The following is a 48,696-nucleotide window of genomic DNA, read 5'->3' as shown; positions in this document are numbered from 1 at the left end:
CGGGCCGGGCGGGTTCGTCGGGCCGGGCGGGTTCGTCGGGCCGGGCGGGTTCGTCGGGCCGGGCGGGTTCGTCGTGATCGCCGGGACGATCGTGACGGTGACCGGGACCGGGAGGACACCGCCGTGTCCGTCGGAGACGAGCAAGGTGAAGGTGTCGGTGGTGGGTCCGCCGGATGCGGCGGCACGCCGGGCGACGTCGGTCGGGGTGTAGGTCCAGCGGCCGGCCGCGTCGACGACGACGCCCCCGCGCGTCGGCTCCGTGCCGACCGTGTACTCGAGGGTGTCCCCGTCCGCGTCGGTGGTGCCGAGGTCGCCGGTGACCGCGCCGGTCGTCGGGTTCGTCGCCGGTAGCGACGGGAGGACGGTGGGCGCATCGTTCTGCGGGCTGATCGGGACGGTGACGAGGACCAGCGTGTGGAGGCCGGCGTCGTCGACGACGTCGACGGTGAAGGTGTCGGTGGTGAAGTCGACCACCGCGACCCGCGCCGCCATCGTCCGTGCCGTGTCAGCGGTGACAGTGGCGGCGGCGTGGCGGGCCTGCGCGGTCGGCGTGTAGCCGAAGGCGCCGGTGACGGGGTCGACGACCACGGTCCCGCGGCTCGGTCCTCCGCCTTCGGGCACCGCGAACGCCAGGGGGTCGCCGTCGGGATCGGTGGCGACGGGACCACCGGTGACGATGCCGGTGGTCGGGTCGGTCGCCAGCGCGAGGTCGTCGGCGGCGACCGGGGTCTCGTTGGGGGAGATCGTGACAGTGACGGGCACGGAGACGAGGCCGCCGTGGCCGTCGTCGACGAGGAGGGTGAACGTGTCGGTCGTGGGCCCGCCCCCCGCTGCGGCGGCGCGGGCGGCCGCGGTCGGCACGTAGGTCCAGTCGCCGGAGGCCGGGTCGACGGTGACCGTCCCGTGCTCGGCCGGCTCGTCGACGGCGTAGGCGAGGTCGTCCCCGTCGGCGTCGTCGACGCCCGCGTTGCCGGTGACCGCCCCGCCGCGGCGGCGGTCGGTGACCGGAACGGTCGGCGGGACGAGGGGCGTCGAGGGGGCGACGTTGCCCGGGGCGATGGTCACGGTGACGAGCACCGGGACCTGCCCGCCGCGGCCGTCCGACACCAGCATGGTGAAGCTGTCGGTGACCGGCGCACCACCGGTGGCGGCCGCGCGGGCGGCGTCGTGGCGGGCCTCGGCGGTCGGGGTGTAGGTGACGGTGCCGTCCGGGTTGGTCGTGACCGACCCCAGGGCCGGGTCGGGCGCGTCGGTCGGATCGACGGCGACCTCGAGGGCGTCGCCGTCCGGGTCGGCGACGCCGAGGTCGACGACGACCGACCCGTCGGCGCTCGGCTGCCCGGCGACCGGCCCGTCGCCCGGCGCCGGTGGCTCGTTGGCGGCGGTGCCGGGCAGGACCCGGAGAACGGTCACACCCGTGGTCGACGTGCCGGAGTCCGGGTCGTACGTCTGGAAGACGACGAACGCGGTGCGGCCCGGGCCCCGGACGACACGCTCGACCCCGTAGTACCCGTCGACGGTGGTCGTGCCCGGGATCGCGTCCGGGTCGCTGGGGTCGATGATCGCGACGTGCGTCCTCTCCGTCCCGGTGGCGCTGTCGTACTCCTTCGTGGTGACGGTGAGGAGACCGTCGGGGTCGGTCGTCAGCTCGTGCAGGTACCCCGGCAGGGTCGTCGTGACCGGGACGGCCCCCGGGTCGGTGGTGTCGACGACCGTCACCGTCGTGGACCCACCGGCGTAGTCGTAGGTGACCGCGGTGAGGACGCCGTCGGGGGCGACCGTGATGCGGTGAGGCGACCCGGGGAGCGCCGGGGCGAGCGGGGTGATGACCGCTCCGTCCATCGCGGCCGGATCGAACAGGAACACGCCGGTGCGCGAGCTCTGCGTCCCGGCGTCGTAGGTCGACGTGACGACGTAGTACGTGCCGGCAGGGCCGGCCTGGAGGTAGCCCCCGGACCCGGAGACGGTGACGGGATCGGCGTCAGGTCGGGCCGGGTCGAACGTGAAGATGGTCGTGGTGCCCGACGCGTAGTCGGACACCAGGGCGTACCGGACGCCGTCGACGCCCTCCGTCACGTGTGCGAGGCCGGGGGCGCTGATGACCGTGGGCGTCGCCTCGCCGGGGCGGACGAATGCGATGTGCGAGGTGTATCGCGCGGTCCCGGAACCATACTCGGCCGTGACGACGATGGTGGTGCCGTCGGCGTCGGTCAGGACGTCGCGCAGCTGGCCAGGCAGCGTGGTGACGATGAGGGCCCGGTCCGGCTGACCGGGGTCGACGACCGCGACGTGGACGGTCTCGTCCGCGGCGTCGCGCTCCTCGGTGACGACCGTGAGAACGCCGCCCGGACCGGCGACGATGCGGTCGAGCGAGCCCGGCATGGCGCCGACGACCCGGGTGGCGGTCGGATCGGCCGGGTCGACCACCGCGACGTGGGTGGTGTCGATGCCTGTGGCGGCGTCGTACTCGCTCGTGAAGACGGTGAAGGTGCCGTCGGCATTCGGCTCGACCTGGCGGAGTGAGCCGCGCAGCGTGATGGGGCCGACTGCGGGCCCGGGCTCGGGGTCGGTGAAGTCGACGGGCGTCAGGCGGGTGGTTCCGGTCGCCTGGTCGTTCTCGTACAGGAACGTGACGACCCTCCCGTCGGCGGTCGCCACCGTGTAGCGCGACCCCGAGAGGCTGGTGGTCGCCGCATCGGGGGCGGCGGGGTCGAGGACCGCGATGTGGGTTGTGGAGGAGTAGGTCGCCTGGTGGTACTCGGTCGTGACGACCGCCAGGCTGCCGTCCGTACGGCGCACGATCTCTGGGTTCCCTCCGCGGAGGGTCCTCGAGATCGGGACCGCGTCGGGATCGCGCGGGTCGATCAGGGCGACCCGGGTGGTGATGCTGTTGGTGCTGCGGTCGTACGCGTACGTCACGAGTAGGGCGGTGCCATCGCGGCCGGTGTCGATGCGGTCCAGCCGCCCGGCGAGCGTGGCGACGACCGGCACGGCGTCCGGGTCGCTCGCGTCGACGAAGGCGACGTGCGTGGCAGACGTGTCGTCGATATAGGAGCGCTCCTCGCTGATGACGGTGGTCGTGCCGTCGGGGCCCGGCTCGATCCGCTCGAAGAGCCCGGGGAGGGTGACGCTCGCCCGCGGTGCCGTGGGGTCGGATGGGTCGACGAACGCGACGTGCGTGGTGAAGGTGTTGACGACCTGGTCGTAGGTGATGACGGCGAGCGTCCCGTCGGGCTGCGGCTCGAGGCGGTACAGGGAACCGGGGAACGTCGCGATGGCCGGCGCCGCGGTGGGGTCGGTCGGATCGACCATGGCCAGGTGTGTTGTGAAGCGCTCGGTCGCCCGGTCGTACGAATCGGCGACGACCAGCAGCGTGCCGTCCGGGCCCGACGTGGTCTGGCGCCAGGAGCCGGGAATGTCGGCGGTGATGGGAGCGAGGCCGGGACCCAGGACCGTGACGTAGGTGATGGAGAACCCGGTGTCCGGGTCGTACTCGCCGGTGATGACGGTGAGGGTGCCGTCGGCCCCCTGCTGGACCTCGTGCGGGTAGCCGGGGAGGGCATGGGTGACCGGGGCGCCGGCGACGTCGGCAGAGTCGACAGTCGTGACGTAGGTGGTGTGCTGCCGGGTGTCCGGGTCGTTGGCGGAGCTGATCACCGTCATGGTCCCGTCGGCCGCGGTCAGGAGCCGGTAGGGGTGCCCGGGAGCGGTGAGGATCGAGACGGGTTCGGGGTTCGCGGGGTCGACGACGTTGATGTGAGTGGTGTACGAGCCGGTGGTGTCGTCGTGGGAGTAGGTGACGATGGTGACGGCGCCGTCGGAACCGGGGGAGATCAGGGAGGGATAACCAGCCACCGCGACCGTGATCGGCGCCGCATCGGGGTCGGCGGTGTCGACGACCATGACGTAGGTGGTCGTCGCGCCGGCGGCCTCGTCGTACTGCTGACTGACGAGGTAGAAGCTCGTGCCGTCGGGGCCAGGGACGACCTCGATCAGCTGGCCGGGGAGCACGGTCGTGACGGCCCCGGTCGCCGGGGCTCCGAGCGTGAGGGCGTTCTCCGCGTCGCCGACCTGCCCGAGCCGGGCGGCGCTCGGCCCGCTCGTCAGCGTGCCCTGCCCACGACGCGCCATCGCGGCCAGGAGCAGCGCCGCTGCAGGCCCGGGGTCGGCGGGGCCGTCTGCGCCGAGACCGAGGAGGCTCGCCATCACCGCCGTGCCCTGGGCCACCGGGTCGGCGACCGCCGACGTCAGGTCGTCGACGAACCGCTCGACAGCGGTCGGCGCCAGGTCGGTGCTGCTGTCGGCGGTGCTGTCGGTGGTGCCGCGGGAGGTGGCGCCGGGCTCGGCCGCCGCCGTGCTGGGTGCCCTGGTCGGGTCAGGAGTCGAGGGCGGAGGGTTCGTCGCGGCGGGCGCGCCGGCCCCGTCGGGGGTCGGAGGCGACGCCGTCGCGCCCGTCGTGCCAACGTCCTGCGGCCGTTCTCCGGCGACCGGTTCCGCCGCCGGGGTGCCGAGCCTCTCCTCGCCGGCCGTGCCGTCTGCGTCGTCCTCCCCGACCTCGACGGCTTCCTCGCCGTCCCCCGTCTCCTCGGAGGTGGCGGTGTCGTCGCCCTGCGGGCCGTCCTCGAGGCCGTCGTCCTGAGGGACCTCCGCCGTCGTGACCTCGCTCGTGACCTCGCTCGTGGGCGCGCCCTGATCGCCATCGCCGTCGCCGCCCTCGGCGGGCGACTCGACGGGCTCGTCGGTGTCCGCGGCGACCAGGGTGATCCCGCCCGGGGCCACCTCGACGGTCTCGGCGGGCCGCTGGCCGCCGTGGAACAGCACCCCTGCACCAAGCGCGACGGCGAAGGCGGCCCTCAGCGCCTGCGGCGACCGGATCGGTCGGCCGACAAGCCTGCTCCTTGCGGCGCGAGCCGCTCGTGCGCGAGTCGAGTTCATGGTTCCCCCCTGGCTTGGACCGCCCGAGGCCCCCTCGGGTGTGCGTCTCCCGCTGACCGCTTCCGCGCTGCTCGATGGACAAGGGCGGAATCGGACGTTCATCAGCCATTCGACGACGGCCCGGTCGTTGTTACAGCATTTCCGGTGGCCGGTCGAGTCGCGTCCACCGCTATTCTGCTGACCGTAGTCGATTGACCTCGCTCGGTAGGTGAAGAAGGCTGTGTTCGTTCTGGAAAGAGATCCGGAGTGGCCGTGCGTGCCTTCCCGGTCGCGCAACGTCGACTCGACGAGCTGTGACTCAGAGATCCAGTTTCAGTGATTCTCCCGGCCCTGTAGTCCCCGTTCGGCCTAGTGAAAGCCTGATGAAAGCCGACATCGCCACGATGTGGCGAACGTCGGCGTCGGTGCGACACCCAGGGTTCCTAGGTTGAGGCCCGACATGAGTAGCCGGCTCGTCGGTCCAGGCCGACCTCGACACAATATTGTGCGGATCGATTCCGGCGGTGGAGTATGGAATTCGCGTCCTTCACCCGCACCCTCCTGCGATTCGACCGCCTGAACGCTCGTCCCGCGCCGCGGTCGAGACGCCGAATCAGGCGCGAGGTGGTCCGCCGAATCACGCACGACCGTGATCTCCCCGACGGCGAGGACCCGCAGGCGTGCCCCGACCCGTCGTCGGGAAGACCTGCCCATGGCGATCATGGAGCAGGGCGAGGTCCGAATCCGGTACGAGGAGCAGGGTGACGGGTTCCCCGTGCTGGCGTTCGCGCCGGGCGGGTTGAAGTCGGGCGTCGAGTGGTGGTCGCACGCGCCGTGGGACGTGCCGGGCTCGCTGCCCTCGGACTACCGCGTGGTGCTGATGGACCAGCGGAACGCGGGGGAGTCGTGGGCGCCGGTGACGGCGGCCGACGGCTGGGACTCCTACGCCGACGACCACCTCGCGCTGCTCGACCACCTCGGGATCGAGCGCTGCCACCTGCTCGGGATGTGCATCGGCGGGGCGTTCATCGCGAAGCTGATCGAGCGGGCGCCGGAGCGGGTGGCGTCGGGGGTGCTGCTGCAGCCGATCGGGCTCGACGGCAACCGCGACCTCTTCCACCGCTCGTTCGACGACTTCGCGGAGGCGGCCGCCCCGCAGCACCCGGAGGCCACGGAGAAGGACTGGGAAGGCTTCCGCGACAACCTCTACGGCTCGGACAACCGGCTGTGGAGCGTTCCCGACGAGGCCGTGGCCCGGTTCGACGTGCCGCTGCTCGTCTTCGCGGGCGGCGACGAGCCGCACCCCGCCTCGGCGTCGGAGATGCTCGTCGACGTGGCGCCCGACGCGACGCTGGTGGAGCGGTGGAAGGCCGAGGAGTACAACGACGCCGCCCGCGAGTCGATCGCGAGCTTCCTCGAGGTGCACACCCCGGCCTGAGGCATCGGTCGAGTGAACTCTCGACCTACTCACTCAGCGTAGCTCTAGTGTCACTCGCCGTGAGTCTGATGTCCGATGCCACCCGAATCCGCATGGTGGCCCGCACTGCTCTGGTCCAGTTGGACGCGCTGGTCGACGACGGGTTGCGCGAGCACGCCCTCGACGAGCTGATCGCGGCGGCCGAGATCCTCGCCGTCGCGCCGTTCGCGCGGGCCTGCCAGGACCCGGTGCCGCACCTGCGCGACCTCCGGAACGTCCTGGAGACCGTCGCGGGGCGGACGGCGGCGTCGTTGGTCGCCACGCTCGACGACCTCCTCGGGCGCGCCGCCCGCGTCCCGCAGCCGCGCTAGCGGACGCGGGCCGACTCCGGCTGCCGGGGCTCGTCGTCGGACTCGTCCCCGGGCAGCTGGAGGTCGGTGACGTCGATGTTGACCTCGACCACCTGCAGGCCGGTCATCTGCTCGACGGCGGAGATGACGTGGGCGCGGATGGCGGTGGCCAGCCCGGCGATCGCCACGCCGTACTCGACGACGATCGTCAGGTCGATCGCGGCCTGGGTCTCGCCGACCTCGACCGAGACGCCACGGTTCGAGGACGAGCGGCCGCCGGGGATGCGCTCGGTGATCGCGCCGAGGGCGCGGGAGGCCGAGCCGCCGAACCCGGCGACCCCGGGGATCTCACGGGCGGCGAGGCCCGCGACCTTGGAGACGACCGCGTCGGCGATCGTCGTCTTGCCGTGGGCGGAGCCGAGCTCCGAGGCCGGGCGGGGGGTGGAGGTGGCGGGGGTGGTCATGACCGTGGGACGCGGCGAGCGACGTGATCGTCACGCCGCCGATCGTGTGACGACGCGAACAGGTCTTGGCAGACTGCCACCATGACGACGGTCGAGGACTTCACCGCCCTGCAGGCCCGCACCCCGGTGTCGCCGTCGGAGGCGCTGGCGCTGTTCGACTCGCTCGACGCGGTGCCGGTCGCCGACATGCTCGGCGAGTGGCGGGGCGAGGAGTTCCCCACCGGCCACCCCATGGACGGGCTGCTCGCCGCCACCGGCTGGGCCGGCAAGCGCTTCGACGGCCCCGACGAGGTCCACCCGCTGCTGTTCTGGAACGCCGACCGCAGCGACGTCTACCCCGTCGACCCGGCGCGGGTGCCGATGAACATGCCGCTCCCGGCGGCGGCGCGTCAGCCGTGGCTGCACCGCGTGATCACCGCCGGTCGCCCCGTGTTCGCGACGTCCCGCTACACCGCGCGGCTGCGGACCACCGAGTTCCGCGGGGTGGCCAGCGCGACGATGATCTACGACGCCCGGCCCATCAACGACGTGTTCCGTCGCGTCTCCGAGTCGACCGTGCTGGGCTGCATGGACCTGCGGGACTCGCCGCCGTACTTTTTTGTGCTCAATCGCTTGTGAGCACTTTGCGGGGCTATAGCCCCGCAAAGTGCTCACGGGGGCTTGCCCACATGGCCACCAGACGCTCCGCCCACTGCGGCGCCGCGTACGGCTCGACGTCGGCCCGGGCATGCACGGCCAGGGCGAGCCGGCGCTCGTCGTCGTCGATCAGGCTGGTGAGCGCGCGGGCCAGGGCGGCCGGGTCGCCGACGGGCACGACGACGCCGTTGACCCCGTCGCGCACCACCTCGGGCAGGGCGCCGACCGGGGTCACCACCGGCGCGACGCGGTAGGCCATCGCCTCGAGGACCGCCATCGGCAGGCCCTCGTGCGAGCTCGGCAGGACGAGCACCTGGGCGCGGCGCAGCAGGTCGTCGCGCTCGGCGCGGTCGAGCCACTCGCGGACCTCGACGACGTCGCCGACCCCCGCCTCCGCGACCGCGGCGCGCACCTCGTCGACCTCGCCGTCGCCGGCCGCGGTGAGCCGCAGGCGCCGCCGCTGCTCCGGACCGAGCAGGGCGCAGGCCTCGACGAGGTCGTAGATGCCCTTGCGGGCGCCGAAGCGGCCGAGGAAGACCGCCGGGACCACCTCGTCGGCGTGTTGGGTCTCCAGCGTCGGCGGCCACTCGACCGGGTTCGGCAGCGCGAGCACGCGCTCGACCGGGATGCCGAGCCGCTCGGCGTACGGCGCGCGCAGGGTCTCGGAGAGCACCACCGGGCGGTGCGGGCGCAGGAGCATCCCGACGATCGCCCTCCCCGGGCGGGGGAGGCCGTCGAACCAGTCGAGGAACCCGGATCCGTGCAGGTGCATCACCACCGGCACCCCCAGGGCGCGGGCCAGCAGGCCGAGCACGCCCTTGCGCAGCACCGAGGTGCGCTGGGAGACGTGCATGTGGACGACGTCGGGGCGGTGGGTGACCAGGCGGCGGGCGGCGTCGAGGACCCCGACGACCATCGTGCGCAGCGCTGGCCCGGCGGGTCCGTCGCGGTGGGTGGTGACGAGGTCGAGGTCGGCCAGCACCGCCGTGTGCCGCTCCAGGACGGACTGCACGCTGCCGATCCCGCCGCGCGCCGCCGCCCGGGGCCCGACGACGAGGACCGAGAGCCGCCGGACCGCGCTCGCCGCGCTCACCGGGGTCGCAGCGGTCGCCGGGGTCGTCGCGGTCCTCGGGCTCGAGACCGCGGTCGGGGGCACTGCCAGGTCGGTCACCGTTCGTCCTCCTCCGTCTCACCCGCCGGAACCGTCCGGTTCGTGGTGTCTCCACCTGATCGCGGAACCGTGTCGAACGCGTGTCGGCCGTGTGCGGATCGCGAGTCGGGCTCCGATCGGTGAGACGCCGACGGCCAACGGTTGTGAGGCGACCCTTCATGACAGAGGATCAGCGTCCGTGACGACCTTGCTCGAGCCCGGTGTCCCCGGCGGGCGGGTCGGTACGGAACAGTCCCTCGACCGTCCCCGTGCCACCCCCGCCATCGATCTCCTCGAGGGGAAGCGGCGCCTGCGGCGCCTGCAGGACGACGAGCACTGTTTCGACGACTTCACGCTCACCCCGGTCGGGGCGACCCTCGGCGCCGAGATCACCGACGTCGACCTCTCGAAGCCCCTGTCCGGCCGACTGCGCGCCGAGATCCACCGCGCGCTGATCACCTGGAAGGTCCTGTTCTTCCCGGGCCAGCACCTCACCAGTGCCCAGCAGCGGGCGATGGCGCTGAACTGGGGCGAGCTCGAGACCAATCCGCTGCTCGAGGCAGGCGAGGACCCGAGCGTCGTGCGCTTCGCCAAGGGCGGCGACGGCCCGCAGACCTACGAGAACATCTGGCACGTCGACACGTCGTTCCGCACCGCGCCGGCGATGGGGGCCATCCTGCGGATGATCACCACGCCGCCGTTCGGCGGGGACACGATGTGGGCCGACATGGCCGCGGCGTACGACAACCTCGCCGACGACGTGAAGGCGCGGATCGACGACGCGGTCGCGGTGCACGACATGGTCCCTGGCTTCGCCCGCTTCCTCGAGCCGGAGAAGCTCGCGAACCTCGAGGAGACGTTCCCGCCGGTGGAGCACCCGGTGGTCCGGATCCACCCGGAGACCGGACAGCGGACGCTGTTCGTGAACGCCTCGTTCACCACGCACATCGTCGGGATGGACCCGGCGGAGTCGGCGGCGCTCCTGCGCCACCTCTACGCCCAGGCGCACACCCCGGAGTTCCAGGTCCGCCACCGGTGGGCCGAGGGCACGGTGGCGTTCTGGGACAACCGGGCCACCCAGCACTACGCGGTCGGCGACTACGGCTCGCACGTGCGGGTCGCGGAGCGGGTGGCGATCAAGGGTGGGCGGCCCTTCTAGCGCTGTTCGCCGGAGCGAACGGCACTCTCGCTGCTTCTACGCGAGCGAGAGTGCCGTTCGCTCCGACGCGGTCAGGCCAGCAGGCGGAGCCAGAGGCGCTCGGACGGGCCGCCGACCATGCCGACCTCGCGCAGGAACGCCATCACCTTCTCCAGCATGAAGCGTCGGGTCTCGCGGTGGTGCGGGTTCGCCTGGGCGGCCTTGCGGCCGACCCGGCCCGAGAGCCCGACGCCGCGGTAGACCCGCGCCTGCCACAGCGAGTTGACGACCTCGGTCCCGACGAGCGCCGTGAGCCAGCGTTCGCGCTCGAGCTGCGCCTTCGTCAGCGTGGGGACGATGCGCTGCAGCTCCTCGCGGGCGAAGCGGACGTGGCGGGCCTCCTCCACCACGTGCACCCGGGCGACGGCGCGCATCAGCGGGAGCACGCGGTCGTCGTGCATCGACTCGCGCTGCAGCCGGTCGGTGGCCTCCTCCGCGACGAGCACCGAGGCGAACATGCTCGCGCCGCTGCCGAGGTGGCCGTAGAGGCCACCGAGGCGGTGCAGCGCGCCGTGCGGGCGGTAGTCGGGGCAGCCGAGCGCGTCGACCGCGCGGGCGAACATCACCGAGTGCCGGGTCTCGTCGCCGACCTCGGTGAGCGCGTACTGGGCGTGGGGACGGCGCAGGTCGAGCGCGTAGGCGTGGCGCACCAGCATCTGCATGAGGATCACCTCGAACCACAGCCCCACCGACAGCAGGCTCGCGGCCTCGTGGCGCGACAGCGTGCGGCGCTGCTCCTCGTCGAGGGAGTCCCACAGCTCGGTGCCGTAGAGCGAGACCCGCTCCGGGATCGTCGCCCAGCCGGCGGCGTCGACCGGGGCGTCCCAGTCGACCTCGATCGCCGGGTCCAGCGAGTGCCGCGCGCTCGCCGTGAGCAGCCGGGTCGCGGTGTGGTCGCGGTCCAGGATCGTCATGGTGACCGACTGTACCCCGTACACGGTGTCTCGCATAGTTGGTGCTACTCGCGAGTCGGGGTCACTCTGGAACAGATGGACGGACGGACCCGACGCTGGGCGGGGCATCGGGAGGCACGACGCCTCGAGCTGGTCGACGCGGCCGTGGTCGCGATCGAGCAGCACGGGCCCGACGTGACGACGGAGCAGATCGCCGCGCAGGCGGGGGTCTCGCGGCCCGGGCTCTACCGGCACTTCGAGGGCAAGGACGACCTGCAGGCCGCGATCGCGGCGCGCTCGGTCGAGCGTCTGGTGGCGGAGCTGGAGCCGGTGTGGCGGCCCTCGGGGCGCCCGCGTGAGATGCTCGAGCGCGCCATCGCGGCGCACCTGCGGTGGCTCTCCGAGCACGCGAACGTCTACAAGTACCTCAAGCGCAACTCGCTGCCCACGGGCGACGACTCGGTGGAGACCGCGAGCACCAACGTGCGCAGCGTGGTCTCCGCGCACGTCGCGGAGATGCTCGTCGACGGCTCGCTGGGCGCCGAGATGCCGCCCGCCTCCGCGCACCCGCTGGCCTACGGCCTCGTCGGGATGGTCGACGCGGCGGCCGCGCACTGGCTCGACGAGCCGCACGGCGCCCTCGTCGAGCACCTGGGGGCGCAGCTCACCGAGGCGTGCTGGGCCGTCATCCGGGTGACCGTCGGCGCCGTGGTGATCGACGCGCTCGACCGCGTGGGGGCCGAGACCGGCTGACAGGCTGTGATCGCCCATGATGGGGCGCACCCCAGCGAGGAGGCCCGAGGATGGCGCTGCGCCGAGCGTTCCCGACGATCCTGTCGGACCGGCTGCCCGAGACCCGCGACTTCTACGTGCAACTGCTCGGCTTCGAGGTCGCGTTCGACAGCGACTTCTACGTGGCGCTGCGCTCGCCCAGCGACGGGCCCGGCGACGACGTCCCCTGTGAGCTCGCCGTCTGGGCGGTGGGGCACGAGATGGTGCCCCCGCCCTACCGGGCCGACCCGGCGGGCATCGTCCTGACCTTCGTGGTCGACGACGTCGACGCGCTGCACATCGAGGCCCGCCGGCAGGGACTGCTCGTCGTGGCGCCGCCGCGCGACCAGTTCTACGGGCGGCGCCGGATGCTCGTGACCGACCCGAACGGCCTGCTCGTCGACGTGTCCTCGCCCTCGACCCCGTCCCCCGAGTTCCGGGCGATGGGGACGGGGGCGCAGACCTACTGAGGTCTACCTAAGCTGGGGGCGTGCTGCGGCGACGGGACGACCCCCTGCGGGAGATCCTCGCGTCGTCGGGCCGGGGGCTCCTCGACGCGGCGGCGCCGTCGGTGGCGTTCGTCGTCGTCTGGCTGGCCGGCTCGGCGTTCGGCTGGCCGGAGCCGATCCTGCTGGGCGGGCTCGCCTCGGTGCTGCTCGCGCTGGTGCTGGCCGTGGTGCGCTGGCGGGGCGGCGAGCGGCCGCGGGCCGTGGCGGTGGGGCTGCTGCTGGCGGTCGGCGCGACGCTGATCGCGCTGTACACCGGGCGCGCCCAGGACTTCTTCCTCCCGCGCATCGTCGCGAACGCCGGGTCGCTCGCGGCGTGGCTCGTCTCGATCGCGATCCGGTGGCCGCTGCTGGGCCTCGTCGTCGGGACGGCGCTGGGGAAGCCGAGGGCGTGGCGGCTGGACCCCGACCTCGTGCGCGGCTACTGCCGGGCGAGCTGGCTGTGGGCGGCGCAGTACGTGGTGCGCCTCGTCGTCTTCCTCGCGCTGTGGGCGACCGACCAGGTGGTGGCGCTCGGGATCGCCCAGGTGGTGCTCACGTGGCCGCTGGTCGCGGTGTGCGTGCTCGGGTCGTGGCCCCTGGTGCGCTCGGCGCTGCCGCCCGGGCACCCGGGGCCGCGGCACCCGGTGGTGGCCGATGCCGGGTCGAGCGTGGCGCCGGACTGACGTCGAGTGTCAGCGATGTGCCATCGCTGACACCCAGCGGGACCAGTCAGCGGACCGGCACCGGCTCCGGACGCTTCGGCGGGCGGCCGTCCCCGGTCGAGCGGCCCTGCAGGCGCCGGCCCACCCACGGCACGAGGTGGGTGCGGGCCCAGCGCAGGTCCTCCTCGCGGCGGCGGACCCACGGTGGGCGCTCGGCGGGCGGCCACGGGTCGCGCCAGTCGTCGTCGGTGGGCACCCCGAGCACCTCGCAGACCCGGGCCGCGACCCGGCGGTGGCCGTCGGGGTTGAGGTGCAGCCGGTCGTCCGCGCGGGTGCGGGGGTCGGCGAGGGTCTCCATCGTCCAGAGGTCGACCAGCCGGGCGCCGCGGCGGGCGGCGATCTCGCGGATGTGCTCGTTCATCGTGGCGAGCCGGCGCCCGACGAGGTCGACCACCGGGGTCGAGCGGGTGTCGAACCCGGTGAAGACGAGCACCTCGGCGCCGGACCCGCGCAGGCGGCCGACGGCGTCGTCGAGCCGGCGGGCGAGGTCGGCGGGGCGGGCCGACGGGCGCAGCAGGTCGTTCCCGGCGGCGCAGATGCTGACGAGGTCGGGGGCCATCGCGAGGGCGGGCGGGAGCTGCGTGGCGACGATCGTCTCCAGCAGCTGGCCGCGCACGGCGAGGTTCGCGTACCGCAGGCCGGGGGACGCCGCGGCGAGGTGCTCGGCGACGCGGTCGGCCCAGCCCCGCTCGGTTCCCGTCTGCGGGTCGGGGTCGCCGACCCCCTCGGTGAAGCTGTCGCCGAGGGCGACGAAGGTGCTCCAGGACATGTGGCCCAGTGTCGCGCGCCCACGGATCGACCTCGTGGTGACCCGTCCGGCCCAACCGGTTGCTCCGGTGCTCCCGCTGCCCGGAGCACGGGGGTGAAGGTTCTCACCACGGGGCCACGATGGCATCGTGGTGTGCGTCCGTAGACGTGGGTGCCGGGACGTCTCGGCACCCGATGCCGACCGACCCCGATCTGACCGCGAGCCCTGGGAGCCATGCCAGACCCGACACCGAGGACCTCGACCCCGCCCCGCGGCGGAGTCACCACCACCGATGCGACGACCGAGGAGAAGGCCCCCGCGAGCGGGCCGACACTTCCGCAGATCATGGCCGGCGCCCTCGCGGCGGCCACCGCGGCGATCCTGGGGTCCTTCCTCGGGGTCATCGGGACGATCGGCGGTGCGGCGGCGGCGTCAGTGATCTCCACCGTCGGCACGGCGCTCTACCAGCGTTCGCTCGAACGCACGCGCGACGCGGTGAAGTCGCGGCTGGTGGTCAACCAGGTGGCCGGGTCCAAGGTCGCGACGGCGGTGGCGAAGGTGGCCGGCGGCGGCGCCCCGCCGGCACCCCGCACCGGACGACCCCAGGGCCCGGTGGCCCCGATGGGCCAGGCCCCGATGTCGCCGCCCTACGGCGCACCGATGCCGGGACGGCCCGGGCCGATGCCGCCCGGCGCGCCCACCCAGCGGATGCCGGGGGGCCCGCAGCAGCTGCGGGCCGGCGGCCGCACCGTCACCACCCGCCTCGACCCGGCCGGACGGCCGGTGGCCGAGGACCACACGCGGCGCATCCCCGACGCCCGCACGCCCGACGGACGGCCCACCCAGGTGGTCCCGCCCCTCGGCCCCGACGGCCGTCCGATGGCCGGGCCCACCGCCCGCATGCCGCTCGGCCCGCCCTCGCCCCCCGGCGGGGCGCCCACCGCCTACCTGGGCGGCCCGGGACCCGGCGACGACCCGACCCGGATGGCCCCGGCCGCGGAGGAGCCGACGAAGCGCCGCTTCGGCTGGAAGACCTACGCGACCCTGGCCGGCGTGGCCGCGAGCATCTTCGCGATCGGGCTGCTCGCGAGCTTCGCGGTCGAGTCGGCCACCGGGCACCCGCTCTCCGGTGGCACGTCCGGCACGTCGGTCGGCGCGATCTTCGGGCAGAACACCGAGGCCCCGCCGACCAGCGAGACGTCGGCGCCCGAGGAGAGCGACAGCTCGGACGCGCCCACCACGACGTCGGCGGATTCGGGCACCGAGGACGGTGAGCAGGCGACGCAGGCGCCGAGCTCGACCACCCGCGCCCCGGCGACCACCACGCCCCGCAACGGGGTCGGCAACCCGCTCCCGTCGGTGCTGCCCCGCTTCAACGAGCAGGGCGGGGCGACCGGCAACTAGCCGCGCTCTACCCCGAGAGGCCGTCCGCGATGCTGCGGGCGGCCTCTTCGGGATCTCCGGCCTCGGTGATCGCCCGCACGACGACGACCCGGGTGGCGCCGGCCGCCACGACCTCCGGCAGCCGGTCGTGGTCGATCCCGCCGATCGCGAACCACGGCCGCTCGGTCCCCGAGGCCGCGGTGGCGCGCACCAGGTCGAGGCCCGGGGCGGGCCGGCCCGGCTTCGTCGGGGTCGGCCAGCACGGGCCGGTGCAGAAGTAGTCGACGCCCGCCTCCGTCGCGCCCGCGGCGGCCTGGGCCTCGTCGTGGGTGGAGCGGCCGATGAGCACGTCGTCGCCGACCACGCGGCGCGCCCAGCTCACCGGGAGGTCGTCCTGCCCGAGGTGGAGTACGTCGGCGCCGGCGGCGAGGGCGACGTCGGCGCGGTCGTTCACCGCGAGCAGCGCCCCGTGGCGCTCGGCGGCGTCGGCGAGGACCGCCAGGGCGTCGAGCTCGTCGCGCGCCTCGATGCCCTTCTCGCGCAGCTGGATGACGTCCACCCCGCCGCGCAGGGCGGCGTCGGCGAACTCCGCGAGATCGCCGCGGTCGCGGCGGGAGTCGGTGCAGAGGTACAGCCGGGCGCCCGCGAGCCGTTTCCGACGATTCGTGATGGTCATCGGGAGCGACGCTAGCCCACGTCCGGGCGCTCGACCGGGCTCGGCGGACGGGTCCGGCGCGTACGCTGGGAAGCGTCACACGGGAGCCCGGACGGCCGGGCTGAGAGGGGACCGAGCCAGGGGTCCCGACCGTCGAACCTGATCCGGGTCATGCCGGCGCAGGGAGGGGAACTGCAGGTGAGGGACCGCATCGTCGTCGTGGGCGCGGGCGTCGTCGGGACGACCGCCGCGTGGGTCGCCGCGCGCGACCACGCCGCCGCCGAGGTGGTCCTCGTCGACCCGTCGCCCGGGTCGGGGGCCTCGTCGGTGGCCGGCGGGATGCTCGCCCCCGTCACCGAGGCGTGGCCGGGGGAGCGGGAGCTGCTCGAGCTCGGCGCGGCCTCGCTGGCCCGCTGGCCGGGGTTCGCCGCCGCCGTCGAGGAGGCGTCCGGCCGCCGGGTCGGGCTGCGCACCGACGGGACGCTCGCCGTGGTGGTCGACTCCGCCGACCGGGAGGACCTCGACCGCATCGTCACGCACCTGCGCGACTGGGGACGCGACGCCGAGCGCCTGACCGGCCGCGAGGCGCGTCGTCGGGAACCCGCCCTGGGCCCCGCGGTGCGCGCCGGGCTGGCCGTGCCCGACGACCTCGCCGTCGACAACCGCCTGCTCCTCGCCGCGCTCCGCGAGGCGGCCCGGCGAGCCGGGGTGGTGGAGCGGCCCGCGTCGGCGGTCCGGGTCCACGACGCGGGCGGCGCGGTCACCGGGGTCGAGCTCGACGACGGGTCGGTGCTCGAGTCCTCCCGCGTGGTGGTCGCGGCCGGCGCCTGGTCGGCGACGCTGCACCCGGCCCTCGACGGCCTCGTCCGGCCGGTCAAGGGCGAGATCCTGCGCCTGCGGGCGCGCGCCGGGTCGCTCCCGCCGCCCCGGCACACCGTGCGGGCCGCGGTGTCCGGGCGCGCGGTCTACGCCGTGCCGCGCGACGACGACCGGCTGGTGCTCGGCGCCACCCAGTACGAGGTCGGGTTCGACGAAGACGTGACCGTGGCCGGGGTCCGCGACCTCCTCGGCGACGCCGAGCGGGTGCTGCCCGGGATCGGCGACTACGCGCTCGAGGAGTGCTCGGCGTCGTTCCGGCCCGGCACGGCCGACAACCTGCCGGTGCTCGGCGCCGTTCCCGGGGCGCCCGAGGGGCTCCTCGCCTGCTTCGGCCACGGCCGCAACGGCATCCTGCTCACCGCCCTGACCGCCGACGCCGTCGCCACGCTCCTCGCCGGCCGCGGCCTTCCCGACGATGCGGCCGCCGGCTCGGCGGCCCGGCTCACCGCCCTGGAGGTGTTGTCGTGACCGTGCAGCTCAACGGGGTGCCGACTGAGGTCGACCCCGGCGCGACGCTCGCCGACGTGCTGGACGCCCACGGGGTGCCCGAGCGCGGGGTGGCCGTCGCGGTGGCCGGCGAGGTGGTGCCGCGCGCGGCGTGGGGCTCGACCCCGCTGCGCGACGGCGTGGTGCTCGAGGTGCTGACCGCGGTGCAGGGGGGCTGAACGACATGGGCGATCCGTTGGTGATCGGCGGCCGGGAGATCGGATCCCGGCTGATCATGGGGACCGGGGGCGCGGCCAACCTGGCGGTGCTCGAACGGGCGCTGGTGGCGTCGGGGACGGCGCTGACCACGGTCGCGATGCGCCGCCTCGACGCGGGCGGCGGGCCCGGGGTGCTGGCGCTGCTCGCGCGCCTGGGCATCGAGGCCCTGCCCAACACGGCCGGGTGCCGCACGGCGGCCGAGGCGGTGCTGACGGCGCGGCTGGCCCGCGAGGCCCTGGAGACCGACCTCGTCAAGCTCGAGGTGGTCGCCGACGACCGCACGCTGCTGCCCGACCCGATCGAGCTCCTCGACGCCGCCGAACAGCTCGTCGACGACGGGTTCACGGTGCTGCCCTACACCAACGACGACCCGGTGCTGGCCTCGAAGCTCGCCGACGCCGGGTGCGCCGCGGTGATGCCCCTGGGCTCGCCGATCGGGACGGGGCTCGGCATCCGCAACCCGCACAACATCGAGATGATCGTGGCGGCGTCGCCCGTGCCGGTGGTGCTCGACGCGGGGATCGGGACGGCGTCGGAGGCGGCGCAGGCGATGGAGCTGGGCTGCGACGCGGTGCTCCTCGCGACGGCGGTCACCCGGGCGTCGGACCCCGAGGCGATGGCGACCGCGATGCGCCTGGCCGTCGAGTCGGGGCGGCTCGCCCGCGGGGCGGGGCGCATCCCGCGGCGGTACTGGGCGCAGGCGTCGTCCCCGTCGGTCGACTGAGTTGTCCGCACTGCGGCCATGCTGACACTGGACGTCAGAAACGGGCCATGTATCAGCGGGCCAGGAAGTCCTCGACGACCGGCCCGACGACCGCGGCCCGCTGCATCAGCCCGTTGTGGGTGGCGCCCGGGATCACGGCGAGCCGGGCGTCGGGGAGCAGCTCGACGGTGAGGGCGGCGTGCTCGAGGGTCACGAAGTCGTGGTCCCCGATCATGACGAGCGTCCGAGCGGTGACCTGGGTGAGCTCGTCGTCGGGCCAGCCGGTGAAGCCCATGACGTGCGGGCCGAGCTTCTGCGAGACCGCGTCGAAACCGGCGGCCCCGGGCGGGGCGAGCCGCTCGTGCTCGCGGACCATCGCGGTGAAGTCGGCCTCGGTCGGCATCCGGGTCGACGTCGCCCAGAGCCCGGGGTCGGTGATCTCCGCGTGGTAGCCGCCGGGCCGGACGAAGCCGGAGGCGAACACGAGCCGGTCGACGCGCTGCGGGTGCCGGACCGCGAGCTCCATCGCGGCGAGCGCGCCGAGGGAGAAGCCCAGGACGTCGACCCGCTCGAGCCCCAGGTGGTCGAGCAGGCCGGCGAGGTCGGCGCCGAGGTTCGCGATCGTCGGATCGCGGTCGACGTCGGCGGTGCGGCCGTGACCCTGCTGCTCGACCGCCACCACGTGTCGTCGGGACGACAACCCCGGCAGTACGGCGGCGAAGTTCAGGTCGATCGTCAGGTGCCCGCCCGGCACGAGCAGGAGCGGGACCCCGCCCGAGCCGTGCTCCTCGTAGTACAGCGACACCGAGCCGAGCGGCGCATGCGGCATCGTCAGGAACGCCCTTCGACGTGGGCCTTGAGGCGCGGCAGCGTCTTCTCGATGGCCCGGGTGTTGGTGGCGGGGTAGCCGACGAGCTCGATCGCCCACGGGAGGCGGGAGTCGGACCAGTCGAAGGTCTCGGTGACGCGGGTGCGGCCGCCGTCGAGGGGCTCGAGCTCGTAGCGCCAGCGGTGGTGCCCGAGGTGGCGCCAGGCGATGAGGCGGTCCTGCTCGAACTCCACGACCTCGTTGCGGATCGTGTACGGCACCCCGACGCGCATGGACATGCCGAAGCGGGCGCCGAGGATGAGCCGTTCGGGGCCGGCGACGGCGGAGCGGACGGTGCCCGAGCCGTCGAAGGAGCCGTGGGCGCGGGGGTCGGCCAGCACGTCGAACACGGCGGCGGGCGGGGCGTCGACGTCGAGGGCCCGGCTGACGTGGCGGTCGGTCACGTCGCGGGAGCCTAGTGAGCCGGCGGCGTTTGTGACGTTGAGTGTCAGCATGGCCGCAGTGCTGACGCTCAGGACCCGAGCGTCACCGGCAGCGCATCCACCCCGTAGACGATCGACGTCGTCCGCAGCGGCAGCGTCCGCTCGTCGACCGCCATCGCCAGCTCCGGGTACCGCTTCAGCAGCGCCGGGTAGGCCGTCCGCAGCTCCATGCGGGCCAGCTCCGCGCCGATGCAGCGGTGGATGCCGTGGCCGAAGGCGAGGTGCGGCGACGGCAGGCGGCGCGGGTCGAACACCTCCGGGTTCGGCGTGAGCCGCGGGTCGCGGTCGGCCGCCGACAGGGACACCAGCACGCCGTCGCCCTCGGCGATCTCGACGCCGGCGATCGTCATGTCCTCGGTCGCGAACCGCGGGAAGGCGATCTGGACCACGGTGAGGTAGCGCAGGAGCTCCTCGACGAAGCCGTGCACCGAGTCGGGCTCGTCGCGGACCATCGTGGCCACGGCCTCGTCGCGCAGCAGGATCACCGCGCCGAGCGCCAGCATCGACGCCGAGGTCTCGAGCCCGCCGGTGAGCAGGCCGTCGGCGAGCTCGGCGAGCTCGTCGTCGGAGAGGTCGTCGCCGTGCTCGCGGATGAGCATCCCGAGCAGCCCCTCGCCCGGCGACTCCCGCTGCCGCGCCACGACGCCGCGCAGGTAGACGAGCGACTCGGAAATCTTGTCGAAGGCGGCCGTGGCGCCCGCGAGGAGGTCGAACCGGGCGGTCGAGAGCGCCTGGAACTCGTCGCGCTCCTCGTAGGGGATGCCCAGGAGCTCGCAGATCGTCAGCGAGGGGATCGGGGTGGCGAAGTCGCGGACGAGGTCGATCTCCTCACCGCGGGCGGCCATCTCGGCCATCGCGTCGAGGCGGCCCTCGACGATCTCGGTGATCCGCGGGCCCAGCCGGGAGAGGCGCCGGCCGGTGAACTCCGGGGTCAGCAGGTGCCGCAGGCGGGTGTGCTCGGGCGGGTCGGTGAAGCCGAGCCCGCCGGGGTTCTGGCCCGAGCCGATCCCGGCGCGCCCCACGAGGTGGCCGAAGTCGGTGGAGAACCCGTGCGAGCCGCCGAGGACCTCGCGCGCCTCCGCGTGCCCCGTGACGAGCCACGCCTTGACCCCGAACGGGAGCGGGAACTCGCGGATCGGGTGGTCCTCCCGGGCCTCGCGCATCTCGGGCACGGGGTCCATGCCGTTGCGGCGCAGCGGCACGAGCGCGTAGTCGGGGATGAGGCTCATGGGGTCGAGCCCGCGGCGGCTGCGCCAGGCGAGGTAGCGGCGGGCGACGAACCCGGTGACCCGGGCGCGCACCGCGTCCGCGCCGCGTGCGAGAGCGGCGCCCGACCTGCCCGTCCTACCGGAACCCACGGTGACCACGCCCCCTACCCTCCCGTACGGTCCGGTTCCCCCCGGAGGTCGGGTGCAGGGTAGGGCGTGTCGGGGTCTCCCCCCGGTGAGGATCCCCGGGTCACTGCTCCCCTCGGGCGACCGCGGAGCCCGAGGTCACGACCGACGTCGGACCCCGCAGCCCCATCCGGCCGAGCTCCAGGTCGGCTAGCCGGAGCAGCACCCGCGGGTCGCCCCGCCGCCACGCCCCGGCGGCGTCCCCGGCCGGTCCGGCCGCCTTCCGTACCCGTCCCGGGGCGCCCCGCACGAGGGCCCGCAGCGCGAGCAGGTCGACGTCGAGGTCGCGCGCCGCCGCCGCGTGCCGGGCCTTCAGCACCCAGCGCAGCCGCAGCACCAGCCACGTGACCAGGACCGGGAGCGCCGCCACCACCACGACGAGCCACGCGAGGCCCGTCGCGATGGCCGCCACCGCCGCGATCTGCGCCTGGCCCGCGTCGATCAGCGAGGCGCCGGCGTCGGAGCCGGGGGAGAAGGCGCCCGCCAGCCGGTCGCCGACGAACGGGACGCCGCCCGCGGCGTCGGCGGCGCCGGTGAACACGCCGCGCACCCGCTCCCCGGCGTCGGTGAGCCCGCGCCCGGGGGCCTGCAGCGTGAGCACGAGGTCGTGCAGCGCGATCGCCGCGTTGACCACCAGGATCGTCCAGACGAGGACGGTGAGGTCGGCGAGGACCTGGAGCATCCGGCGGGCCGGTCGCTCGGCGTAGAGGAGGAGGTGCCGGCGCGGGGCGGGGAAGGTCACGGCGGGTGTGTGCCCTCGTCGCGAGGGGCATACGCGGCCATGAAGGTTGCGATCCTCGACGACTACCAGCAGGTCGCCCTCTCCCACGCGCGGTGGGAGCGCCTCGACGCCGAGATCACGAGCTTCGACCACCACCTCGGCGGTCCCGACGACGTCGTCGCCGCGCTGCAGCCCTTCGAGGTCGCCGTGGTGATGCGCGAGCGCACCGCCTTTCCCGACGAGGTCCTCTCCCGCCTGCCGAACCTGAAGCTGCTGGTGACCACCGGCCCCGCGAACGCCGCCATCGACACCGACGCGGCCGCGCGCCACGGGATCACCGTCGCCGGCACCGGCGGGGTGGACGGCAACGAGGCGACCGTCGAGATGACGTGGGCGCTCATTCTCGCCGTGGTCCGCCACGTGCCGCAGGAGGACCGGCGCATCCGCGAGGGCGGCTGGCAGCAGACGCTCGGCGGGGACCTAGCGGGGCGCCGGCTCGGCGTCGTCGGGCTCGGTGGCATCGGCAAGCCCGTCGCCGCGGTCGCGCAGGCCTTCGGGATGGACGTGGTCGCCTGGAGCCGCCACCTCGACCCCGAGGACGCCCGCTCCGTCGGCGTCACCCCGGTCACGAAGGAGGAGCTCTTCTCCACCTCCGACGTCGTGACGATCCACATGAAGCTCTCCGAGGGCAGCCGCGGCCTCGTCGGGCGCGACGACCTGGCGCTGATGACCCCCGACGCGGTGCTGATCAACACCTCGCGCGGCCCGATCGTCGACGAGGACGCCCTGCTCGAGGCCCTGCAGGCCGGGAGGATCGGCGGCGCCGGCCTCGACGTCTACGGCGTCGAGCCGCTGCCCGAGGACTCCCCGTGGCGCTCGGCCCCGCGCACCGTGCTCACCCCGCACCTCGGCTACGTCACGTCGAAGACCTACTCGCTGATGTACGCCGACGCCGTCGAGGACATCGAGGAGTACGCCGCCGGCCGGCCGGTGCCGCGGGTCATCTAGGTGCGAAGCTCGTGAGCACTAATCCGTGCCTGGACACGGATTAGTGCTCACAGGCGCGCAGCGCACCTCCCGGGCCGCGGCGCTCGGGGCCCGGCTCGACCGGCTCTGCCGCCACCTCGCGCCCCTGCTGAGCAGCGACGACGCCCTCGTGGTCGCCGACCTGCGGGTCGTCGCCGCCGCGGCCACGCGCGACCTGCAGACCCGGCCTCTCGCCCTCGCCACGCGACAGGACGCCGCGCGGCTCACGCGCTGCTCGGCCCTGCTCGACCTCCTCGTCGCCACCGTCGCCGGCGCCGACCTCGCCGCGCCCGACGCGGCGGTCACCTGGCGGCGCGCCGCCGAGTCGGGCCGGGAGCCCGCCGGGCTCGACCGTCGCGGGCGGCTGCGGCTGCGGCTCCTGCGCGGGCGGGCCCGCCGGGCCGTCCTCGGCTGAGCAGTCGGCGCCAAGTCGCCGCCAAGTGGGGCCGCGCAGGCTCGTCGTCGTCATCCCACCGCAGTCAGGAGAACCCCGTGACCAGCACCGCCGCCCCCGCCCTCACCACCGACACCGACCTGCTCGGCATCCGGATCGCGCACCGCATCATGCGCCGCGACGCCCGCCTGCTGGCCGGGCTGGCCGCCGCCTGGGCCGACGGCTCCGACCCGCTCACCGGACGACGACGGCGCGTCTTCGGCGCCTGGATCGAGGGGCTCTGCCGCGACATCCACCACCACCACGCCACCGAGGACGACGTGCTCTGGCCGGTCCTCGAGCGGTACGCGGGCGCCGAGGTCGACCTCGCCCCGCTCTCCGACGACCACGCCGCCCTCGACCCCGTGCTCGACGACATCCGCGCCACGTTCACCGTCGCCGCGGCGGACGGCCGGGTCGGGCCCCTCGCCGAGCGGCTGATCCACCTCACGGACCTGCTCGACGAGCACATCGCCGAGGAGGAGCGCGACCTCTTCCCGGTCATCCGCCGCTACGTCCCGCAGGCCGAGTGGGCGGTCGTCGAGAAGGCCGCGCAGCGTGGCGGGCCCGGCATCCGCTACGCCCTGCCCCGCATCGTCGACGTCGCCACGGAGGAGGAGTTCGCGACGATGACCGCGTCCGCGCCGAAGCCGCTGCTGCTCGTCATGAAGCTGCTCCTGCCGCGCTACCGGCGGGAGAAGAAGGTGCTCTGCCTGTGAGCAGTAATCCGTGCTCCGGCACGGATTACTGCTCACGGGCGAGCGCAGCGAGCACCTCGTCGACGCGACCGAGAGTGGCGGTGCCGCTCATCGCGCCGGCGAGGTGCCCGGCCCACGGCTCGAGGTCGCGGCGGCACCCCGCCGCGACCGCGCGCTCGCCCAGCGCCAGGGCGGTCTCGGCGCGCAGCACCGTCCACAGCACCCACCACCAGTCGCGGCTCACGGGGATGTCCGGGCGCCACACCCGCCGGGCCTCGTCGAGCCGGCCCGCGGCGACCAGCGCGGCCGCGTACGGCTCGGCGACGACCTCCCCGCGGGCGGCGTGCTCCGCGGCCAGCATCCCGACGAGGTCGCCGAGCCGGCCCCGGGCGTGCCGGACGGCGACGAGCCCGACGAAGGTGAGCACCGAGGCGTTCGCGAGCCCCCGCGCGGCCATCGCCTCGCCGAACCCGACGTAGAGCGCCTCGGCCTCGTCGTACCGGCCCTCGATCGTCGCCTCCATGCCGCGGAAGATCGTCGTCCAGCTCAGGACGGCGGCGAGCTGCCCGTCGGGGGCCTCGGCGAGCGCGGTGGCGGCGTGGGCGCGGGCGGCGGCGAAGTCCTCGCGGTGGCAGGCGTGCAGGAAGCGGGCGTGGTGCCCGACCGAGCGGTGCCCGAGCGACCGCGCCCGGTCGGCCGCGGCGAGCATCGCGGTGCCGAGGTCGTCGAGCCCGTCCCAGCGGTCGGGGCGCAGGAGCGACCAGAACCGGGCGTTCAGGACGAGGCAGCGCAGGTCGTCGTCGTCGGGCAGCAGGTCCGCCGCGGCGTCCGCGTCGGCCATCGCGAGCTCCGGCTCGCGCGGGTGCCACGCGAAGGCCCGCGCGACGAGCAGGCGCACGCGGTCGGGCGCCGGGAGGTCGGTCGCGAGCAGGCGCCCGACGAGGTCCACGAGCGCCCGGTCGACCTCGCCGTTCTCCGCGAGCGCGAACGTCACCGGCCCGTCGACGCAGGTGGCGGCGCGCAGGGCGAGCTCGCGGTCGTCGGGGAGGCGGGCGAGCTCGACCAGCGCGGTGGACCGTTCCGCGACGGCGGGGGCGCCCGCGCCGGCGTGGGAGTACGCGGAGGCGAGGGCGCAGCGCAGGCGCACCCGACGGGCCGGGTCGGTGGCGAGCCCGACCGCGGCCGCGAGGAGGTCGGCGGCGGTCCGCGGCACCCCGTCGCGGCGGGCCTCGTGCGCGGCCCGCTCGGCGTGGTCGAGGACGCGGTCGAGCCCGGCGACCGGACCGGCGGCGAGGGCGTGGCGGGCGAGGGCGGCGTGGTCGTGCGGGCGCAGCGCCTCGAGCACCCGCAGGACCTCGGCGTGCAGGCGGGCACGACGCAGCCGGGGGAGCTCGTCGTAGAGGGTCTCGCGGACGAGGTCGTGGGTGAAGCGGACGGCGTCGGGGCCCGACTCGACGAGCAGCCCGGTCACCACCCCGGCCTCGCAGGCGGCGAGCACGCGGTCCTCGTCGTCCTCCAGCGCGACGAGGACCGACACGTCGACGTCGCGGCCCAGCGCCGCCGCCCGGCGCAGCACCGACAGCGACGCCGCGGGCAGCTGCGCGGCGCGGTGGGAGAGCACGTCGCGGACCCCGGCGGGCACGGTGCGCCGGGCCTCCTCGAGCCCGACGGTGCGCGCCAGCCGCGCGACCTCGCGGACGAACAGCGGGTTGCCGCCGGTGCGCTCGGCGATCCCGCGGGCGGCGTCGTCGTCGATCGCCACGTCCTCGGCGGCGACGAGCGCGGCGACCGCGTCGGGGGCGAGCCCGCCCAGCTCGACCCGCTCGGCCGTGACCGCGGCCAGCGCGGCGACGGTGGCGACGAGCTCGTCGGTGACCTCCCCGGGCCGGAAGGTCCCGACGACGAGGACCGCGGGCACGGCCGCCGACGCCACGATCCGCAGCAGGCGCCAGGTCTCCTCGTCCCCGCGGTGCAGGTCGTCGAGCACGACGAGCAGGGGGCGGCGGGCGTCGCGGACGGCGGCCAGCAGGGCGCGGCCGGCGTGGAAGGTGCCTTCTATCCCGCGTGTCAGCGATGGCACGTCGCTGACACCGGAGGTCAGGGAGGCGCCACCGTCGTGGAGCCCCTCCGCGATCTCGGTCCACGCCCACGCCGGCGGCGCCCCGTCGACCTCCGGGCAGTGGCCGCGCACCGTGCGCCAGCCGCGGCGCGCCAGGTCGGCCACCAGCACGTCGGCCAGCGCCGACTTGCCCGCGCCGGCCTCGCCGACCACGAGCGCCAGCCGGCCCGGCCCGGCGGCGACCGCGTCGGCGACGGTGAGCAGCCGGTCGCGCTCGCGGTCGCGCCCGACCAGCGCCGGGGCATCGTCGGGACGGGGCTCCGGGCGTGTCAGCGATGGCACATCGCTGACACCGGACGTCAGCGGAGTGCCATCGCTGACGTCGTGGCGCAGGATGCGGCCCTCGAGCTCGGCGAGGGCGGGGGAGGGGTCGAGCCCGAGGTCGTCGGCGAGGCGGCCCCGCAGCGCGGCGATCGCGGCGAGCGCCTCGGCCTGGCGGCCCGACCGGTACAGCGCGAGGGCGAGCAGGCGCACCGGCTCCTCGCGCAGCGGCTCCTCGCGGACGAGCGGGCCGAGGAGGTCGACGACGGCGCGCGCGTCGGGCTCCACCGCGGCCAGGGCCTCGACGAGCGAGCGGCGCAGCTCGGCCAGCCGCTCGATCTCCGGGCCGGCCCACGCGGCGTCGGCGAACTCCGCCAGCGGCGCGCCCGACCACAGCGCCAGCGCCTCCCGCAGCGTGCCCGCGGCGATCGTCGGGGCCTCGGTGCGGGCCCGGCGGCGCAGCTCCTCGGCGCGCGTGACGTCGAGCCCGTCGCCGACCCGCAGCGCGTAGCCGCCGGCCGCGCTGACGAGCACCGTCGCGGGCGTGCGGGGCGCGCGGCCGGGCTCCAGGACGCGGCGCAGGTGGCTCACGTGGGCCTGCAGGCCGGCGAGGGCGCGGGGCGGGGGCTCGCCGGCCCAGAGGTCGTCGACGAGGCGGTCGGTGGGCACCACCTCGCCGCCGGCCACCGCGAGCCGCGCGACGACGGCCCGGCGCTGCAGGCCGCCCAGGTCGGCCGGACGGCCGTCGACGGTGGCCGCGACCGCGCCCAGCAGCCGGACTCCGATCACGGTCGGCGATCCTACGAAGCGTCCCAGTCGGCGATCGCCCACAGCGGGGACACCGGGCCGGTGCCGGCCCCCAGCGGGTAGGACGCGGCGACGGCACGGCGGATGTAGCGCTCGGCGTAGGCGACCGCGTCGGGCATCTCGGCCCCGCGGGCCAGGGCGGCGCACGTGGCGCTCGCGAGGGCGTCGCCGGCGCCGTGCACGTTCGGGGTGTCGATGCGGGGACCGGCGAACTCCCAGGTCTGCTCGCCGTCGGAGAGCAGGTCGGTGACCTCGGGCGACCCGTGCAGGTGCCCGCCCTTGACGAGCACCCAGCGGGCGCCGAGGTCGTGCAGCGCGTCCGCGGCCTTCCGCGCGGTGTCGCGGTCGGTCACGGTGATCCCGACGAGCAGCCGCACCTCGTCGAGGTTGGGGGTCGCCAGCGCGGCGCGGGGGAACAGCAGGGTGCGGATGGCCTCCATGGCCTCGTCGGAGAGCAGCGGCTCGCCGTACATCGAGGCGGCGACGGGGTCGAGGAGGAACGGGACCAGCCCGGGGTCGCGGCCGATCCCGACCTCGTCGACCACCCCGGCCACCGCCTCGATGATCTCCGCGGTCGCGAGCATCCCGGTCTTCGCGGCGCCCACCCCGATGTCGGAGACCACCGTGCGCACCTGCGCCGCCACGACGTCGGGCGGGACCAGGTGCACCCCGCTGACGCCGAGCGAGTTCTGCACCGTCACCGCGGTCATAGCGACGCAGCCGTGCACCCCGCACGCCGTCATCGCGCGCAGGTCGGCCTCGATGCCCGCGGCGCCGCCGGAGTCGGAGCCCCCGATCGTCAGCGCGCGGGGCGGGGTCTCGCTCATGGCCCGCAGGATGTCACGTGGAGCTCACAGCGCCGCCGCCCACAACGTCGACACCGGCCCGTGGCCCGCGCCCAGCGGGTAGGAGTGGTCGACGGCGCGGGTGATGAACTCCTTGCCCAGCGCGACGGCGTCGACCAGCGACATCCCGCGCGCCAGGCCCGCCGTGATCGACGAGGCCAGGGAGTCGCCGCCGCCGTGGGTGTGCGGGCGGTCGAGGCGCACCGACCGGAACTCGTGCTCCTCGCCGCCCGCCAGCGACAGCAGGTCGACGCACTCCGCCTGCTCCCGGCCGGTCGTCGCCTCCAGGTGCCCGCCCTTGACGAGCACGGCGGCGGCGCCCAGGTCGTGCAGCGCGGCCGCGGCCTCGCGGGCCGAGGCGTCGTCGACCACCTTCACGTCGACCAGAAGCGCGATCTCGTCGAGGTTCGGGGTCACGAGCGTGGCGCGGGGCAGGAGCAGGCTGCGGATGGCGTCGAGCGCGTCGCCGGCCAGCAGCGGGGAGCCGCTCATGGACGCCGCGACCGGGTCGACGACGAACGGGATCCCGCCCGAGCCGATCCCCACCTCGTCGCACACCTCCGCCACCGCCGCGATGATCTCGGCCGACGCGAGCATCCCGGTCTTCGCGGCGTCGACGCCCATGTCCCGCGCGACCGTGCGGATCTGGGCGGCGACGACCGCGGGCGGCACCGGGTGGACGTCGCTCACCCCGAGGGAGTCCTGCACGGTCACGGCGGTGACGGCGACGGACCCGTGGACGCCGCAGGCCGCGAACGCACGGACGTCCGCGGTCATCCCGGCGCCGCCGCCGGAGTCGGTCCCGGCGATCGCGAGCGCGACGGGCGGGCTGGTGGCGTGCTGCGCTGCGGTGCTCATGGCTCCCTACGCCGGCATTACCCGGTCAGGTTCGTGCGGTCGGCGACCCCAGCCGCCCTCTCAGCCCGCTCCTGGCGCGAGCTCCCGCGATTCGTCGCCGACGGTGCCACCGCCCCGCCCGCCGGGCAAGCCGGTCAGCCGGTGAGCTCGGCCGGCACCGCGAGGACGTCGACCATCGCGTCGCCGCGCAGCACCGTCACCGGCAGGGTGCGCCCGATCGCCTCGGCGAACAGGCGTCGCTGCAGGTCCTGGGCCTGGGCGACCGGCTCGCGGTCGGCGTCGACGATGACGTCCCCGGAGCGGAGTCCGGCCTGCTGGGCGGGGCTGCCGCTGATCACCTCGGCCACCCGCAGCCCCGTCGGCCGCCCGAGCCGCAGCGCGACGTCGACCGGCAGCGGGGCGGGCGCGCCGACCACGCCGAGGTAGCCCCGCCGCACCCGCCCGTCGCGGCGCAGGCTCGCCAGGATGCCCCGGGTGGTCGTCGTGACGGGGACCGCGAGGCCGAGGCCGACCCCGGCCACCGCGGTGTTGATCCCGACGACGAGGCCGCGCGCGTCGGCCAGCGCCCCGCCGGAGTTCCCGGGGTTGAGCGCGGCGTCGGTCTGGACGACGTCCTCGACGACGCGGCCGTCCTTCGTCGGCAGGCTGCGCCCCAGGCCGCTGACGACGCCGGCGGTCACGCTGCCGGCGAGGCCGAAGGGGTTGCCGACCGCCACGACGAGCTGCCCGACCCGCAGCGCGCCCGCGTCGCCCAGGACGACCGGGGTGGGGGTGCGGGCGTCGGGGTGCACGGCGAGCACGGCGAGGTCGGAGAGCGGGTCGGCGCCGAGGACGCGGACGTCGGCGTGGGTGCCGTCGGCGAAGGTGGCGCGGCCCGAGCGGGAGCCCGCGACGACGTGCGCGTTGGTGACCAGGACGGTGGCCGCCGGGTCGTCGGGATCGGGTACGACGACCGCGGAGCCGCTGCCGCGAGGCCGGTCGGGGTCGCCGACGACGAGGGCTGCCACGGCGGGGCCGACGGTCTCGGCGACGGAGACCACGGTGCGGGAGTAGGAGTCGAGCTCGTCCACGTCTCCGTGCTTACACCGTTGCAGCGCCGTCGTCGGACGTGTTCGCGGTGGGCGGACCCGGGGCTGTCAGCGATGGCACCTCGCTGACGTCTGACGTCAGCGATGTGCCATCGCTGGCACGGGGCCGGGGCTAGTGGCCGAACGGGTCCGGGTCGACCCCGGGCATCCACGACAGCCCCGCGACGCCCCAGCCCTCGGCCTTCACCGCCCGCTTCGCCGCGCGCTTGTTCCGCCCGATGAGCCGGTCGGTGTAGAGGAGCCCGTCGAGGTGGTCGGTCTCGTGCTGCAGGCAGCGGGCGAAGAACCCCCGGCCCTCGACCTCCACCGGCCCGCCCTCGACGTCGCGGCCGGTCACCCTCGCCCACTCCGCGCGCCCGGTGGGGAACGACTCGCCGGGCACCGAGAGGCACCCCTCGGCGTCGTCGTCCTCGTCGGGCATCGTCTCGGGCACCGGGCCCGTCTCGAGGACCGGGTTCACGACGACGCCGCGGCGCCGCTCGCCCTCGAGCTCCGGGTCGGGACAGTCGAAGACGAACACGCGCCGCCCGACGCCGATCTGGTTGGCCGCGAGCCCGACGCCGTGCGCCGCGTCCATCGTCTCGAAGAGGTCCTCGACCAGGGAGTGCAGCTCGTCGGCCCCGAACTCGTCGTCGGCGAACGGCTTCGTGGGGGCGTGCAGCACGGGTTCGCCGAGGATGACGATCGGGCGGACGGTCACGGCGGGCCAGCCTAGTGACCCGTTCGCGAAGGGTGACGGCGTGCGTTGGGCGATCGTTGTCGGAGGGCCGTGGTTGAATGGAGAGCGTCGGGAATGACACGCGTGTCATTCCCTGGAGCGGGGCCGGCGAGCACGTCGCGGCCCCGTCGCGACGAGCCCCTCCGAGGAGCGTGATGGACGCACCTGCAGCTTCGACCGACGCCTTCCCGTCGAGCGTCGGACGGCACACCTCGGCCCCGGACGACGGTCTCACCCGCCGCGACCGGGAGATCCTCGCGTTCGAGCGGCAGTGGTGGAAGTACGCGGGCGCCAAGGAGCAGGCGATCCGCGAGCTCTTCGACATGTCCGCCACGCGGTACTACCAGGTCCTCAACGCGCTCGTGGACCGTCCGGAGGCCCACGCGGCCGACCCGATGCTCGTGAAGCGCCTCCGCCGGCTGCGTCAGACACGTCAACGCGCCCGTGCGGCGCGTCGCCTCGGTGTAGAGCCCTCGTAGTGGTCTCCTGATCGCCTGAACGCGATGTCGCCCTCCGACGGGGGGCCGCGCGGATCAGGAAGGGGAGCTCGGTCATGACAGGTCCCGGGGCGTCCGGCGCCTCTCGCTTGCGCATCGCGGGGGTCGCGCTGCTCGGCGTGGCGGCCATCGCCGCCGTGGTGGGCCTGATCAGCCTGGGCGGTCAGGGCAGCTCCAGCGCTCCCGCGGCGTCACCGACGTCGGCGATCGCCCCCACCGACCCCGCCGCTCCCGGCGGAGCCCCGCCCGGCGACCCCAACGCGGCCCAGCCCGGCCAGCCGGGTCAGCCCGGGCAGCCGGGCGACCCCAACCTCCCGCCCGGCCAGTTCGGCGCCCCGGGCGGCCCGGGCGCGTCGGGCGGCCCGGGCGCGATCCCCGGGGGCGCGGCACCGCCCGTCACCGGAGCGCTCCCCCCGGTCGCGGTGGCCCCGCCCATCGTCCCGAACGGCGGCACCGGCGGCGGTGCGGGCTCGTCGGGAGCCGGCGGCTCGGGCGGCGGCGCCTCGTTCGCGACGGTGCCCGTGCGGGTCTACAACAACTCGACGATCCGCGGCCTCGCCGACACCGCCACCGGCCAGATCCGGGCCCGCGGCTTCGACGTCGTGGAGACCGGCAACTACGCGCAGGGCGTCATCCCGGCGAGCACCGTCTACTACCGGCCGGGCTCGGGGGAGCAGGGTGCCGCCGAGGCGCTCGCGGCGAACTTCGGCATCCGCGCCGAGCCCCGGTTCCCCGGCATCGCGGGCGCCTCGCCCGGTGTCATCGTCATCGCGACGAACAACTGGGGCCAGAACGCGCAGAAGGGCTCCTGACCCACCGCTCGACCCACGGGCCCCCGCCCGGACCGGCGACCACCGCCGGGCCGGACGGGGGCCCGTTCGTCGTCCGGCCCGGGTGCGGGGTCGAGCGTGGCGGATCCCTGACGTCCGGTGTCAGCGAGGTGCCATCGCTGACACCCGGCCCCGGGGACCCGCTCACGTCCCCCGCGTCGCGTAGGCCTGCAGCTCCGCGAGCTGCTGCGGGTCGAGCGAGGGCCGCACCCGCTCACGGGCCGCGGCGAACTGGGCCGCGGTCACCTCGGTCGAGTCGAGCGAGGCCCGCATCGCGGTCAGCGCCGCCTCCCGGACGAGTGCCGCGCAGTCGGCCGCGGAGTAGCCGTCGAGGTCCTCGGCGAGGGCGTCGAGGTCGACGTCGTCGGCCAGGGGCGTCGCCTTGGACGTGGCGCGCAGGATCGCCGCCCGGGCCTCCGCGTCGGGCGGCGGCACGTAGATCTGGCGCTCGAGACGCCCGGGCCGCAGCAGCGCGGGGTCGATCAGCTCGGGGCGGTTGGTGGCGCCGAGGACGACGACGTCGCGCAGCGGGGTCGCCCCGTCGAGCTCGGTGAGCAGCGCCGCGACCACCCGGTCGGCCACCCCGGAGTCGGTCGACCCGCCCCGGCGCGGCGCGAGCGCGTCGACCTCGTCGAGGAACACCAGCGCGGGCGCGGCGTCCGCGGCCCGCCGGAAGAGCTCGCGCACCGCCCGCTCGGACTCCCCGACGTACTTGTCGAGCAGTTCCGCGCCCTTCACGACGAACACGTTGAGCTGGCCCGTGCCGGCCAGCGCCCGCATGAGGAACGTCTTGCCGCCGCCGGGCGGCCCGTAGAGCAGCACCCCGCGGGGCGGGTCGACGCCGAGGCGGGCGAACGAGTCGGGGTAGCTCAGCGGCCAGAGCACGGTCTCGGTGAGCGCCTGCTTGGTCTCGACCATGTCGCCGACGTCGTCGAGGGTCAGCCCGCCCGCGTGCAGCGTCTGCGATCCCGACGACGACAGCGACACCGGCCGCACCGACGTCACCGCGCCGAGCAGGTCGTCCTGGCCGAGCCGGAGCCCGTCCTCCGTCGAGTCGCCGCGCAGTGCCGCGCGGACCGCCGCCTCCCGTCGCAGGGCCACGAGGTCGGCCGCGACGAATCCCGGGGTCCGCAGCCCGACGGCGCCGAGGTCGACGTCGCCGGCGAGCGGGACGTCGCGCAGCAGCACCCGCAGGAGCTCGCCGCGCTCCCGGTCGCCCGGGGCGGGCAGGCCGAGCTCGCGGTCGACCAGGTCGGGCGCGCGCAGCCGCGGGTCGACGGCCTCGCCGCCCTGCGCCGTCGTCACCAGCGCCACGCCCGCGACGACCGCGGCGCGCAGCTCGTCGAGCACCACCGTCGCCAGCGGCGGCGGGTCGGTGGACGGCAGGAGCGTCTCGACGTCGGGGACCAGCAGCACCGTCGGCCCGTCGCCCGAGCGGGCCCGGCCGCACGCCGTGCGCACCCGCTCCGCGGCCGCCCCGGCCTCGAGTGCGGCCGCTCCGGGGGCGTCCAGCACGACGACGCGCACGTCGGCCTCGGCGGCCACCGACCGCACGAGGGTCGTCCGTCCGACGCCCTCGGGCCCGGTCACGAGCACCCCGAGCCGGGCGGCCGCCCCGAGCCGGGTCAGCAGCTCCGGGCGGCGGAAGACCAGGTCGAGCCACTCCCGCAGCCGCCGGGCCGCGTCCTGGTGCCCGACGAGGTCGTTCACGGCGACCTCGGGCAGCGGTTCCGGCTCGACGACGGGGGCGGGAGCGGGCGCCGGGGTCCCGGCCGACGCGGCCGCGAGCCCCGGACCGGGCGCGGCGGGACCGGTGGCCCGCGGGGCGGAGGCGAAGAACCCGGACGGCGCGAAGGACGGCGCGGGGGTCTCGCGGGCGGCCCCGGTGCGGCGGCCGCCCTGCCACTCGACGACGGTGCTGGGGGAGACGACGAAGGCCGCGGAGCCCGCCGGTTCGGCGTCGACCACGGTCACGAGCTCGGTGGTCCAGGTCCCGCCGAGCTCGGCGGACAGGCGGGTGCGGGTGCCGGCGGCGTCGGCGCCCGGGATCGGGGCCAGGTCCTGGGGCAGCAGCGAGACGGTGTCGCCGGGGGCGAGCACCTTCCCGGTGAGCGCCAGGCGCAGCGTCTCGGGCGCCACGGCGGTCGACGCGAGCCGGGAGCCGGCCACGGTGATCGTCCGGGCCGCGGTGACGGTCACGGGCTCCACGGCCACGGCGGTCCCCGCGACGATGCCGGCGTTGACCATCGCGGTCTCGTCGAGCGTCGCCGTGCCCGGGGCGGTCATCCCCACCGCGGGCGCGGCCAGCGCGACGGTCGCCCGCGTCCCGACGAGCCGGACCGCGTCCCACTCCGCGAGGCCGAGCGCGGCGAAGACCTCGCCGTGCAGCCGGACCACGCCGCGGCGGGCGTCGACGGCGGAGGTGGAGAGCTGGGCGGTGAGGGTCACCTGCGCGCTGCCGGTCGGTGTGCTCACGGCTGGTCACCTCCCCGTCGACGGTTCGCGCGGCGTACCCCGAGGCGCGGGGTCCCACCCGCGCGCTCGCCGGGACGCTCGCGGTTGATCGTGCGGCGGCCGGCCCGGGCCGCGGCGCCGGCGACGCGACGGGGGAGCGGGCGGCGCGGGGGAGCCAGCCCGAGGCGGCGGTGGGCCCGCCGGACGGCGCGGCGCTGGCGCGGCGGCACGTGCCAGACCTCGGGGTGCTGCCCGAGCCAGCGGTACCGGTACGCGGCGTAGGGGATGTGGGCGAGGTAGGCCAGGATCGCGACCGGGTAGAGCGCGAACGGGAAGGCCACGATCGCGGCCGCCACGAGCGCCACCAGGACGAGCGCGGGCGCCACCGCCGCGGGCGGCACCCGGACGCTCTTGAGCGACGCCGTCGGGATGCGCGAGATCATCAGCACCGCCGAGAGCACCGTCCAGACCGCGACGACCGCCGGCGCCGACCACCAGCCCGGCCCGAGCAGCAGCTCGGTCGCCAGCGGGGTCAGCGCGACGAGGGCGCCGGCGGGGGCGGGGACCCCCACGAAGAACTCGCTCGCGAAGGGCGGGGCCTCGGTGTCGTCGGACAGGGTGTTGAAGCGGGCGAGGCGCAGGGCCGCGGAGACCACCAGCACCAGGGCGACGACCCAGCCGACGCGCAGGTCGTTCAGCGACCACAGGAAGAGGATCAGCGCCGGCGAGACGCCGAAGGAGATGCAGTCCGAGAGCGAGTCGAGCTCCGCCCCGATCCGGCTCGTGGCGTCGAGCAGGCGGGCGAGACGCCCGTCGAGGGCGTCGAAGACCCCGGCGAGGGCGACGCAGGCGACCGCGGCGACGGTGTTGCCCGCGACCATGAACTGCACGCCCGAGAGCCCGGAGCACAGCGCCAGGACGGTGACGGCGTTCGGCAGCAGCCGGACGCCGGGGGCGGTGGAGGCCGGCACTAGGGCGTCATCCCCGTCGCCGCGCTCGCGAGCTGCGCGAGCACGGTCTCGGCGCCGACGGTCCGCTGGCCGACCGTCACGCCGATCTCCGACCCGGGCGGGAGCAGGAGGTCGACCCGCGACCCGAAGCGGATGAGCCCGTAGGTCTCGCCCGCCGCGACCTCGTCGCCCGCTCTCGCGTCGCACACGATCCGGCGCGCCACCAGGCCCGCGATCTGGACGACGGCGAGGTCGCGGCCCGCGGTGTCGCGCAGCCACAGCGAGGTGCGGGAGTTGGCCTCGCTGGCCTCGGGGAGGTCGGCGGAGACGAAGGTGCCGGGCCGGTGCTCGACGGCGAGGACCTGGCCGTCGGCCGGGATGCGCTGGACGTGCACGTCGTAGACCGAGAGGAAGACGCTGACCCGGGGGCGGGGCCCGGCCGGGAAGCCCTTCGCGACGAGCTCCGGCGGGGCCTCGGCGTCGCCGATCACCGACACCGTGCCGTCGGCGGGGGCCACCGCGATGTCGGCGCGGCGCGGGGTCGTGCGGTGCGGCGCCCGGAAGAACGCGGCGACCGCGGCCGTCGTCAGGAAGGCCCCGAACGTGCCGCGACCCCGCAGGGCGCGGACCGCGAGGCCGCCCGCGGCGACGGCGCCGATCACCGGGGCGCCCCCGCGGTGCAGCGGCGGCAGCGTCTCGCGCACGAGGTCGACGGCGTGCAGCACCGGGTTCCGGCGCGGGGCGGGGAGCTTCTCGCGCGCGGTGGCGGAGGGGTCACCCGGGGCGGGGGAGCGATCGGGCACGGTCATCCCTTGGTCGACGACGGGCGGAACCGAATCTATCGGGACGACCCGGGAGGGGCCGGGGCCGCCATCCCCCGAGACGGCGACCCCGGCCGAGAACCGCTCGTCCGCTCCCCAGCGACAAGCGGTTGGCTGACGCGGATCCCACTCGATCCGCCATCGGGCTACCCGGCGTCGAACTCGACGGGCGAGCCCGCATGAGAGTTCTCACACATGGTGCCTGATCTTTCCCGTGCCACCAAATGCGATTCCCCCCGACGGCCCAGCGACGACACTCGGACGGGGGCGTTCGGGTCGGCGGGAGAGGCGCTAGCGCGGCTCAGGGCGTGTCGAGCAACCACACCTCGACGTCGGAGCCCGCGGCCACCTCGGTGACCTCCGCCGGGACCACGAGCAGGCAGTCGGCCTGCGCGAGCGCAGCGAGCAGGTGCGAGCCGGCGCCGCCGACGGGCGCGACCGTGCCGGTCACGGCGTCGAGCCGGCCGCGCCGGAACTGGCGGCGGCCGGCGGGCGAGTGCAGGTCCTCGGACACCCGGGCCCGCACCCTCGGCCGGTCGGGCTCGGGGTGACCGGCCGCGCGGCGCAGGGCGGGCCGGACGAACACCTCGAACGAGACCAGGGAGCTCACCGGGTTGCCCGGCAGCGTCACCACGGCGACGTCGGCGCCCGGGTCCCCGGTCGCGCCGTCGGCCCGGTAGCGCCCGGCGCCCTGCGGCATGCCCGGCTGCATCGCGACCTTGGTGAACTCGATCCCGCGCCGGGAGAAGGCGTCCTTGACCACCTCGTAGGCGCCCGCGCTGACCCCGCCGGAGGTCACGACGAGGTCCGTCGGCTCGGCGAGGGCCGCGTCCAGCGTCGTCAGGAACTCGCCGACGTCGTCGGGCACGAAGCGCAGCAGCCGGGACACCCCGCCCGCGTCGTCGACCGCGGCGGCGAGCATCGGCCCGTTCGACTCGTGGATCTGGCCGTGGCGCAGGGGCTCGCCCGGCGCGACGAGCTCGGAGCCGGTGGAGAGCACGAGGACGCGCGGGCGCCGGTGCACGCTGAGCTCCGGGGCGCCGACCGCCGCGGCGAGGCCGATCTGCGCGGCGCCCAGCACGGTGCCGGCGGTGAGCACCACCTGGCCCGCGACGACGTCGTCGCCGGCGGTGCGCACGCTCTGCCCGCTGCCGACCGCCCGCTCGATCGTCACCGTCGCGCCGGGCAGCCCGCCGTCGGTCCACTCGACCTGGACGACCGCGTCGGCGCCCTCCGGCAGCGGCGCGCCGGTCATGATCCGGTGGACGGTGCCGGGCGCGAGCGGCGGCCCGTCGACGCGGCCGGCCGGGACGTCCTCGACGACGGGCAGCGTGACCGGGGTCCCGACGAGGTCGGCGGCGCGCACGGCATAGCCGTCCATGGCCGAGTTCGCGAACGGCGGCAGCGCCACCGGCGAGGTGAGGTCGGCGGCGAGGACCCGGCCGCGGGCGTCCGCCAGCGCCACGCTCTCGGTGCCGGTGGGGCCGAGCAGGGCCGCGACGACGGCGGCGTGCTCGGCCACCGGTCGCATGGCCCCCGGATCGCCGTGGTCGTGTCCGTGTCCGCTGCTCACGGGCCGACATCGTGCCCCGGCGGCGCCCGCGGGGCGCGGTCGGCCCGATCGGGCCCCCGGCCGGTCGGCCGGGGCCTACCCTCGGCGCCGTGACCCGGGCCCACGCCACCGAGGACCTCACCGGGTCCTCGCTCGGCCGCTTCCGGCTCGAGGGCGTGATCGGGCGCGGCGGGATGAGCACCGTCTACCGCGCCACCGACACCCGGCTGGGGCGCGTGGTGGCGCTCAAGGTCATCGACCCGGCGCTCGCGGCCGACGAGGAGTTCCGCGACCGCTTCGTCGACGAGGCCCGCAACACCTCCGCCGTCGACCACCCGCACGTGGTGCCGCTCTACGACGTCGACAGCGCCGAGCTCGCCGACGCCGGCCCGCGCCTCTACATCGCGATGCGATTCGTCGAGGGGCCCGACCTCGCCGCGCTCCTCGGGGGCGGGCCCCTCGCCCCGGAGCGGACGCTGCGCCTGCTCGACCAGGTCGCCGACGCGCTCGACGCCGTGCACGCCCACGGGCTCGTGCACCTCGACGTGAAGCCCGCCAACGTCCTCGTCGGGGGCACCACCACCGGCGTCGAGCACGCCTACCTCGCCGACTTCGGGCTCACCCACCACGGCGCCACCGGTCACCGCACCCGCTCCGGGGACTTCCTCGGCTCGCCCACCTACGCCGCGCCCGAGCACCTGCGCGGCGAGCCGGTCGACGCCCGCACCGACGTCTACTCCCTCGGCTGCGTCCTCCACACCTGCCTCTCGGGCCGGGCGCCCTACCGCGGGTCGGTCACCGAGGTCATCGCCGCCCACCTCGCCGGGGACGTCCCCGCGGTGTCCGGCGACCCCCGCGGCCTCGGCCCGGACGTCGACGCGCTCCTGCGCCGCGCGCTGGCCACCGACCCCGCCCCCCGGCCCGCGGGGGCCCGCGAGCTCATGGCGGACGCCCGCGCGGCCCTCACGCACCACCCGGCCCGGCCGCTGCCGGACCGCTCCGTCCCGGCCGCCATCGTCACGACGAGGCCGCCGGGGCCCGTCCGGCCGTCGTCGGGTGGCGTCCCGGCGCGCCCGCCGGTGCCGCCGCGCACCGTCCCGGGGCCGCTGCGGACCCAGGAGCGGTCGATCCCCGCCGACCGGGGCGCCTTCGGGCGCGACCGTCCGGCCGTCCCGCCCCTCGGGCCCGTGCCGGCGGCGACCCTCACGGCCCTCGTGGTCGTCGCCGCGCTCGTGCTCCTCCTGGTGCTCGTGCTGGGCTGAACGGCGGGCGCGCGACGGGCCGGCCCTGCTTGCACTCGACCCACCCGAGTGCCAGAATCGGGCTGGCACTCGGTAGTGTCGAGTGCCAGGTCGGGTCGGTGAGGCCGGCGCAATGGAGCCGGTCGTCCGTCGCGGGCACCGCCTGACCGCGCACACGTGTCCACATCGGAGGACCACCCGTATGGCCAAGATGATCGCGTTCGACGAAGAGGCCCGTCGCGGCCTCGAGCGTGGGATGAACACCCTCGCGGACGCCGTCAAGGTGACGCTCGGCCCGCGTGGCCGCAACGTCGTGCTGGAGAAGAAGTGGGGCGCCCCCACGATCACCAACGACGGTGTCTCCATCGCGAAGGAGATCGAGCTCGAGGACCCCTGGGAGAAGATCGGGGCCGAGCTCGTCAAGGAGGTCGCGAAGAAGACCGACGACGTCGCCGGTGACGGAACCACCACCGCGACCGTCCTCGCCCAGGCCCTCGTCCGCGAGGGGCTTCGCAACGTCGCCGCCGGCGCCAACCCCATGGCGCTGAAGAAGGGCATCGAGAAGGCCGTCGAGGCCGTCTCGCAGTCGCTCCTGAAGTCCGCCAAGGAGGTCGAGACCAAGGAGCAGATCGCTGCCACCGCCTCGATCTCGGCCGCCGACCCGCAGATCGGCGAGCTCATCGCCGAGGCGATGGACAAGGTCGGCAAGGAAGGCGTCATCACGGTCGAGGAGTCGCAGACCTTCGGGCTCGAGCTCGAGCTCACCGAGGGCATGCGCTTCGACAAGGGCTACATCTCGCCCTACTTCGTCACCGACCAGGACCGGATGGAGGCGGAGCTGGACGACCCCTACGTCCTGCTCATGTCCTCCAAGATCTCCTCGGTGAAGGACCTGCTCCCGCTGCTGGAGAAGGTCATGCAGTCCGGCAAGCCGCTGGCGATCATCTCGGAGGACGTCGAGGGCGAGGCCCTGGCCACCCTGGTCGTCAACAAGATCCGTGGCACCTTCAAGTCGGTCGCCGTCAAGGCCCCCGGCTTCGGTGACCGCCGCAAGGCGATGCTCGCCGACATGGCGATCCTCACCGGCGGCGAGGTCATCTCGGAGGAGGTCGGCCTCAAGCTCGAGACCGCCGACCTCACCCTCCTGGGCCGCGCCCGCAAGGTCACGGTCTCCAAGGACGAGACGACGATCGTGGACGGTGCCGGCGACGCCGAGCAGATCGCGGGTCGCGTGACCCAGATCCGCTCGGAGATCGACCGCTCGGACTCCGACTACGACCGCGAGAAGCTCCAGGAGCGTCTCGCCAAGCTCGCCGGCGGCGTCGCGGTCATCCGCGCCGGTGCCGCGACCGAGGTCGAGCTCAAGGAGCGCAAGCACCGCATCGAGGACGCGGTGCGCAACGCCAAGGCCGCGGTCGAGGAGGGCATCGTCGCCGGCGGCGGCGTCGCCCTGCTGCAGGCCTCGGCCGGCGACGTCTTCTCCGGCCTCGGGCTGGACGGGGACGAGGCCACCGGCGCCAACATCGTGCGCACCGCGCTCGAGGCGCCGCTGAAGCAGATCGCGCACAACGCCGGCCTCGAGCCCGGCGTCGTCGCGGAGAAGGTCCGCGGTCTCGCGCTCGGTGAGGGCCTCGACGCCGCCACCGGCGAGTACAAGGACCTGATCAAGGCCGGCATCATCGACCCGGCCAAGGTCACCCGCTCGGCGCTGCAGAACGCCGCGTCGATCGCCGCGCTGTTCCTCACCACCGAGGCCGTCGTGGCCGACAAGCCCGAGAAGGGTGGCGCCGGTGCCGGCGCCGACCCCACGGGCGGCATGGGCGGCATGGACTTCTAGTCCGCGCCTTCCCACCTCGACGAGGCCCGCACTCCCGCTCCGGCGGGGGTGCGGGCCTTCGTCGTGTGCGGGCCGGACCGTGTCGCGGGGCTCAGGACGAGGGCGACCGGTCCTCGACGGTGTCCCGCCAGAGCTCGCGCAGCACCGAGGCGGCCACGGCCCACCGGTCGGCGCCGACCCGCTCGGCCAGTTCCTCCTCCCGGCGCCCGAGGGCGGCGCGCAGGGCCGCCTCGACCCGGTGCCCGGTGGCGGTGCGCCGGACGAGCCGCGCCCGACGGTCGTCCGGGTCCGGCATCACCTCGACGTAGCCGCCGTCGAGCAGGGGCTGCAGGGTCTGGGCCAGGGCCTGCTTGGTCAGCCCGCTCACCTCGGCGAGCCGCGCGACCCGGGTGCCGGCGACCGGCAGGGCGGCGAGCAGGCGGTGGTGACGCGCCCCGAGGCCCGGCGCGTGCTCGTCGGACACCGCGAGGATCGTGTGCCGCAGGTCCCGGAGCAGCTGCTCGAGGAGTCCCGGCAGCGGCGGTTCGACAAGTTCGTTGACGATGGTTCGCCTCCCTGGCACACTCCCGCTATTCGACAAGCAACTTGACCTTACCGGGAGCGCGACCATGCCACCGACCTTGCCCGGAGGGACCCGGACCGCCGACCTCGAGCCGGGGGTGGCCCGGCTGTTGGGGGTTCCCGTCGAGAGCCTCGAGGTCGGGGTGGTCGAACCGGTGGCCCACGTGGCGACGGCACCGACCACCGCGGGTCTGTCCCGGGTGTCGCTCGTGGCCCGGTCGGCCGACGGCGGGTGCACCCCGGTCCGGCTGGTCGTCAAGGTGCTCCGACCGGCCCGCTACGGCCTGCCCCCGCAGATGCCCGACGAGGCCCGGGCGCACCTGGACCGCACCATCCCGTGGCGGCTCGAGGCCGACGTCGTCACCGGGCTGCGGCCCGACCGGTTCCCGCCCGGGCTGGGCCTCCCGGCGCTCGTGGCGCTGTCGGTCCGGGACGAGGAGGTGGCGCTCTGGCAGGAGGAGGTCGCGGTGCACGGCGCGCCGTGGACCGCCGGGGACGTGGTGCGGGCCGCCGGCCTGCTCGGGCGCCTCGCCGCCCGGCGCGCGCACGACCCGGTGCCGTGGGCCGGCCCCACCTTCGTGCGGTCCTTCCTCGACGACGCGGTGCGGACGTGGGCGATGCCGCTGCTGGGCGCCCCGGAGGCCTGGGACCACCCGGAGTTCGAGGCCGCGGTGGCCCGCGGGCTCGAGGGACCGGTCCGGGCCCTCATGGCCGACGTGGCGTCCGACGACGGTCCCGGGGTCGCCCCGCTCGCCGGCGTGCCCGCGCTGCCCTCCCACGGCGACCCGACCCCGGACAACCTGCTGCGACCCGCGGCCGACCCGGGCTCCTTCGTGCTGATCGACTGGGCCTCCGCCACCTGCGCCCCGGCCGGGTGGGACGTCGTCCCGCTGGTCTTCGGGCGGGCCGAGGCGGGGCGCGCGCCGGCCGCGGAGGCGGTGGCCGTGCTGCCGCAGGCCGTCGCCGCGTACGGGGAGGGCCTCGCGGAGGAGGGCCACCCCGTCGATCCCGCCGCGCTCGGCGCGGCCGTCCGGGCGATGGTCCGGCTCCGGTACGGCATGACCGTGCTGCCGCTCGACGCCCTCGCCGGTTCCCGGGAGCGCACCAGCGGCCGGGACCGGCAGGCCGACCTCGTGGCGGCCGTGCTCGACCTCTGACCCGATTCGTTCCCAAAGTCGGTCTCATCACCTACGGTGCGTGCGCGGCAGCCGACGGTAGGGGAGCGCTCATGAGCCAGGTGGCGGACTCGTCGTCCACCGAACGTCACAAGCTTCCGGTCCGAACGCTCGTGGCGGCCAGCATCGGCAACGCCGTCGAGTGGTTCGACTGGACGATCTACGCGACGTTCGCGGTCTACTTCTCCTCGCAGTTCTTCGACAAGTCGAACCCGACGCTGGCCCTGATCGGCACCACGTCGACCTACGCGCTCGCGTTCTTCTTCCGCCCGCTCGGCGGCGTGATCCTCGGTCGCCTCGCCGACCTGCGGGGCCGCAAGTTCGCCATGCTCGTCACGATCATGCTCATGGCCGGCGGGTCGCTCCTGATCGCCGTCCTGCCCACCTACGCCCTGGTGGGGTGGCTGGCGCCGATCCTCCTGCTGCTCGCCCGCATCGCCCAGGGGCTCTCGCTCGGGGGAGAGGTCTCGAACGCGAGCGCCTACCTCGCCGAGATCGCCCCGCCGGCCCGCCGCGGCCGGTACTCGAGCTTCTTCTACATCTCCACCGGCACGGCGCTGCTGGCCGCCTCGCTGCTCGGGCTGCTGCTGACGACGCAGCTCGACCGACCCCAGCTCGAGTCCTACGGCTGGCGCATCGCCTTCGCGGTCGGTGGAGTTCTCGGCATCGTCGGCCTCTGGCTGCGCCGGACGCTGACCGAGACCGACCAGTTCGAGGAGAACGTGGCCAAGGCGAAGGCCACGAAGAACCCGCTGCTGCGGACGCTGACCCACTACCCGCGCTCGGTGCTCCAGCTCTTCGGTTTCACGCTGCTCTCGACCCTCTGCTACTACACGTTCTTCAGCGCCCTGACGCCGTTCGCGGTGCAGTTCCGCGGGGCCGCGGGCAGCGACGTGTTCCTCGCGCTGTCGATCGGGACGGTCGTGTTCATCGCGCTCCAGTACCCGATGGGCGCGTGCGCCGACCGGTTCGGCCGCAAGCCCCAGATGCTGGTGTGGTCGGCCGCGTTCGCCGTGCTCATCGTGCCCCTGAGCCTGCTCATCACCGAGAACCCACCGGTGATCAACCTGATCGTCGTGTTCTCGGTCGGCCTCGGGCTCTACGCGGTGTTCTCCTCGATCGCCCCCGCGATCATGAGCGAGATCTTCCCGACCGAGCTGCGCGCCCTCGGGATCGGCGCCTGGTACAACCTCACGGTCGCCGTCTTCGGCGGGACCGCGCCGCTGCTGATCGCCGCGCTGTCCGGGGCGGGCCGCCCGCAGTTGTTCTTCTGGTACGTCGCCGGCGCGGCCGTCGTGGCGTTCCTGATCATCCTGACGCTGCCCGAGACGAAGGGGCGCGTGCTCGACTAGGCCCCCTCCCGGCCGGAGCGGACGGCACTCCCGCTGCTCCTACGCGCGCGAGCGGGCCGCTCGCTCCGGCCCCGGGCGGTCGTCGGGAACGGGAAATAGTTCCCGCACGCCCGGGCCGCTCCCGGCCCGGACCCGGCATCCTGGACCCATGGAAGGTCTGCGGATCCTGCTGAACCTCGTCTGGCTCGTCCTGGCGGGGGTGTGGATGGCGATCGGCTACGTCATCGCCGGGGTCGTCTGCTGCCTGCTGATCGTGACCATCCCGTGGGGGATCGCCTCGTTCCGCATCGCCCTGTTCACGCTCTGGCCGTTCGGTCAGCGCCTCGAGCGCCGCCCCGACCACGGGGTGGGCTCCACGCTGGGCAACGTCGTCTGGGTCGTCGTGGCCGGCTGGTGGCTCGCGATCGGGCACGCGCTGACCGCGGTCGCCCTGGCCGTGACGATCGTCGGCATCCCGTTCGCGTGGGCCAACCTCAAGCTGATCCCGGTCTCGCTGACGCCGCTCGGGCGCCGGATCGTGGACGTCGACGACCCGCGGGGCTTCGGGGTGGGGCCCGCCTCGGTGACGACCCCCATCCCCGGCGCCCGGCGCGAGGTGCCCTGGTACGGGCGCTAGTCGACCTCGGGCACCGGCGGCCCGAGGATGTCGTCGGCGTCGACGATCCGGTAGGCGTAGCCCTGCTCGGCGAGGAAGCGCTGGCGGTGGGCGGCGTACTCGGCGTCGACCGAGTCGCGCGAGACCACCGAGTAGAAGTGCGCCTGCCGCCCGTCGCCCTTGGGGCGCAGCAGCCGGCCGAGCCGCTGGGCCTCCTCCTGCCGCGACCCGAACGTCCCCGACACCTGTACCGCGACCGAGGCCTCGGGCAGGTCGATCGAGAAGTTCGCGACCTTCGAGACGACGAGGCGCGGCAGCTCGCCGCGGCGGAAGAGGTCGAAGAGCCGCTCCCGCTCCTTGTTCGTCGTCGAGCCCTGGATCACCGGGCAGTCGAGCGCCACCCCGATCTCCTCGAGCTGGTCGATGTAGGCGCCGATCACCAGCGCCGGCTCGCCCTCGTGCTTCTCGAGGATGGAGCGCACTACCGGGATCTTCGTGCGGGCGCACGCGCACATGCGGTAGCGCTCGTCGGCCTCCGAGGTGGCGTAGACGATCCGCTCGTTCTCGGTCATCGTCACGCGGACCTCGACGCAGTCGGCCGGGGCCACCCAGCCCTGGGCCTCGATGTCCTTCCACGGCGCGTCGTAGCGCTTCGGGCCGATGAGGGAGAAGACGTCGCCCTCGCGGTTGTCCTCGCGCACCAGCGTCGCGGTGAGGCCGAGGCGGCGGCGCGACTGCAGGTCGCTCGTCATGCGGAAGACGGGCGCGGGGAGCAGGTGCACCTCGTCGTAGATGATCAGGCCCCAGTCGCGGGAGTCGAAGAGCTCCAGCGCCCGGTACTCGCCCTTGGTCTTGCGCGTCATCACCTGGTACGTGGCGATGGTGACCGGGCGGATCTCCTTGCGCTCCCCGGAGTACTCGCCGATCTCCTCCTCGGTCAGCGACGTCCGGGCGATCAGCTCGCGCTTCCACTGCCGGCCGGCCACGGTGTTCGTGACGAGGATCAGCGTGGTCGCCTTCGCCCGCGCCATGGCGGCCGCACCGACCAGCGTCTTCCCCGCGCCGCAGGGCAGCACGACCACCCCGGAGCCGCCCGCCCAGAAGCCCTCGACGGCGTCGGCCTGGTAGTCGCGCAGCTCCCAGTCGGCCTGGTCGAGCTCGATGGGGTGGGCCTCGCCGTCGACGTAGCCCGCGAGGTCCTCGGCCGGCCAGCCGACCTTGAGCAGCATCTGCTTGAGGTGACCGCGCTGCGACGGGTGCACCGCGACGGTGTCCTCGTCGATCTTCTCGCCGATCATCGGGGCGATCTTCTTGTTGCGCAGCACCTCGGTGAGCACGGCGCGGTCGAACGACACCATGACGAGGCCGTGGACCGGGGAGTTCGTCAGCTGCAGCCGCCCGTAGCGGCCCATGGTCTCGACGACGTCCATGAGCAGGTTCTGTGGGACGGCGAAGCGCGAGTACTTCACGAGGGCGTCGACGACCTGCTCGGCGTCGTGCCCGGCGGCGCGGGCGTTCCACAGCGCGAGCGGGGTGACGCGGTAGGTGTGCACGTGCTCCGGCGCGCGCTCGAGCTCGGCGAACGGCGCGATGGCGGTGCGGGCCGCCTGCGCGTCGGCGTGGTCGACCTCGAGCAGCAGCGTCTTGTCGGACTGGACGATCAGCGGTCCGGTCCCGGGTGTGCTCACGACGTCCGGCCTCCAGGGGTGTCTCGGGGTGCCCGGCGGCGGACCGGGTCCCCTCCATCATCCTCGCCCCGCCGACGGGCTCCGGCGCGCCGTCGGCTCCTGCCACGTCGCGTGAGGTAGGGGTCCGATCGGGGGCGGCCGCCGACGCAGAGATGATCTCGTCGGTGGGGCGGGATACACTCCTCGACCACCGACCACTGCTCCGAGGAGCGACTACCACCCGACGGGGCCGGCGCGGCACACCGACCGTGTGTCCACGTCCGGCTGCTCTGCTGCTCCCTGCCCGGCGTCGGGCGTCCCGGGTGCCGAACCGGCCCGGAGGCCCGACCGAACGAGGTGACGGACCCACCGCTCATGCGACCGACCGCCCGACGTGTACGTAGCGCACACGTCTCTACGACATCCGAGGTGACCTCGTCACTCTCAGGACAATCCCGCGGTCGAGGCGACGGCAGTGTAGCTCATGAACAACTACGCAGGGTGCGGCAGGCGTCCGTTCGAGGACGTGGGTCTCCGGCAGGCGATCGACCGACCGGTGCACAGGGAAGGACCAGCGCGTGACCGCTCCCGTCCGACGGACCGACGCGCGAGGCGACTCCCGCGGCGGCGCTGCCCCCGACTCCGGCGCGGAGGGTCGTCCCTCGCTCGGTGAGCGGCTCGCGCTCCGCAACTGGAGTCTGCCGGTCAAGCTCGCCGCGGTGCTGCTGGTGCCGACGCTGTTCGTCATCACGCTCGGCGTGCTCCGCATCGTCGAGCAGACCGACAAGGCCAGCTCGTACGACGGGGTGCAGCAGGCGGTCGCCCTCGAGAACCGCAACGCCTCGCTGCTCTCCACCCTCGACGTCGAGCGGCGCGCGGCCGCGGTCTTCCTCGCCACCAACCGCGCGGGCGGCTTCGCCCCGGTGCAGCAGGCGGTCGACCGGACGGTCGACCAGGTCAACCAGCTGCGCAGCGCCTACGAGTCGGCCGACTCGGTCGACGCCCAGACCCGCACGGCCTACCGGGGGGCCTTCAACGCCGTCGAGGGTCTCGACCGGGTGCGCGACGACGTCCGGGGCGGCGCGATCGACCCCGCCGGGGCGATCTCGCGCTACACCGACGCCACCGCCTCGGTGCTGACCTTCGACGAGTCCCTCACCCGCGAGGCGGCCGACCCGTCCATCGCCGGGCTGTCGACCGGGCTCTACGCGCTCTCGGTGGTGCGCGAGCAGGACGCGTACGTCCAGGCCGTGGTCGCGGCGGCCATCGCCGGCGGCCGGATCGACGCCCCGTCGATCGACCAGGCGCGCAACGCCACGCTGCGCCGCACCATCGCCGTCGACGAGTTCCGCAGTGCCGTCGGCACTGACAACGCCGCGCTCGCCGACGGGGTCGTCGGCCCCGACGTCGACCAGCGCGATCGGCTGGCCCAGGTGGTGCTCGGCCGCGGGAGCGCGGGCCTGCCCCTGCAGGTCTCCGCCCAGGACTGGGACACCGCCTCCGACGCCGTGCAGCAACGGGTCGGCGACGTCTCCCGGCAGCTGCGCGACCGCCTGCAGGGCAACGCCGGCGAGCTGCAGAACGACGCCCGCAACGCCGCCGGCATCGCCTCCGTCGTGCTGCTGCTCGCCCTGATGGCGGGCGCCGCGGTGGTCTTCTTCGTCACCCGCTCCCTGCTGCGGCCGCTGCGCCTCCTGCGGCGCACGGCCCTCGACGTGGCCGAGCGCCGCCTGCCCGACGCCGTCCGCAGCCTGCGGGAGGGCCAGGAGCCCTCCACCGAGGTCGCCCGCACCCCGATCGAGACCCGCGAGGAGATCGGGCAGGTCGCCCGCGCGTTCGACCAGGTGCACGAGCAGGCGGTGCGCCTCGCGGCCGAGCAGGCGGGCCTCCGGTCGGCCTTCAACAGCATCTTCGTCAACCTCTCCCGCCGCTCCCAGACCCTCGTCGAGCGCCAGCTCCGGCTCATCGAGCAGCTGGAGAACAAGGAGGAGGACCCCGACGCGCTGGCCGACCTGTTCCAGCTCGACCACCTCGCGACGCGCATGCGCCGCAACTCGGAGAACCTCCTCGTGCTCTCCGGCACCGACGTCGCGCGGCGGGGCACCCGGCCCGAGCCCCTCGTCGACGTCCTGCGCGCCGCGGCGTCCGAGGTGGAGCAGTACCAGCGGGTGGAGCTCTCCCCGCCGCCGTCGGTGCAGCTGCTCGGGCGCACGGCGGCCGACGTCGTGCACCTCGTCGCGGAGCTCCTCGAGAACGCCACGACCTTCTCCGCCCCCGAGACGCGCGTCGACGTGCTCGCCCGCTCGGAGCACGACGGCTCGGTGATCCTCGAGATCGCCGACCGCGGCGTGGGCATGACCGACGAGGACCTCGCCGACTCCAACCACCGGCTCGCCACCCCGCCCACGGTCGACGTGTCCGCCTCGCGCCGCATGGGCCTGTTCGTGGTCGGCCGCCTCGCGATCCGGCACTCCATCGGCGTCTCGCTGCGGTCGCGCGACGACGGCGGCGTGGTCGCCTCGGTGCGCATCCCCGCGGCCGCGGTGCTCTCCGGCGCGCCGAACCGCCCCGGCGCCGCCCCCTCCACCCGCGCCCTCGGCGGCACCGGCCTCCCGGTCCGCTCCCCGGGCTCCACCCCGCTCGGCGGGGCCCCCGCGAACGGTGCCGCCCGTCCCGAGGCCGGCATCCCCCGTCAGGAGACCCGGACGGGCGCCGCCGACCTGCCCCGCCGCAGCGCCGCGCGTGGCGGGGCCGCCGCGGCCGCCGGGGTGACCGCGGCGGGGGTCGCGTCGTTCTTCACCCCGGCCTC

43 protein-coding genes and 1 riboswitch are annotated in these 48,696 nt (G+C 75.0%); of the genes, 22 read left to right on the top strand and 21 right to left on the bottom strand.

Annotated elements, in window-relative coordinates:
- A partial coding sequence (locus tag ACFPBZ_RS22095; RefSeq protein WP_378038271.1) for an Ig-like domain-containing protein occupies positions 1 to 4,821 on the bottom strand: 4,821 nt, incomplete at its 3' end.
- A gap of 805 nt (positions 4,822 to 5,626) precedes the next feature.
- On the opposite strand from ACFPBZ_RS22095, the gene ACFPBZ_RS22090 reads away from it, so the two are divergent.
- Together ACFPBZ_RS22090 and ACFPBZ_RS22085 are read left to right on the top strand one after the other, a co-directional pair.
- Positions 5,627 to 6,352, top strand: coding sequence for an alpha/beta fold hydrolase (locus ACFPBZ_RS22090; protein WP_378038270.1), 726 nt, complete (start codon positions 5,627 to 5,629; stop codon positions 6,350 to 6,352).
- 59 nt (positions 6,353 to 6,411) lie between these two features.
- The gene (locus tag ACFPBZ_RS22085) at positions 6,412 to 6,702 is read left to right on the top strand and encodes a hypothetical protein (protein WP_378038269.1); all 291 of its coding nucleotides are present in this window, start codon (positions 6,412 to 6,414) and stop codon (positions 6,700 to 6,702) included.
- Here ACFPBZ_RS22085 and ACFPBZ_RS22080 read toward each other — a convergent pair.
- A complete protein-coding gene (locus ACFPBZ_RS22080; protein ID WP_378038268.1) occupies positions 6,699 to 7,145 on the bottom strand; it encodes an Asp23/Gls24 family envelope stress response protein in 447 nt (148 codons plus the stop codon). The genes ACFPBZ_RS22085 and ACFPBZ_RS22080 overlap by 4 nt on opposite strands.
- Positions 7,146 to 7,226: 81 nt before the next feature.
- Here ACFPBZ_RS22080 and ACFPBZ_RS22075 point away from each other — a divergent pair, with 81 nt between their 5' ends.
- On the top strand, positions 7,227 to 7,763 hold the full coding sequence (locus tag ACFPBZ_RS22075) for a DUF4334 domain-containing protein (RefSeq protein ID WP_378038267.1): 537 nt from the start codon (positions 7,227 to 7,229) through the stop codon (positions 7,761 to 7,763).
- 13 nt (positions 7,764 to 7,776) lie between these two features.
- On the opposite strand, the gene ACFPBZ_RS22070 is transcribed toward ACFPBZ_RS22075, so the two are convergent.
- Entirely contained in the window at positions 7,777 to 8,952 is a 1,176-nt protein-coding gene (locus ACFPBZ_RS22070) for a glycosyltransferase family 4 protein (RefSeq protein WP_378038266.1), read from the bottom strand.
- Positions 8,953 to 9,139: 187 nt separating this feature from the next.
- Between ACFPBZ_RS22070 and ACFPBZ_RS22065 the strand changes: the two genes are divergently transcribed.
- Complete coding sequence (locus ACFPBZ_RS22065) at positions 9,140 to 10,090, top strand: TauD/TfdA dioxygenase family protein (RefSeq protein ID WP_378038300.1); 951 nt, start codon at positions 9,140 to 9,142, stop codon at positions 10,088 to 10,090.
- A 71-nt stretch (positions 10,091 to 10,161) separates the two neighbouring features.
- On the opposite strand, the gene ACFPBZ_RS22060 is transcribed toward ACFPBZ_RS22065, so the two are convergent.
- Entirely contained in the window at positions 10,162 to 11,043 is an 882-nt protein-coding gene (locus ACFPBZ_RS22060) for an AurF N-oxygenase family protein (RefSeq protein ID WP_378038265.1), read from the bottom strand.
- 75 nt (positions 11,044 to 11,118) lie between these two features.
- On the opposite strand from ACFPBZ_RS22060, the gene ACFPBZ_RS22055 reads away from it, so the two are divergent.
- The 3 genes from ACFPBZ_RS22055 to ACFPBZ_RS22045 are packed head-to-tail and all read left to right on the top strand — an operon-like array spanning position 11,119 to position 12,964.
- Complete coding sequence (locus ACFPBZ_RS22055) at positions 11,119 to 11,775, top strand: TetR/AcrR family transcriptional regulator (protein ID WP_378038264.1); 657 nt, start codon at positions 11,119 to 11,121, stop codon at positions 11,773 to 11,775.
- 50 nt (positions 11,776 to 11,825) lie between these two features.
- The gene (locus tag ACFPBZ_RS22050) at positions 11,826 to 12,263 is read left to right on the top strand and encodes a VOC family protein (RefSeq protein WP_378038263.1); all 438 of its coding nucleotides are present in this window, start codon (positions 11,826 to 11,828) and stop codon (positions 12,261 to 12,263) included.
- A gap of 20 nt (positions 12,264 to 12,283) precedes the next feature.
- Positions 12,284 to 12,964 carry a DUF3159 domain-containing protein gene (locus tag ACFPBZ_RS22045; protein ID WP_378038262.1) on the top strand — a complete coding sequence of 227 codons (681 nt, stop codon included), beginning with the start codon at positions 12,284 to 12,286 and terminating at the stop codon, positions 12,962 to 12,964.
- Between the two features lie 46 nt (positions 12,965 to 13,010).
- On the opposite strand, the gene ACFPBZ_RS22040 is transcribed toward ACFPBZ_RS22045, so the two are convergent.
- A complete protein-coding gene (locus ACFPBZ_RS22040; protein WP_378038261.1) occupies positions 13,011 to 13,772 on the bottom strand; it encodes an SGNH/GDSL hydrolase family protein in 762 nt (253 codons plus the stop codon).
- A gap of 324 nt (positions 13,773 to 14,096) precedes the next feature.
- Here ACFPBZ_RS22040 and ACFPBZ_RS22035 point away from each other — a divergent pair, with 324 nt between their 5' ends.
- Positions 14,097 to 15,155: a hypothetical protein gene (locus ACFPBZ_RS22035; RefSeq protein ID WP_378038260.1), complete on the top strand. Its 1,059-nt coding sequence runs from the start codon at positions 14,097 to 14,099 to the stop codon at positions 15,153 to 15,155.
- Between the two features lie 7 nt (positions 15,156 to 15,162).
- On the opposite strand, the gene thiE is transcribed toward ACFPBZ_RS22035, so the two are convergent.
- On the bottom strand, positions 15,163 to 15,810 hold the full coding sequence (gene thiE / locus ACFPBZ_RS22030) for a thiamine phosphate synthase (RefSeq protein WP_378038259.1): 648 nt from the start codon (positions 15,808 to 15,810) through the stop codon (positions 15,163 to 15,165).
- Positions 15,811 to 15,880: 70 nt separating this feature from the next.
- Positions 15,881 to 15,992, top strand: a riboswitch (TPP riboswitch).
- Between thiE and thiO the strand changes: the two genes are divergently transcribed.
- The 3 genes from thiO to thiG all read left to right on the top strand — a co-directional run bounded on the left by thiO (position 15,961) and on the right by thiG (position 18,097).
- Positions 15,961 to 17,136, top strand: a complete 1,176-nt coding sequence (gene thiO / locus ACFPBZ_RS22025) for a glycine oxidase ThiO (RefSeq protein WP_378038258.1) — start codon at positions 15,961 to 15,963, stop codon at positions 17,134 to 17,136. Its footprint overlaps the riboswitch before it by 32 nt.
- Complete coding sequence (thiS, locus tag ACFPBZ_RS22020; RefSeq protein ID WP_378038257.1) at positions 17,133 to 17,333, top strand: sulfur carrier protein ThiS; 201 nt, start codon at positions 17,133 to 17,135, stop codon at positions 17,331 to 17,333. Before thiO ends, thiS begins: the two co-directional genes overlap by 4 nt.
- A gap of 5 nt (positions 17,334 to 17,338) precedes the next feature.
- Positions 17,339 to 18,097, top strand: coding sequence for a thiazole synthase (thiG, locus tag ACFPBZ_RS22015; RefSeq protein ID WP_378038256.1), 759 nt, complete (start codon positions 17,339 to 17,341; stop codon positions 18,095 to 18,097).
- A 52-nt stretch (positions 18,098 to 18,149) separates the two neighbouring features.
- On the opposite strand, the gene ACFPBZ_RS22010 is transcribed toward thiG, so the two are convergent.
- From ACFPBZ_RS22010 to ACFPBZ_RS21995, 4 genes are all read right to left on the bottom strand, one after another.
- Positions 18,150 to 18,905 carry an alpha/beta fold hydrolase gene (locus tag ACFPBZ_RS22010; protein ID WP_378038255.1) on the bottom strand — a complete coding sequence of 252 codons (756 nt, stop codon included), beginning with the start codon at positions 18,903 to 18,905 and terminating at the stop codon, positions 18,150 to 18,152.
- Between the two features lie 2 nt (positions 18,906 to 18,907).
- Entirely contained in the window at positions 18,908 to 19,348 is a 441-nt protein-coding gene (locus tag ACFPBZ_RS22005; RefSeq protein ID WP_378038254.1) for an SRPBCC family protein, read from the bottom strand.
- A 68-nt stretch (positions 19,349 to 19,416) separates the two neighbouring features.
- A complete protein-coding gene (locus ACFPBZ_RS22000) occupies positions 19,417 to 20,616 on the bottom strand; it encodes a cytochrome P450 (RefSeq protein ID WP_378038299.1) in 1,200 nt (399 codons plus the stop codon).
- Positions 20,617 to 20,845: 229 nt separating this feature from the next.
- Positions 20,846 to 21,523 (bottom strand): hypothetical protein, encoded by a 678-nt coding sequence (locus ACFPBZ_RS21995; protein ID WP_378038253.1) that lies wholly within the window; start codon positions 21,521 to 21,523, stop codon positions 20,846 to 20,848.
- Positions 21,524 to 21,562: 39 nt separating this feature from the next.
- Here ACFPBZ_RS21995 and ACFPBZ_RS21990 point away from each other — a divergent pair, with 39 nt between their 5' ends.
- From ACFPBZ_RS21990 to ACFPBZ_RS21980, 3 genes are all read left to right on the top strand, one after another.
- On the top strand, positions 21,563 to 22,510 hold the full coding sequence (locus tag ACFPBZ_RS21990; protein ID WP_378038252.1) for a D-2-hydroxyacid dehydrogenase family protein: 948 nt from the start codon (positions 21,563 to 21,565) through the stop codon (positions 22,508 to 22,510).
- A 43-nt stretch (positions 22,511 to 22,553) separates the two neighbouring features.
- Positions 22,554 to 22,943 carry a hypothetical protein gene (locus ACFPBZ_RS21985; protein WP_378038251.1) on the top strand — a complete coding sequence of 130 codons (390 nt, stop codon included), beginning with the start codon at positions 22,554 to 22,556 and terminating at the stop codon, positions 22,941 to 22,943.
- A gap of 77 nt (positions 22,944 to 23,020) precedes the next feature.
- On the top strand, positions 23,021 to 23,680 hold the full coding sequence (locus tag ACFPBZ_RS21980) for a hemerythrin domain-containing protein (protein WP_378038250.1): 660 nt from the start codon (positions 23,021 to 23,023) through the stop codon (positions 23,678 to 23,680).
- A gap of 25 nt (positions 23,681 to 23,705) precedes the next feature.
- Here ACFPBZ_RS21980 and ACFPBZ_RS21975 read toward each other — a convergent pair whose 3' ends face one another.
- The 5 genes from ACFPBZ_RS21975 to ACFPBZ_RS21955 all read right to left on the bottom strand — a co-directional run bounded on the left by ACFPBZ_RS21975 (position 23,706) and on the right by ACFPBZ_RS21955 (position 30,337).
- Positions 23,706 to 26,828 carry a BTAD domain-containing putative transcriptional regulator gene (locus tag ACFPBZ_RS21975; RefSeq protein WP_378038249.1) on the bottom strand — a complete coding sequence of 1,041 codons (3,123 nt, stop codon included), beginning with the start codon at positions 26,826 to 26,828 and terminating at the stop codon, positions 23,706 to 23,708.
- 11 nt (positions 26,829 to 26,839) lie between these two features.
- A complete protein-coding gene (thiD, locus tag ACFPBZ_RS21970; RefSeq protein WP_378038248.1) occupies positions 26,840 to 27,673 on the bottom strand; it encodes a bifunctional hydroxymethylpyrimidine kinase/phosphomethylpyrimidine kinase in 834 nt (277 codons plus the stop codon).
- Positions 27,674 to 27,697: 24 nt separating this feature from the next.
- The gene (thiD, locus tag ACFPBZ_RS21965; RefSeq protein ID WP_378038247.1) at positions 27,698 to 28,549 is read right to left on the bottom strand and encodes a bifunctional hydroxymethylpyrimidine kinase/phosphomethylpyrimidine kinase; all 852 of its coding nucleotides are present in this window, start codon (positions 28,547 to 28,549) and stop codon (positions 27,698 to 27,700) included.
- 134 nt (positions 28,550 to 28,683) lie between these two features.
- On the bottom strand, positions 28,684 to 29,619 hold the full coding sequence (locus ACFPBZ_RS21960) for a S1C family serine protease (RefSeq protein ID WP_378038246.1): 936 nt from the start codon (positions 29,617 to 29,619) through the stop codon (positions 28,684 to 28,686).
- A gap of 130 nt (positions 29,620 to 29,749) precedes the next feature.
- Positions 29,750 to 30,337 carry a peptide deformylase gene (locus tag ACFPBZ_RS21955; protein ID WP_378038245.1) on the bottom strand — a complete coding sequence of 196 codons (588 nt, stop codon included), beginning with the start codon at positions 30,335 to 30,337 and terminating at the stop codon, positions 29,750 to 29,752.
- Positions 30,338 to 30,510: 173 nt separating this feature from the next.
- On the opposite strand from ACFPBZ_RS21955, the gene ACFPBZ_RS21950 reads away from it, so the two are divergent.
- Together ACFPBZ_RS21950 and ACFPBZ_RS21945 are read left to right on the top strand one after the other, a co-directional pair.
- Positions 30,511 to 30,834, top strand: coding sequence for a DUF3263 domain-containing protein (locus ACFPBZ_RS21950; protein WP_378038244.1), 324 nt, complete (start codon positions 30,511 to 30,513; stop codon positions 30,832 to 30,834).
- A gap of 74 nt (positions 30,835 to 30,908) precedes the next feature.
- Positions 30,909 to 31,664, top strand: coding sequence for a LytR C-terminal domain-containing protein (locus tag ACFPBZ_RS21945; RefSeq protein WP_378038243.1), 756 nt, complete (start codon positions 30,909 to 30,911; stop codon positions 31,662 to 31,664).
- A gap of 162 nt (positions 31,665 to 31,826) precedes the next feature.
- Here ACFPBZ_RS21945 and ACFPBZ_RS21940 read toward each other — a convergent pair whose 3' ends face one another.
- The 4 genes from ACFPBZ_RS21940 to moeA all read right to left on the bottom strand — a co-directional run bounded on the left by ACFPBZ_RS21940 (position 31,827) and on the right by moeA (position 37,438).
- Positions 31,827 to 34,157, bottom strand: a complete 2,331-nt coding sequence (locus tag ACFPBZ_RS21940; protein ID WP_378038242.1) for an AAA family ATPase — start codon at positions 34,155 to 34,157, stop codon at positions 31,827 to 31,829.
- Positions 34,154 to 35,107 carry a CDP-alcohol phosphatidyltransferase family protein gene (locus ACFPBZ_RS21935; RefSeq protein WP_378038241.1) on the bottom strand — a complete coding sequence of 318 codons (954 nt, stop codon included), beginning with the start codon at positions 35,105 to 35,107 and terminating at the stop codon, positions 34,154 to 34,156. Before ACFPBZ_RS21935 ends, ACFPBZ_RS21940 begins: the two co-directional genes overlap by 4 nt.
- Positions 35,107 to 35,895, bottom strand: coding sequence for a phosphatidylserine decarboxylase (locus ACFPBZ_RS21930; RefSeq protein ID WP_378038240.1), 789 nt, complete (start codon positions 35,893 to 35,895; stop codon positions 35,107 to 35,109). The genes ACFPBZ_RS21935 and ACFPBZ_RS21930 overlap by 1 nt, the downstream gene beginning before the upstream one ends.
- Before the next feature lie 313 nt (positions 35,896 to 36,208).
- A complete protein-coding gene (gene moeA, locus ACFPBZ_RS21925; RefSeq protein ID WP_378038298.1) occupies positions 36,209 to 37,438 on the bottom strand; it encodes a molybdopterin molybdotransferase MoeA in 1,230 nt (409 codons plus the stop codon).
- Positions 37,439 to 37,569: 131 nt separating this feature from the next.
- Here moeA and ACFPBZ_RS21920 point away from each other — a divergent pair, with 131 nt between their 5' ends.
- Together ACFPBZ_RS21920 and groL are read left to right on the top strand one after the other, a co-directional pair.
- Positions 37,570 to 38,721 carry a serine/threonine-protein kinase gene (locus ACFPBZ_RS21920; RefSeq protein ID WP_378038239.1) on the top strand — a complete coding sequence of 384 codons (1,152 nt, stop codon included), beginning with the start codon at positions 37,570 to 37,572 and terminating at the stop codon, positions 38,719 to 38,721.
- A gap of 181 nt (positions 38,722 to 38,902) precedes the next feature.
- Entirely contained in the window at positions 38,903 to 40,537 is a 1,635-nt protein-coding gene (groL, locus tag ACFPBZ_RS21915; protein WP_378038238.1) for a chaperonin GroEL, read from the top strand.
- Between the two features lie 91 nt (positions 40,538 to 40,628).
- Here the strand turns inward: groL and ACFPBZ_RS21910 are convergent, their stop codons facing one another.
- Entirely contained in the window at positions 40,629 to 41,000 is a 372-nt protein-coding gene (locus ACFPBZ_RS21910; RefSeq protein WP_378038237.1) for a MarR family winged helix-turn-helix transcriptional regulator, read from the bottom strand.
- A gap of 145 nt (positions 41,001 to 41,145) precedes the next feature.
- Between ACFPBZ_RS21910 and ACFPBZ_RS21905 the strand changes: the two genes are divergently transcribed.
- The 3 genes from ACFPBZ_RS21905 to ACFPBZ_RS21895 all read left to right on the top strand — a co-directional run bounded on the left by ACFPBZ_RS21905 (position 41,146) and on the right by ACFPBZ_RS21895 (position 44,241).
- Complete coding sequence (locus tag ACFPBZ_RS21905) at positions 41,146 to 42,255, top strand: aminoglycoside phosphotransferase/kinase family protein (RefSeq protein ID WP_378038236.1); 1,110 nt, start codon at positions 41,146 to 41,148, stop codon at positions 42,253 to 42,255.
- A 71-nt stretch (positions 42,256 to 42,326) separates the two neighbouring features.
- On the top strand, positions 42,327 to 43,625 hold the full coding sequence (locus ACFPBZ_RS21900) for an MFS transporter (RefSeq protein ID WP_378038235.1): 1,299 nt from the start codon (positions 42,327 to 42,329) through the stop codon (positions 43,623 to 43,625).
- 157 nt (positions 43,626 to 43,782) lie between these two features.
- Positions 43,783 to 44,241: a YccF domain-containing protein gene (locus ACFPBZ_RS21895; RefSeq protein ID WP_378038297.1), complete on the top strand. Its 459-nt coding sequence runs from the start codon at positions 43,783 to 43,785 to the stop codon at positions 44,239 to 44,241.
- On the opposite strand, the gene ACFPBZ_RS21890 is transcribed toward ACFPBZ_RS21895, so the two are convergent.
- On the bottom strand, positions 44,238 to 45,908 hold the full coding sequence (locus tag ACFPBZ_RS21890; protein WP_378038234.1) for a DNA repair helicase XPB: 1,671 nt from the start codon (positions 45,906 to 45,908) through the stop codon (positions 44,238 to 44,240). The genes ACFPBZ_RS21895 and ACFPBZ_RS21890 overlap by 4 nt on opposite strands.
- 557 nt (positions 45,909 to 46,465) lie before the next feature.
- Here ACFPBZ_RS21890 and ACFPBZ_RS21885 point away from each other — a divergent pair.
- Positions 46,466 to 48,696, top strand: a 2,231-nt coding sequence (locus tag ACFPBZ_RS21885) for a sensor histidine kinase (protein ID WP_378038233.1), incomplete at its 3' end; no start/stop codon positions are given.

Origin of the sequence: Actinomycetospora atypica (assembly GCF_042653685.1) — a bacterium.
Taxonomy (GTDB): domain Bacteria; phylum Actinomycetota; class Actinomycetes; order Mycobacteriales; family Pseudonocardiaceae; genus Actinomycetospora; species Actinomycetospora atypica.
This window is presented reverse-complemented; position numbering and strand designations above follow the sequence as displayed.

Excerpts from the sequence above, each read along its gene's own strand:
- thiD (WP_378038248.1), bottom strand. The coding sequence starts at position 27,673 with ATGAGCGAGACCCCGCCCCGCGCGCTGACGATCGGGGGCTCCGACTCC.
- ACFPBZ_RS22010 (WP_378038255.1), bottom strand. The coding sequence starts at position 18,905 with ATGCCGCATGCGCCGCTCGGCTCGGTGTCGCTGTACTACGAGGAGCAC.
- ACFPBZ_RS22055 (WP_378038264.1), top strand. The coding sequence starts at position 11,119 with ATGGACGGACGGACCCGACGCTGGGCGGGGCATCGGGAGGCACGACGC.
- ACFPBZ_RS22000 (WP_378038299.1), bottom strand. The coding sequence starts at position 20,616 with ATGAGCCTCATCCCCGACTACGCGCTCGTGCCGCTGCGCCGCAACGGC.
- ACFPBZ_RS21900 (WP_378038235.1), top strand. The coding sequence starts at position 42,327 with ATGAGCCAGGTGGCGGACTCGTCGTCCACCGAACGTCACAAGCTTCCG.
- thiO (WP_378038258.1), top strand. The coding sequence starts at position 15,961 with ATGCCGGCGCAGGGAGGGGAACTGCAGGTGAGGGACCGCATCGTCGTC.
- ACFPBZ_RS21950 (WP_378038244.1), top strand. The coding sequence starts at position 30,511 with ATGGACGCACCTGCAGCTTCGACCGACGCCTTCCCGTCGAGCGTCGGA.
- moeA (WP_378038298.1), bottom strand. The coding sequence starts at position 37,438 with ATGCGACCGGTGGCCGAGCACGCCGCCGTCGTCGCGGCCCTGCTCGGC.
- ACFPBZ_RS22060 (WP_378038265.1), bottom strand. The coding sequence starts at position 11,043 with ATGACGATCCTGGACCGCGACCACACCGCGACCCGGCTGCTCACGGCG.
- ACFPBZ_RS22075 (WP_378038267.1), top strand. The coding sequence starts at position 7,227 with ATGACGACGGTCGAGGACTTCACCGCCCTGCAGGCCCGCACCCCGGTG.
- ACFPBZ_RS21930 (WP_378038240.1), bottom strand. The coding sequence starts at position 35,895 with ATGACCGTGCCCGATCGCTCCCCCGCCCCGGGTGACCCCTCCGCCACC.
- ACFPBZ_RS22040 (WP_378038261.1), bottom strand. The coding sequence starts at position 13,772 with ATGTCCTGGAGCACCTTCGTCGCCCTCGGCGACAGCTTCACCGAGGGG.
- ACFPBZ_RS22080 (WP_378038268.1), bottom strand. The coding sequence starts at position 7,145 with ATGACCACCCCCGCCACCTCCACCCCCCGCCCGGCCTCGGAGCTCGGC.
- ACFPBZ_RS22090 (WP_378038270.1), top strand. The coding sequence starts at position 5,627 with ATGGCGATCATGGAGCAGGGCGAGGTCCGAATCCGGTACGAGGAGCAG.
- thiG (WP_378038256.1), top strand. The coding sequence starts at position 17,339 with ATGGGCGATCCGTTGGTGATCGGCGGCCGGGAGATCGGATCCCGGCTG.
- ACFPBZ_RS21990 (WP_378038252.1), top strand. The coding sequence starts at position 21,563 with ATGAAGGTTGCGATCCTCGACGACTACCAGCAGGTCGCCCTCTCCCAC.
- thiE (WP_378038259.1), bottom strand. The coding sequence starts at position 15,810 with ATGACCATCACGAATCGTCGGAAACGGCTCGCGGGCGCCCGGCTGTAC.
- thiD (WP_378038247.1), bottom strand. The coding sequence starts at position 28,549 with ATGAGCACCGCAGCGCAGCACGCCACCAGCCCGCCCGTCGCGCTCGCG.
- groL (WP_378038238.1), top strand. The coding sequence starts at position 38,903 with ATGGCCAAGATGATCGCGTTCGACGAAGAGGCCCGTCGCGGCCTCGAG.
- ACFPBZ_RS21945 (WP_378038243.1), top strand. The coding sequence starts at position 30,909 with ATGACAGGTCCCGGGGCGTCCGGCGCCTCTCGCTTGCGCATCGCGGGG.
- ACFPBZ_RS22050 (WP_378038263.1), top strand. The coding sequence starts at position 11,826 with ATGGCGCTGCGCCGAGCGTTCCCGACGATCCTGTCGGACCGGCTGCCC.
- ACFPBZ_RS22035 (WP_378038260.1), top strand. The coding sequence starts at position 14,097 with ATGGCCGGCGCCCTCGCGGCGGCCACCGCGGCGATCCTGGGGTCCTTC.
- ACFPBZ_RS21905 (WP_378038236.1), top strand. The coding sequence starts at position 41,146 with ATGCCACCGACCTTGCCCGGAGGGACCCGGACCGCCGACCTCGAGCCG.